Origin of the sequence: Pseudomonas petrae (assembly GCF_021728295.1) — a bacterium.
GTDB classification, from domain to species: Bacteria; Pseudomonadota; Gammaproteobacteria; order Pseudomonadales; family Pseudomonadaceae; genus Aquipseudomonas; species Aquipseudomonas petrae.
Genome location: NZ_JAKJXE010000007.1, coordinates 114,710 through 172,380, shown reverse-complemented (window position 1 = coordinate 172,380; position 57,671 = coordinate 114,710). Strand labels below are relative to the sequence as shown.

The window sequence follows — 57,671 nt, the reverse complement described above, 5'->3', positions numbered from 1 at the left end:
AGCAACGTGAAGAGCCCGAACGCATTCACGATCAGGCCCAGCCACAGCAGCGGCAACACGATCGCGTCCGGCAGCAATTGGTGATCGGCGTCGATCAAACTCATCGACAACAGCCCCCACGTCAGCACCAGCATCGCTGCTGCCTGCCAGCCGAAACCGAAATGCCAGGCGATGAAGGCCGAAAGTAAGCCACACGCCAATTCAACCAGTGGGTAACGCTTGCTGATCGGGGCTTTGCACTGGGAACACTTGCCGCCGAGGAACAGATAACTCACGACCGGAATGTTTTCCCACGCGCGGATTTTGTGAGAGCAATGCGGGCAGCGGGAGTGGGGGAGGATGAGGTTGAAGGTTTCTGTTTGGGGTTCGGCGGGGAGGTCGAGCATTTCCCGGGACTGGGCTTTCCAGTCGCGGATCATCATTTTTGGGAGGCGGTAGACGACTACGTTGAGGAAGCTGCCGACGAGTAGGCCTAGGATGAGCGTGCATAGAACGAAGGCCAGCGGGGAGCTGGCCAGGAGGTCGAGGAGGGGCATGGTTAGACGACACTGCCTAGTTGGAATATTGGAAGGTACATGGCAATGACGAGCCCGCCGACAATGACACCGAGGAAGGCCATGATCATAGGCTCCATGAGGCTTGTCAGACTGTCGACCATGTTGTCGACTTCGTCTTCGTAGTAGGTAGCCACCTTATCGAGCATAGAGTCCAGCGCGCCAGACTCTTCGCCAATGGCGGTCATTTGTACTGCTAACATTGGGAATACGCCTGTGCTGCGCATAGAGAAGTTCAGTTGCATGCCCGTTGATACGTCTTGTTTGACTTTGTTGACGGCATTTCTAAAGACGACGTTGCCGGTCGCGCCTGCCACGGAATCCAAGGCTTCAACCAGCGGGACACCGGCGGCGAAGGTTGTGGAAAGTGTACGGGCGTAGCGAGCCACAGCGGATTTGTACAAAAGTGGGCCGATAATTGGAATTTTCAACAGTAATCTATCGATCCAGTTTCGAAATTTTTCTGATTTCTTATGGGCGTTTTTGAATGCCAGCACTGCTGCGACAAGGCCGATAAGGAACATGTACCAATAGCTCTGCAGTGCCTCGGAAAGGCCAATCACCATCAACGTAAATGCCGGAAGTTTCGCCCCGAAGCCTGCGAAAACGGATTGGAACTGAGGAACCACTTTGATTAATAGAATCGAGCTGACTATGAGCGCCACGATCACCACCGCGATTGGGTAGGTCATGGCTTTTTTGATCTTTGCTTTGAGGTACTCAGTTTTTTCTTTATACGTTGCCACACGCTCCAGAAGTGCTTCAAGGGCGCCGGCCTGCTCGCCAGCATCTACCAAGCTGCAATAAAGATCGTCAAAGTATTGCGGCTTTTGGCGCAAGGCGGCTGCAAAGCTGTGACCGGCGGCGACTTCCTGTTTAATGTCGTCCACAAGCTTGCGCATATTCGGGTTGTCTGAGCCCTCACTAATAATGTCAAAGGACTGCAGCAGTGGCACTCCCGCTTTCATCATTGTCGCCATCTGGCGACTGAAAAAAGCGATGTCCAATGGTTTGATTTTTTTGCCAGAACCGAAAATGGAGACCGGTTTTTTCCGGACCTTGGTAGGGTTGATGCCTTGCTTGCGCAGCTGCGCTTTAACCAGTGCCTGATTATGCCCGTTGACCTCTCCCTTCTGTTTCACGCCTTTTTTATCGATACCTTCCCAGGTGTAAACGCTGACTTTTACTGCTTTGGTCGCCATGCTTAATCCTTGGTCACCCGGTTGATTTCTTCAAGGCTTGTAACCCCTTGCATTGCCTTGATCAGGCCGGATGTACGCAGGTCGTTGAAGCCGTCCTTACGCATTTGCTCCGAAATTTCTATGGAGTTGCCTTCTTCCATAATGATGCGCTCCAAGGCGGGAGTGCTTTTAACGACCTCGTAAATGCCGACCCGGCCCTTGTAGCCGGCATTACAGTGTTCGCAGCCCACAGGGGAGTAAAGCTTGAATGAGCCGATTTGCGACTCCGGGAAACCTTCTGCAACCAATGTCTCGCGTGGGATGTCGACCTCTTGCTTGCAGAGCGGGCACAGCTTCCGTGCGAGGCGCTGCGCAATAATCAGGTTGATCGCAGTGGCAATGTTGAATGCCGCAACGCCCATGTGGTGCAACCGGGTAAGTGTTTCAGCGGCACTATTAGTGTGAAGTGTGGAGAGCACCATATGCCCCGTCTGGGAGGCCTTAATGGCAATTTCCGCGGTCTCCAGATCTCGAATTTCCCCGACCATGATTACATCGGGATCCTGGCGCAGGAAAGCACGAAGCGCTTGAGAGAAATCCATCCCTTGGCGTGGATTGACGTTGACCTGGTTGATACCTTCCAGGTTGATTTCAACGGGATCCTCAGCTGTTGAGATGTTGATGTCGACCGTATTCAGTATGTTCAGACCGGTGTAGAGGGAAACCGTTTTGCCAGAGCCTGTTGGACCTGTGACTAAGATCATTCCTTGCGGCTTGCTTAACGCCTCCAAATAAAGTGCCTTCTGCTCGGGCTCGTAACCCAGCGCGTCGATACCCATCTGGGCACTCGTTGGGTCAAGCAATCGCATAACGATTTTCTCGCCCCAGAGCGTAGGCAGCGTGTTGACACGAAAATCGATGGCGCGATTTTTGGAAATGCGCAGCTTTATCCTGCCGTCCTGAGGCCTGCGACGTTCAGAAATATCCAGGCTTGCCATCACTTTTAGTCGCGCGGCTATTCGGCCGGCTAAGTGAATCGGTGGCTTTGCCACCTCATGGAGAATGCCGTCCGTACGTAGTCTCACGCGAAAGATTTTCTCGTAGGGTTCGAAATGCAGGTCGGAAGAGCCTAATCGGATGGCATCCATCAACATCTTGTTTACGAAGCGGACCACCGGAGCGTCATCAGCGTCCTGACCGGCGATGGATGACTCCTTGCTCTCATCGACCGTTTCGATTTCAAGGCCCAGATCCACATCAGCCAAATCACCCATGCCAGCGTGGCTGTCGAAAAACTTTTCGATTGCTGCGGTGAGCTTGTCATCCTCCACCAAGATAGCTTCAGTGGTAAGGCCAGTGCTGAACTGGATATCGGTGATGGCTTGATGATTAGTGGGGTCAGAAATACCCACAAACAGCTTATTGCCGCGACGCCACAGGGGCAGCGCCGAGTGTTGGCGAATAAGTTTTTCGCTCACAAGGCCTCGCGGCTGGCTGTCCTTATCAAGGTTTGTGAGATCCATAAACGGGATCCCGAACTGATCAGATGCCACTTCTGCAAGCGTCAGGCTTCTGACCAGCTTGCTCTGCACCAAGTAGCTAACCAGTGAGACTTTGTTCTGGCGAGCCTGAAGATAAGCCTGCTGCGCAGCTTTTTCATTCAGGAGCTCAGCGACAACGAGCTGTTTGGCCAAACCCGTAAGCACGACATCAGTCATTAAAACCACCACACACAGACAGTCACTGGTTTATATCGCAGTCGGGCTTTGCTGCCAAATACTCCCCAGCTATGTGACCATATTTGTCACATTCTGCTGATCGCCGACGGCATTGCGAGAAGGGCACGAATCATTACGGCCAGATTACAGCAACTGAGGAGATTGGCACGGCATATGCGTAGGTCACTCAGACGCGACACCAAATTGACGATCGGAGATGTACGTTATGCAAACACAGAAAGGCTTTACCCTCATTGAATTGATGATCGTGGTAGCGATCATTGGGATTTTGGCTGCGGTTGCACTGCCTGCCTATCAAAACTACACGATGCGCGCACGCTATACAGAAGTTACCTCCGTTGCTGATGGCTACAAGACGGCTGTTGCGATGTGTATTTCCTCGCTGAATAGCCGAACCGGCTGCAGTGCCGGGACTAATGATATTCCGGGTTCAGTGACTACTCCTTACGTCACAAGCGTGGGTGTCACAGACGGCGTTATCTTAGTAACTCCTAGCGGTGCCGGCAGCATTCTTGCGGCGGCTACGTACTCGCTGACGCCGGTTATCGCTAATGGTGCTACTACTTGGACTGTTGGCGGTGGCTGCCTTACTTCCAGCCCTACTCTCTGCAAACCAGCAGGTTCTTGATCTAGGTGTAAAAAGGGCGCTGAAAAGCGCCTTTTTTATAAAAGGTCCTTTTTTCGTAGTGGGGCGTCATGTTTTTTGAAAGATCAGCGCAACCCAGGCTTTACTTTTATTTTTGTATGTCGCTGTATTTTGTTTCTGCCGTGTTTACGCCGATATCCGGAAACGACTGGCAGCGCGTTGCTCAATCGGTAGTTTCCCTATTGTGCTGCTTTGCTCTGGTCTCTAGTGGAAGGCACGAGTCGCGTGCATTTCTGGATAAAGTGACTGTAAGCCTAGGTACGGTCGTATTAGGCCTCGGTCTGTTATCCATCTGGAAGTCTCATCAGCCCCAATGGGCCTTGGTTGAGCTCGCGGTCTTATTGAGCAGCTGCTGCATCGTCAGTGCATTCGCGCTTGAGCGCGCCCGCTTTGGGCAGGATCTTGACCGGATACTTATTTCATTTGTGATTTTTTTATGTGCGGTAAAAAGTCTGCAATTCATTGCTGCCCTCGCTGCGGCGTTATTCAGTGGCATTGCTACCCTCGATTCCACTTTACTGTTTGAGGGTTTCTCGAATAGACGCTTTTACGGACAATTTCAGACCTTCACGTTACCTCTACTAGCATTGCCACTTTTATTAGCAGCGACAAAGATCTCTACCAAATTCTGGGTGTTTCTGCTCCTTGGGTGCTGGTGGATGATGGCTATTGCGGGCGGATCTCGTGGCACTTGGTTAGGAATGGCGTGCGCTGCGATATTCATTTTTTGCTGCTGCGGGGCCGGCGGTCGACGTTGGTTCAGATGGCAAATCACCGCAGCAGCAACCGGGCTAGCTCTGTTTTTGTTTTTTTTCAGCTTTCTCCCTGGCTACATGAATGTTGAGGTGACGAATTTTGCAGGCGACCGGCTAAACACCTCATTATCCGCGCGTGAAATAATCTGGCAGCAAGCGTGGGAAATGATTAAAGCGCGCCCTCTGCTCGGCTTTGGCCCCATGCACTTCGCGGACATCCACAACCAGGTTGCGGCACATCCTCACCAGATTTTTTTGCAATGGGCATGTGAGTGGGGCATCCCCTCAACACTTTTAGTGACGGGGCCCGTGGCGCGAGGATTGCTGGCCACTTTGCAGTTGATCAGGAAACGAATCGCGTCGAGTGGGTCTGTCGATATATTAAGAATCTGCCTTTTTGGGAGTCTGCTGGGCGCACTGACGCAGGCTATGGTGGACGGCGTAATAGTCATGCCTTACTCCCAACTTTGGATGGCGCTTGTAGTGGGTTGGCTCATGGGTATCCATGAATGGTCCTCTTCGGAGTCGGCTAACGTGGCATTTCGCTGGTGTTGGAGCGCCACACTGATTCTCGCAGTCGGCTTGCTCATGTACACGGTGGTCCGAGACTTTCCCGACCTCGACAGGCGTGAAGATCAATACGGTCGTGATTTCGGCGGAATCCTGCAGCCACGGTTTTGGCAGCAAGGAGTGATTGCAGAATCGCCGCCGTAGCTTGCCGGAACCAAGGGCGCCTGCTAATTTTCCATCCGAAGCCGAAATAGCTCAGTCGGTAGAGCAGCGCACTCGTAACGCGAAGGTCGTAGGTTCGATTCCTATTTTCGGCACCATTTCTCATCAGCGGTCACACAGAAGCCCAAAGCTCAACGAGCATAAGCGTCAACCCGAGCATCACTCCGGTCTCGCGACCTTCCTCCGCAGTTATAAAGAAGGTCGGTTCGTGTTACCTCCATCGAATAGCTCCATATCTCCAATCTGCCCGACTCGCCAGCATCACGGTTCCTGCCTGAAGGTGTATTTGCAATGGAGCTAGCGCCGAGAGCATCACTGATCAAGCAGTTGGCGCCCTTGGCAATGCAGTGGGGCGTGACGGCTTACTCCGCTGCAGTCTCGTTGGGCCTTTCGGTCCTGTTCGCGCGCAGTATGGGATCGAGCTCGTTTGGGCATTACACCTACATCTATGTGCTGGTGAGCGTTCTTGTGCTTATGCAGGATGCAGGTTTCAACACACTCTTGATGCGGGAGCGAGCGTCGCCATCCGCTGCTCTAAGCACACGTTACTCAGAACTACCAAGCACTGCGCTGATGCACCTGCTGCTAACAACTTCAGTTTTCGTTTTGCTTGCTGGCGCATTGCACCTTTGGATAGACGGGCCTGCTCTCATGGCCGGCATCTTCTGCTTCGCCATGATCACTCTCACGCAATGGCAGTCCTCCTGGTTTAAGGGCGCCGGAAATTTTGAGCGAGATGCCCAGTTTCTTTTCTATGGCAGAACCGTAAGCGCCTTGCTTGTACTTGGGTCGGTGCTCATCGCTGGCGCTGATCCAGTGTCGATTTTTCTCGCTTGGGCGCTTGGTCTGGGCCTGACGCTCGCATGCCACTTCAAGCACTTCCCAACGTTGCGCCGTATTGAGTGTAAGGTGCCGGTTTGGGCCTATCGCAGTTCGGTCAGTTTCTTCGCGGTCGGTCTCGCTTCTACTCTCTATCACCACATCGACATCGTTATTCTTCGGCACCTGTTGGGGGAAGTGCCTGCCATTGGTCAATATGCGGTAGCGACGAGGATTCAAGATGGCCTGATGGCGCTAGCTACGCCAGTGGCTTTGATGCTGTTTCGGAGGATGAGAATACTGGCGGTAGATGGCGACGAGGGAAACCGATTCAGCCGCAATTCGGTTGTCGGAGCGGCGTTCGTCGGTTTGCTTTTGGCGGTGGGCGGGTGGGTACTTGGCCCCTGGGTGGTTGGGATCTTGTTTGGGAGCGCTTTCTCAGATGGGGCTCACACCATAATTCGTCTACTGTTCGCCGGACTGATCTTTGCGCTTCCGAACTACGTGATGGCACAGCATGCCATCGCCACCCAGCAGGAGCGATGGTTTGCAAAAAGCTTAATGGTTGCTGTCACCGTCAACGTCGCTCTGAACTTCGCCTTGATTCCGGTGATAGGCGTTGAGGGGGCGGCCCTCGCCACCGTTCTAACCGAGGTATGCCTGTGCGCCGCGCTTTGCTTGAAGCTACGCAGGGCCTTGTTCGGTTGATTATTTAAAGCCGACGAAGTCTTACCTTAGAATGCGCAGCGCCCCGTGAAACAGGGCTCTGCGAGTTACAAAGCAATCAACAAATCCCCGGCGGAATCCCGTCCTTATTAAGATCCTTCAACCGCTCCTTCTCTTCCTCAGTCGAGTGAGCCGGCACGTCCTTCTCAGGTTGTTCTTTCTCGTCAGGTTTCTTCTCGTCAGCCATCGTCATTTCCTCATCTGCCCTATCAAAAAACCGAAAGCCAAAAAGCTCAAGCCCAAACCGCCGTCTCGCTGTTGATCTGCGCCCGAGACGTGGCATTGGACTGCCGCTGCCGATGCAGATCTTCACGCATTTTGGAAAAATTAAGCGGCTTCGACGGCAGCTGCCTCAGCACCACATCTGAGATCAGATATTCGCCGCAGTCACGGCAGACAACCACCTGACCACCCTGAGTCGGCTCACGCTGGTCAGCTTCTGCCTGGCACAGATAACAGTTCATGCTGGTTCTCCCTATGAAGGTAATAACAAGCAGAGCCCGACCAGTCGGCGCAGTTCAACCTTAAAGACGCCGGGGCGATCTCAGATGCTCAGTCGCATCGACAAATCCACCGCCGTCACATCCTTGGTCAGCGTCCCGATAGAAATGTAATCAACGCCGGTCTCAGCGATTGTGCGCAAGGTCGCGTCGGTCACACCGCCGCTGGCCTCCAGCTTGGCGCGGCCGGCGGTGAGGCGCACGGCTTCGCGCATGTCGTCCAGGCTCAGTTCGTCGAGCATGATGATGTCGGCGCCGCCGTCGAGGGCTTGCTCAAGTTCGTCGAGGCTTTCCACTTCGATTTCCACGGGCTTGCCCGGCGCGATCTTGTGCGCGGCGGTGATGGCTTCCGCAATACCGCCACACGCAGCGATGTGGTTTTCCTTGATCAGGAAGGCGTCGAACAAGCCGATGCGGTGGTTATGACAGCCGCCGCAGGTGACGGCGTATTTCTGCGCCATTCTCAGGCCCGGGAGGGTTTTGCGGGTGTCGAGCAGTTTGACCTGAGTGTCCGCGACCATGTCGGCGTAGCGCTGCGCACGGGTGGCAACGCCTGACAGCAGCTGCAGAAAGTTGAGCGCGCTGCGTTCGCCCGTCAGCAGGGAGCGGGCGGGGCCTTCCAGGTGGAACAGCGCCTGATCGGGCTGCACGCGATCGCCGTCAACGACCTGCCAATGGACCGCGACGCGCGGGTCAAGCTGACGGAAAACAGCGTCAACCCACGCCGTGCCGGCAATTACCGCTGCGTCGCGGGAGATCACAGTGGCCTTGGCCAGTCGCTCCGCCGGAATCAGCTGCGCGGTGATGTCGCCACTGCCCACATCCTCCAGCAACGCACGGCGCACGTTGGCTTCTATTTCAGCAGTGAGGGCGTCAAGACGTAGGTTTGGCATATCAGGCTCCACGGACTAAGTGCGCCGAGTATATGGCAGACGCGTGTACCAACCTACGTACGCCAGGTGCCCAGTCGGGTGCATGGCCTGCACTTTGTCGGTTTTTTCCTCGGTTATGCGACAGATTGTGATTTTGATGGTCTATCGCTGCACACATCGCTTCGCCGCCTCCTATTATTCCAATCAAGGCGAAGTGGCCGCTGGCGAGCGGGCCTGATTTACCTGATACTTTCGCCTTGTATTTGACGTCATAGCGTTGACGTTAGCCTGCAACATCCCCAGGGATAAAATTTTGAGATCCGTCCGAATGGAGTCGAGTCTTCATTCGCTGCGGGGTGTAGCTGTTGTTAAAGCAGTTGTGTCGACGGTGTGAGGAGTCCTTGATGCAGAACGACGCTAACAAAGTGGTGCCCTTGAAGGCAGGTACGGATCATCCGGGATCCTCGCCAGTCGCTCGGCTGCCCGTCGTTCTGCTTCAGGTCCGTGACCGGGCGGCGCAGCAGTTGAAGGAAAGCCTGCAAACGCTGTTCGATAACGCTGACGACACGCTTTTCGAGATGGCCGACCGTGCTCACAACAACGCTGAGCAGAACATCTTTTTCGAAGCCATGCGCGACTTGCGCCTGAAGCGCAAGAGCATCGAGCGCAACTTCCTCGACAAATTCTTTGAAGCATTCCTGCGCCTTGGCCAGTACGAAGTGTCTGAGCCCCCTATTCCCGAGCCCGTTTCCTACGACAAGCTTGCACTGGTCCATAACGATGATCTCGAACGCACCGTCGCGGTTGACGCAATGGTGGTCAAGGTCATGAGTCGCGACGGTATCCCCCTTGGTCAACTGACCACGCGTTTGAACGTACTCATCCCCCAGCCGTTGACCGATGGGACCAATCCGTTGGGGCCGACGCTGCTGTGCGACTATTTCCTGCAGGCCGGGCGCAGTCTTGGCGTTGAAATCAAGGTGAAGCTGATCATTTTGAAGTTGTTCGAGAAGTACGCCTTGAGCAACGCCGATCAGCTCTATGAGGAAGCCAACCAGTTGTTAATTTCCGCCGGTGTATTGCCGGAACTCAAAGTGCTGCCGTCCCGTCGTTCGACTGATCGTAGCGCCAGCGCGCCGCCTTCGAGCGAAGCCGTGCGTGCCGACAACGCCGCCATTCTTCAGGCGACGGAAAGTCTCGATAAAAGCGTGCAGGACGTGTTTTCTGCCCTGCAGGAATTGCTGGTGCACGTCCGTGGCAACCTGACGCCGCGCCCCGAGTTGGTGGCCGATGCGCGCCCGATTTCCAGTCAGGACCTGCTGCGTCTGCTGTCCCATTTGCAGCAATATGTACCGAAAGCCGAAGAGAGCGATGACTTCAACCTTCGCGCTCAGCTTGAGCAGTTGATCAGCCGGGTCAGCGCAAGGAGCGGCAAGTTTCGCGTCGTCGGCACGATGGATGAGGATGTTATCAACCTCATCTCGATGCTGTTTGAATTCATTCTCGACGACCGCAACCTGCCGGGTTCACTGCGCGCGTTGATCGGCCGCTTGCAGATCCCGATGCTCAAGGTCGCCGTCATCGACAAGAGTTTCTTCAGCCGTGGCAGCCATCCTGCGCGCCGGCTGCTGAACGAAATCGCTTCTGCGGCGCTCGGCTGGGGTGGTCGCGACGACACTCAGCGCGACTCGCTTTATGCCCGCATCGATCAGATTGTCCAGCGCCTGCTCCACGACTTTGTCGATGACCCGGCTATCTTTACTGAGCTGCTGGTAGATTTTCTGGCCTTCACCAGCGACGAGCGTCGTCGCAGCGAATTGCTTGAGCAGCGTACCCGTGACGCCGAACAAGGCCGCGCGTTGGCCGAGTTGGCCCGTCAGCGAGTGCAGCAGGCGCTGAATGATCGCCTGCTCGGCAAGACCCTGCCGCAGGTGGTTGTTCGCCTGCTGCAGGAGGCCTGGAGCAAGGTGCTGTTACTCACGTGTCTGAAACACGGTGATCGGTCGATCGAGTGGACGTCAGGGCTTCAGGCCATGGACGATCTGATCTGGAGCGTCGAGCCCCATGACGAGCCGGAAGCCCGACAGCGTTTGCTCGAGCTGGTGCCCGGGCTGCTGAAATCCCTGCGCGACGGCTTGAGCAGCGCCGCTTTTGATCCGTTTGCCACCAGCGAATTCTTCAGCCAGCTCGAGGTGCTTCACGTCCAGGCGTTCAGCCACGTGACGAGAGCACCCGGCACGACTACTGATGGCGATCAGGCCGGGTCTGATTACGGGCCGACGATGATGGCAGTGGTCGAAGAGATCGTGCTGGTTGGGCCGGGCGAGCAGATTCAGGCTGAGCCGTCGATGCAATTGCCCGCCGATGACGAAGGTTTAATGCAAGTCGAAAAGCTCCGTCTGGGCAGTTGGGTCGAGATCCACGAGGACGAATCCCACAAGCTGCGCTGCAAGCTGGCGGCGATCGTCGAGCCAAGCGGGCGCTATGTGTTCGTCAATCGCACCGGTATGAAGGTGCTTGAGAAAACCCGCATGGGCCTGGCGGTGGAATTCCGTCGCGGCACCATTCGTGTCCTCGACGACGCTCTGCTGTTCGACCGCGCACTGGAGTCGGTACTGGGCAATCTGCGCAAGCTCAAGAGCTAAGGCCAGATCGGTCCTACGACCCCTGACTGCGTATCCGCGCGACCTTAGCGTAGATTCGCCATCCACTTCTGTTTCTGTCGCGGGCATACTGCGCGCTGTCGTTTCACGCCCAAAGGACTTCCCATGCATCTGGACCCTGCCACCGGCTGGTGCCACGGCGCGCAGCATTGCCCTTCACCCAATTTCAATGGCCGCCCTGAAAACGAAATCTCGTTGCTGGTGATCCACAACATCAGCCTGCCGCCCGCGCAGTTCAAGACCGGCAAGGTCCAGGCATTTTTTCAGAACCGGCTGGACGTCACAGAACACCCTTACTTTGAAGGCATTGCCGAGCTGCGGGTGTCTGCGCATTTCCTGATCGAGCGCGATGGGGAGGTGACTCAATTCGTGTCGTGCCTCGATCGTGCCTGGCACGCAGGTGTCTCGGTATTCGACGGTCGCGAGACGTGCAATGACTTTTCCATTGGCATCGAGCTTGAAGGCACTGATGATCAGCCTTTCACTGACGCGCAATATGAGGCGTTGATCGAATTGACCCGCCAGTTGCAGGCGGCGTGGCCGGCGATCACGGGGGTACGCATATGCGGTCACAGCGATATCGCGCCGGGGCGCAAGACCGATCCGGGTCCGTGTTTTGACTGGGCGCGGTTTCGTGCCGCCCTTGAAGTTTGAAGTGAGGAACAGCTAATGAGTTTTCTGGTTTTGCTGCTGGCGGTGTGGATCGAGAAGTTCTCGGCCCTGCGCCAGCGAATTCAGCGCGACGGGCCATGGCTCAATCAATTGAGCCGGCTGGAATCCAACCCACGCTCAGCCAAACGGCCGTGGTGGATTTTGATGGTGACGGTTGTGCTGCCTTTGGTGGTCCTCGCCCTGGTATTGGTGATTGTCGGCTCGGTTGCCTATGGCTGGCTCGCGCTGCCGATCCATTTGCTGGTGCTGATTTACAGCCTGGGCCGTGGCGACGTCAAAGCCACGCTCGGCTCGTTTCGAGACGCCTGCCGTCGGGGTGATCAGGAAGCGGCGGTGCTGGTCGCGGAACGTGATCTGGGTGTCCAGGCCGAGAATGAAGAACAGCTATTGGGCGGCGCTCAAACGTATTTGCTGTGGCAGATTTATCAGGGCTTTTTCGCGGTGATTTTCTGGTATTTCGTGCTCGGCCCGGTGGCCGCGTTAGCGTACCGCTTACTGGCCCTCGCTTCGGAGCATGGCAAAACCCCTGCGCTGGTCGAACGCGCAACCCAGGCCAGGCATGCATTTGACTGGGTGCCCGTACGCTTGCTGGCGGCCAGCTTTGCACTGGTCGGAAACTTCGTCGCGGTCAGCCGGGTGATGCTCAGCGAACTGCTCAACTGGAACATCAGCGCCTCGCGCCTGATCAGCAAAGTCGGTTGCGTCGCCGGCGAGGTCCCCGCGCCAGTGGTGGGCGTCGAAGGTGTCAACAGCCTGGACGTGCTCTGGGAATTGCTCATCCGCTCGGCCATCGTCTGGTACGTCGGCTTTGCGTTGATCACGTTATTCGTTTGAATCGCCGGGAGCCGGCAAGCCGGCTCCCGCGTATTCAGCACTTGCGTCGCTTGACCCAAACCACCCTCTGCGAATTGACCAGCGTTGCCGCTTCGCTACCTGACCGCTGATTGACATAGATCAATACCCCGCCGGTTCCTGACGCTATCCTGCTTTGCCTTCGGCCAGACGCCGCCATCCCTCTGAACTAACATTTCTTTTTTCAAAGTTATCCATCCTTCAAAAATATAATTAGCCAAGCAAGGATGGCTTGTCGCCAGTAATTAGCGGCAGGTTGATTCTTGATTAACAAGAATCCTTTGCTATAGCTAAACCTTCTCGCTTTTTTCAAATAGGGCAACGCAATGTCAGTCGCTAAGAAAATGAGCGTGGGCCAGCTCACGATGTTGACTGCGGTCAACATGCTGGGATCCGGCATTGTGTTGTTGCCCACCAAGCTCGCGGAGGTCGGCGGCATTTCCATCCTTTCCTGGCTGATCACGGCCACCGGCTCGCTGGCTCTGGCATACGCTTTTGCGCGGTGCGGCATGCTCAGTCGCAAGACCGGCGGCATGGGCGGCTACGCGGAATACACATTCGGTAAATCGGGCAACTACATCACCAACTACACATACGGTTTGTCGTTGTTGATTGCGAACGTGGCTATCAGTATCACCGCAGTTGGATATATTCAAACGCTGTTTGATATTAAGTTGGGCTCCCTGGAAGTCGGCCTGGCCACCATCGCGCTGTTATGGATTACCACGTTCGCCAACTTCGGCGGCGCGAGTATTACCGGCAAGATTGGCGCAGTGACCGTATGGGGTGTTATTGCTCCCGTGGTGCTGGTATCGACAATCGGCTGGTTCTGGTTCGACAGCAGCACGTATGCGGCAGGATGGAATCCCCACGACAAAACCTGGTACGAGGCAGCGGGCGCTTCGGTGGCGATTACCTTGTGGGCGTTTCTCGGGCTGGAGTCGGCGTGCGCCAACGGCGATGCCGTCGAAAACCCCGAGAAGAACGTGCCCATCGCGGTGCTCGGCGGGACCCTCGGTGCAGCGGTGATCTACATCGTGTCGACCAACGTCATCGCCGGCATCGTCGGCAACGCGGAGCTTGTTTCTTCAACCGCACCCTTCGGGCTGGTGTTCGCCAAGATGTTCAACCCCATGATCGGCGACATCGTCATGGGCCTGATGATACTGGCCTGCGTCGGCTCGTTGTTGGGCTGGCAGTTCACGGTGGCGCAGGTGTTCAAAAGCTCGGCGGACACCGGTTACTTCCTGCCGATCTTTGCCAAAGCCAACAAGCACGGGGTGCCCATCATCAGCATGCTCATCTTGCTGGCGATTCAGACAGGCCTCGCGCTGTTGACCATCAGTCCTGACTTGGCGAAGCAATTCGACACGCTGGTCAATCTTGCCGTGGTGACCAACCTGGTGCCGTACATCCTGTCGATGGCAACGCTGATGACCCTGCAAAAGGTCTCCAACGTACCGCCGCAAAAAGCCCTCATCACCAACATCGTCGCTGGCATCGCAACCGCGTACAGCTATCTGGCGCTGTACAGCTCCGGCGCTGAAGCGTTGATGCTCGGCGGGGTGGCGACCATCGTCGGCTACACCCTGTTCGGCTTCGTCAACACTCGCCTGATCAAGCTTGAAGCGCTGAACAACAGCGTACCGACACAGACTGTCGCGGCGCAGCACATCGTCGGCGAGTCGATCCCCGTCAATAACCTGAACCTGGCCACTCTGGAGACTCGACCATGAGCGACAACAGACACCTGCTCGGCATGCTGGCGCTGCTGGTGAGCAGCCAGCCCGACAAACGCAGCGTGTTCGGCCGGGCCCTGATCCAGCTGATCAGCGACGTGGAAGAACGATCCATCAGCGTGCTGACCTCCGAAAGCTTGAGCGACGCGAAGTCGATTCTCAGCACCGATCCGGCGATCCAGTGCGTGTTGCTCAGTTGGGAGATGGACGACAGCCAGGACCATCATCAATGCATCGATCTGCTCACGACCCTGCGCGAGCGCAACACGCGCGTGCCGGTGTTTCTGATCAGCGATCGCAGCACGGCGTCGAGTGTGCCGTTGATTGTCATGCAGCACGCCGACGACTTCATCTGGCTGCCGGAAGACACCAGCCGCTTCCTCAGCGGGCGCATCATGGCGGCTATCGAGCGCTATCGTCAGGCGGTGTTGCCGCCGATGTTCGGCGCGCTGCTGAAGTTTGCCCGCAGCTACGAATATTCCTGGCACACCCCGGGCCACGCCGGCGGCACGGCGTTTCTGAAAAGCACCGCAGGCCGCGCGTTCTACGAGTTCTTCGGCGAAAACCTGTTGCGCTCCGACCTGTCGATTTCCGTCGGCGAACTGGGCTCGTTGCTCGACCACAGCGGCCCGATCGGCCAGGGCGAGCGCTATGCGGCGAAGGTGTTCGGGGCCCACCGAACGTACTACGTGACCAACGGTTCATCGATGTCCAACCGCGTGATCCTGATGGCCAGCGTAACTCGTGACCAGATCGCCTTGTGCGACCGCAACTGTCACAAGTCTGTCGAGCACGCGATGACGCTGTCCGGTGCGATCCCCACCTATCTGGTGCCGACCCGTAACCGCTTCGGCATTATCGGCCCGATCCTGCCGCAGACCCTGAGCCCCGAGAGCGTCAAAGCCGCCATCGCCAGTAACCCGCTGGTCAAAAGCCATACCGACCCGACGCCGGTGCATGCCATCGTCACCAACTCCACCTACGACGGCCTGACCTACAACGTCACCCGCGTCGAAGAGCTGCTGGGGCAGAGTGTTGACCGGCTGCACTTTGACGAAGCCTGGTACGGCTACGCGCGGTTCAACCCGCTCTACAAAGACCGCTTCGCCATGCACGGCAGCCCGGATGATCACGATCCGTCCAAGCCCACCGTATTTGCCACGCAGTCGACTCACAAGCTGCTCGCGGCGTTGTCTCAGGCCTCGATGATTCATGTCCGTAACGGCCGCAACCCGATTCCCCACGGGCGTTTCAACGAGTCCTACATGATGCACGCGTCGACTTCGCCCAATTACGCGATCATGGCGTCCTGCGATGTCAGCTCGGCGATGATGGAAGCGCCGAGTGGACAGATTCTGACCAACGAATCCATCGAAGAAGCCGTCGCGTTCCGTCAGGTCATTTCGCGCATGCAGACCGACATGCTGAGCCACGACGACTGGTTTTTCTCCTGCTGGCAGCCGCCTACAGTGCAGGTCGGGGCCACGGCGATTGCGTTTCACGAAGTCGATCCCGTCCAGCTCAAGACCGATCCAAATTGCTGGGTCTTGCACCCCAACGAGGTGTGGCACGGCTTCGGCGACATCGAAGACGGCTACTGCATGCTCGACCCGATCAAGGTGTCCATCCTCAGCCCGGGCATGGGCGACGACGGCAACCTGCAGGACTTCGGCATTCCGGCCTGTGTGCTCAGTGCCTATCTAGGGCATCAGGGCATCGTCGTCGAGAAGACCACCGACTTCACCATCCTCTTCCTGTTCTCCATCGGCATCACCAAGGGCAAGTGGGGCACGCTGGTCAACGCGTTGCTGGATTTCAAACGCGACTACGACACCAACCTTGAGCTGGAGCTTTGCCTGCCCGAATTGCTCACTGCGAACCAGCAGCGCTATGCCGGCATGGGGCTGAAGGATCTGGCAGAAGACATCTTTGCCGCGATGAAAGAGACCAAGACCACGGCGGCCATGTCGAAGGCGTTCGGCACGTTGCCCAAGGCGGAATTCAGCCCGGTGGAGGCTTACGAGAAGTTGGTCAAAAACGAGGTGGAGCAGGTCACCCTGGAGGAGGCCGCTGGGCGTATTGCCGCGACGGGCATCGTGCCGTATCCGCCGGGCATCCCGCTGCTGATGCCGGGGGAAAACGCAGGGACTGCGGACGGGCCGTTGCTGGCCTATCTTCGGGCGCTGGAAAGCTTCGACCGGTCATTCCCCGGTTTCACCCACGACACCCACGGGATTGAAAGCGAAGCGGGTTTTTATCGGATGCTGGTGTTGAAATAACTTCAGCGCTGAAAGAGGTGGGCGATCTGGCGCACCTCCGGCTCAGTTGCTCTGGGCCTTTTGCAGCGCCTGCTGCGTCAGCGCCACGCACTCACGTCCGCCGTCATCGTTGTGCCGCGCCAAGGCCGCTTCGGCGCGATGCACGGTGGTGTCGATATCGTTTTTGACCGCGTCGCTGAGATTGGGATTGGCGACTTTCGCGTCACGAACCTTGCTCAGGTTCATCTGGCACTGATTGTTGTCGTCGTTGGCATTTGCCGCGAAGGGCAGGGCACATGCAGTCAGGAGCAAGCCGGCGAGCAGGGCGTGTTTCATGTGGGTTTCCGCAGAAGTAAGTGTGTGGCTCGTTATCTGTACGAGCTTTGCGCATCAGACCTCAGATTCTGAATTTCCGCCAGTGGGTGCTTAACGCGAGCTGTCACTTGACCAGCGTGATGATGCCCACCACCTTCTTGTCGCCATCCAGTACCGGCAGGTATTTGCTGTCATTCGTGGCCAGCATCTTCATCGCGTCAGCCATCGAGTGCTCCAGGGACAGGCTTTGCGTACTGCGCGAGAGAATCCGCGCGGCGTCGATATCTGAACGGTTGCGCCGCAGCGCGTGCTCTTCGGTCTTGTGCAGAATCTCCTCGAGGTCCTCGCGGGAGACGTCGACGAACTCGCCCATTTCCTCCAGCGCCCTGTCGAGATCCTCAGCGTTGAAGCCATCGCTGTTGAGTGGCACCTGTTCGGGCACCGGCAGCTCTCCGGCCTGCGCCTTGGGATAAAGCACCCTCGTCAGGTTGTTGTAGATCAGCGCGCCGGCCAGCAGACACACCGCGTTGAGCATCACCGGGCCAAGCACGTGCAGGCCCATGGGCGACAGCTCGTTCTTCGACGTGACGATGCAGATCGCCACCGCCGCAGCGGGCGGGTGCAGGCAGCGGAACACGCACATGAGCAGGATAGACGAGCAGACCGCCAAGCTGGCGGCGTTAATGGTGTTGCCGAGCAGCCTGATGGACAACAGCGCCACCAGCGCGGCGATCAGATAGCTGCCGAGGATCGACCACGGCTGAGCGAGCGCGCCGGTCGACACGGCGAACAGCAGCACCGCCGACGCGCCGACCGGGCCCAGCAGGTGCAGCGTGATGTCGATGTCATACAGCTCGCGGCAGAATACCGCGCTGACGAAGATGCCCAGGCACGCGCCGATTGCGGCGCGCGACCATTCGGCAGGGTGAGTGTTAAGCGAGTGGGGGATGAAACTGCGTAGGAGGTTTTTCACGATCAACACATTTCAAGAGAGGGGATAAAAGCGCGGGGATTTTCAATGGATTGGCCGGCCAAGGCAAACGTGAAGAGCGCTGGCTTGATTCAAGACGCTTGAGACATGGAATAGATGCGCGCAAAAGAAAGCCACCCCTGTCGCCAAGGTCGGGGTTACCTGGCTGCGTGGGTGGCGCTGTGCAAAGCTGCATTCACAAACTGCGCGACTGAGCTGACTGTCGAGCTCGGCGTGCAGGTCGGGCCTCTTCAACTTCCAGCAAGTGCATGGCCAATACGTCAGTCAAAAACCGGAACTGATCGTTAAAGCCCACCACCTCATTGCTGAAGTGGTTTTCCGCCGAAGGCATCATGAAGCCGCCGAAGCGATTGTCCTCAACGAGACCATGGCTGTTCTTGCGGGCAACGACATGTTGTGAGTAATAGTTCTTTCCAAATCTGGGAAAACTAACGTGCAAAGTGACGTCTCGGGTCATGTCGATTGCTCCGCATCTAACAGAAAGTTGAAAGCGTGAAAGGTGCTGATAAGTGTCAGCTACTTGGCCTTAGTTGGCCGGTGCCACAACACGATGGTCCTCTTCGTCCGCGGTCATGACGACCGATCCCAGATCGAAGAGTTTGAGGGCGACGACGTAGCTGGTGAGCGCTGCGAGCGTCAAGCAAGTAAGGAGATGAACGATCATTTTTCCTGCCCTCGGTTCGTGTTTGGGTGTGAGGGCGATGGTACGCCCATGAGTTTTGAGCGGAAGGCATTCCCGGGAATGTTGGTTATCGACGGGAATGATGGATCGGGAATCCTGTAGGAGCGCGCCTGCCCGCGAATGCGTCCAGTCAGGCGCTTCATACTTTCTGACCCAACGTGATTCATGGGCAGACGCCCTCTATAACAGGTTGTGCGTCTGCCCGCCCTCTTGCAGGATTTCGCCACTCACGCCCGAAGGGTTTCCCCATACCGATGCGTCGCCAGGCACGCCAGCAGCAAGCCACTGATCGCTACCATCCCGCCCACCAGACCGATGTTGGCCACGCCGAGCTGGCTGATCACCACGCTGCCCAGCAGCGCGCCGCCGCCGATGCCGATGTTGTAGATGCCCGAATGCAGCGCCATTGCCACGTCCGTTGCATCCGGCGCCATCGCCAGCACCTTGGACTGCATCACCAGACCAAAGCACATGATCGCCATGCCCCAGACCACGCTCAGCGTACCCATCGACGAGGCACTGCCGGACAGCGGCAGCAGCAGAATCAGACACGCCGCCAGCACGCCGATCGCGGTGATCAGCAGGCCGCGCGGGTAACGGTTGTTGTAGCGGCTGAAGATCACGGATCCTACGATCCCGGCCCCGCCGAACAGCAAGAGGATAACGGTGGTCATGTCGCCGGTCATCTTCGCCACGAGCTGTGCGAACGGTTCGATGTAGCTGTAGGCCGTGAACTGTGCCGTGACCACCAGAGCCGTCAGCAGATAGAGCGACATCAGCGCCGGGCGCTTGAACAGCATTGGCAGGCTGCGCAACGAACCCGAGTTCTGGCTCGGCAGCAGCGGCAGCGATTTCATCAGCACCACCACAGTGAGGCCCGAGGCTAAGGCTATCGCCAGGAACGTTGCACGCCACCCCAGCGCTTCGCCAAGCACGCGCCCCAGCGGAATGCCGAGCACCATCGCCAGCGCGGTGCCGGTTGCCAGGAGCCCGAGTGCTTGAACCTGCTTGCCCTCCGGCGCCACTCGCACGGCCAGCGATGCGGTGATCGACCAGAACACGGCGTGGGCCACCGCAATGCCGACGCGACTGACCAACAGCATGCCGAAGCTCGACGACAGGCTCGACATCACGTGGGCGACGATGAACATCAGAAACACAAACAACAGCAACTTGCGCCGCTCGATGTTGCGGGTCAGCAGCATCATCGGCAGGGAGGTCAGCGACACGATCCACGCGTAGACCGTGAGCATCAGGCCGACCTGCGCTGTGGTCATGTCGAAGCTATGGCCGATGGCGCTCAACAAACCCACCGGCACGAATTCGGTGGTGTTGAAAATGAAGGCCGCCAGGGCCAGCGCGATGACGCTCAGCCAACTTCCGGTGTGTGCGTTAGTGGTATTCATTAAAACGAATGCCCTCCTGAAGAATTTCGTTTGCCGTTTCCCCGGTAAAAACGCCGACAAGCAGGAAGACCGCTCGAGGCGTTTGCCTGGGCGGTGCATGCGGTCAGCTGAATATTATGAGTATGGGGAGGTGCGACGAGATGTTGCGGATTCTACGCCGTTGTAAACGTTGTCACAACGCAGCTCCGGGTTGAGCAGGGGCGTTCATTTGTCGCAGGCGCGCTACAGCGGTGGCTTCTGGCATTAGCAAAAAAAATAGTGAGCAGTGAGATCCGCGTTCAACGTGAGGCGCCGTGGACGAAACCGCCCGTCTAATCCGGGGCACTTGGTGCGCTCAGGGGATTCTCATGGTTATGGTGCGGATAACTCGCACGTAAACGAGGAGATCGAATTCATGGCTAATGCCACTTCGCTTACAGGGACCACCGCGCAGACGGATCCGGACAAAGAGCTTGGCTTCAATGAGCAATCGCCCGATGTTTCCGACCCGCAGGTAGACCCTACCGAACCCGCTCGGACCGAGAATGATCCGGTGACTGAAGGGCCAACCACTCGGCGCGGTAACGATGAGCCGCTGCCGGGGAAGGGCGGGGTCTGATCGACTCGCGTTGAACCGGAAAGCCCCGCTGACTCATTATTCCTCCCACTTTGGAATACATAATTTGGGGCTTTTCAGGTTTTTGCTACACGAATACCCCTCTTCGAGGGGTATTTTTTTGCTCTGCGAATGTGAAAGCCGTACCGCGATCTAGTGTGCTGTTTTCGAAATAACTTATTTTTCTTGCACGGCTTCAAGCGCCTCACGCGCACGTTGGATTTTCTTCAAAATCTCCTCTCCCTTTGCGTTCCAAACGTATCGGGTCGGCTGAGCATTACGTAACGCCATGAACAATCAGTCCCTTTCAACAAGTCAACCAAGGCCCTGCTTAGTACTTGAACCGCCCCACCAGCCCTTTGAGCTGACCGGAGATAACCGTCAGTCGACCCGACCCTGCTTGGGCGGAATGGGCGAATTCTTCGACCAACTGCGCGTCGGTGTGGATCTGGGCGATGTGGCGGTTGATCTCCTCGGCCACCTGATGTTGCTCTTCTGCGGCGGTGGCGATCTGGGTGTTTTGATCACGAATGGAATCCACTGACGTGCGGATCTTGTCGAAGCTTTCCCGCGCCTGCTGAATGCACTCGACGCTGATGTTCGACACCTCCAGGCTGCCGCGCATCTGCACCGTCACTTCTTGGGTGCGCCTGGCCAGATTGCCGAGCAGGCTGTCGATCTCGCCGGTGGAATCGGCGGTGCGTCGTGCGAGGGCGCGAACTTCGTCGGCGACTACGGCGAAACCCCGGCCCTGATCCCCGGCGCGCGCCGCTTCGATCGCCGCGTTGAGGGCCAACAGATTGGTCTGCTCGGCGATCGAGCGAATGGTGTCGAGAATGCTGTTGATGTTCTTGCTGTCCTGCTCGAGCAACTGCATGGTCTCAGTGGACTGCTGCAGCTCCTTGCTCAGTTTCAATACGCTGCCGTTTGCCTCGCTGATGTGTTGCTGCCCGGCATGTACGTCGCGATAACCGGCGTCGGCGCTGGACGCGGCCTGGCTGCAAGAACGGGCAACTTCGTTGGCCGTGGCGACCATTTCGTTGAACGCGGTGCTGACCAGTTCGACCGCTTCGCGCTGGCGCCCGGCCGCCTCGTCCATATTGCGCGCCACTTCACTGGTGTCCGCTGCGGCGTTCTGCAGGTCCGATGACGCGCCGCCGATGCGCTGCATCAGTTGCGCGATCATGCCGAGGAACTGGTTGAACCAGCCCGCCAATGTCGCCGTTTCGTCCTTGCCATGGACATTGAGCTGGCGCGTCAGGTCGCCCTCGCCTTCGGCGATTTCCTGCAAGCCATCCGCCACCCCGCGGATCGGACGAACGATGACGCCGGCAAAACTCGCACCGATAATGGCAAAAATGATCGCCAGCGCAGCAGCGATCGCGGCGATCAACCAGGTCAGGCTGGAAGCCTTGGCCATCACCTCATCGCGCTCGATCAAACCGATAAAGCGCCAGCCCAAACCTTTGGAGCTGATCACGTTGGCCATATAGACCTTGCCGTCTATCTCAATTTGCGTCGCGCCATCGCCGCTCTTGGCCAGTTCGGCGTAGTTGGCGCCCAGATCGGCCAGCGGCTTGAAGTTATGCTTGGCGTCGCTGGGGTCGACCAGCACGTTGCCATTGGCCTCGACCAGCATCAGGTAGCCGCTGTCGCCCAGTTTGATGTGCTTGACCAGCTCGGTGAGTTGCTTGAGCGAAACGTCCAGACCGACCACCCCAAGGATGGCGCCGCTTGCGTCAGCGACTGTATGCACGGTGCCGATCAGCGAGACATCATCCGGGGCCCAGTAATAAGCGCCGGTGCGCACAGTGGTGCCGGGTGCAGCGATGGCGGCCTTGTACCACGGCCGCTCGCGCGGATCGTACTTGCTGATCTTCGGGTCATCGGGCCAACTGGCGTAGCCGCCGTCACTCAGACCGACCGACAGGTATGCCGTGGTCGGATGGGTTTTGGCGAAGCCGTCGAAAATTTCCAACAGGCGCTTATTGCCTTCGGTGAGCGGAATCTGCGGAGCGTCGGCGCCCGAGTAGTTTTTGAGGTCTTTGGCGGCCACGATCCGAGGATCCTTCGCCAGGTAATCGACGTTCTGGCTGATGGCTTCAAAGAACTGCGTCATGCCGTTATCGATCTGCCGGATCTCGCGGCCGCTGCTGTCGACAAAGTTCGCCTCGGCGGCATCGCGCGCGTTAAACACCACCAGCCCCGCCACCACCAGCACCGGGACACACGCGATGGCCGCGAAGCCCCACGTCAGCTTCTGTTTGATGTTCATGAGATCTTCCGCATAGGTTTTTGAGTTGTTGGGCAGAATCGAGTGCGAGCGTGGTGGTGTAATTGTGAAAGCGTCCACGGTTACCTGGGTTCTATCGGCTGATTAGCGATGAACCTGAGGCGGGAAGGCTTAGCGCGGGAGGATAAATGCAGGGCGTTGCTGACAGCGCAGAACGCGGTGCCGGGCTAGAGCGTTTGCAGGCGCATCGGCAACAGGGCACGGCTCGAGCTTCCAGGCGCAGCGACTACCAGATTCAAGGAGAATGTCGGGGGCGGACTCGACGAGCAGTGAGCAACTAGCATCCTGGCAGGCTTCGTAGCCATTGGACTTCGTGCGCAGATGCGATCCGTCAACCCGCTGACAGGGCAATTATACGTAGCCATGGCTTTTGATCCGAAAACCTCCGAGCTAGTCGACTATGATGCCAGTGTGTGGCCAATACAAATCCCAAGCCTAGCGGGCAGTTTCGATAAGCTACAGGAACAGCTAAAGGCGTTTGTAGACAAGCTTAGAGGGGTGCCACTAGGCGAGCTCGCCACTAACCTGAACGGTAGTTTTGCGGAGCTGAAAAGGCCCCTGAAACAAGTCAATAGCGCCTTGAACCTTGATGTGCGGGGGGCACTGCAACAGACACAAAAAACCTTGAGCACTTTCAATGAGGATCAATCCAAGAACTCGCCCGCCCGTGTGCGCTTGGGCCAAGCCATGAACGAAGTTCAACGCACCGCGCGATCGGTGCATAACCGGCAACTGGTAGGTCGTGGAGCGGCAGCTATGGGTCGTTCTCTGCCGGTCACCGCTACGACGCTGGTAGTCAAGTTCGATGCAAATGGCTGGTCAAGTTGAATGCAAACGGGTGGGCAAGTCTGTGCAACTACCCATCCTTCAGCCTGACTGGAAACACTGGGCCAGGGGCCCCGACTAAAGCCGGTCCCACTGTCTGACGCGCGCACTCAGTGGGACCGGCTTCAGCCGGGAAGAGGCCGGTGTGAGCGCCATCAACTTCGAAGCGCGCAAGAGCCTGATTCGTTAATCAATGTCTTCATGCCGTCGATCCAGTGCCAGGCTTGGGGCATGTGGACGCTGTCACCACACGCCCTCACACTGAAGAGCCTCTGACGCGAACGCGAGCCTAATTGAATGCGCTCCGGAGCCAAGAAAATCACTGGGAAATGCATGTGTTAGCCCCAGTGCTGTAAGAGATTCAGCAGCCCAGGAGGGCGAATGTTTCCTGACGACTACGATTATCACGGCTACTTGAAATCCAGGGTTTTGACCGGCGACATTAATTTCTCAGCGCTGGTTGAAGCACTCGGTGATCGGGGCTACATCACCGAAATCGACTCCCCCGAGGGCGCAGGCATTGGTTCAAGCCACATGGAACAGCTCGACCAGGAAGAGTTCGACGCGCTATTCGCCTTCTTCTATCCAGGCAAGATGAACACTATCCAGCTGAGCTGCATCGCCACTAACGAGGGTGGGTCGTACCCGACGGGTGCATATGCTTACGCGCTGATCAATCTTTCGGTGGTCTCCAAGGAAGATGTCCTGGCCATCCTGGAGCGCGAGAACTTCACGGCAGAGTTCACTGAATTTGAATTGATCGAGGCACGACGAGATCTGCTCGACTGCTTGAAGGATTCCAGGGGGCGGCTTGCAGATCCGCGCGTGCAGGCCGAATTGGTCAGGCTTCAGGACCACGTGCTTCTGATCGAAGAAAGACTCAAGGCGCTGGGGCTGTTGCCGCTTACTGAAGAAGAAAGCATATGGCGGGAGCTGGACCAGAAATTCCCCTATGCCCGAAGCCGGCAACAGGTCGAATTAGACGGAGTTTCCTATATCAGAATCTTCCGCCCTCTCGGGCAGGATGATCAGGGGAAAATGTCTTGGGCGCGAAGCTGGCGCAAGCTGGATTAACGGGGGCACATCTGAGTAGCCAGTGCGAGTAGCAGGTGCGCGCAACCAAATCACACCCACAAAAAAAGACGTCCTAGGACGTCTTGTTTTTTGGATTTGGTGGGCCGGGGTAATCTGAACCTATGCATTATCTTGTTGATTTTAAAATGAATTATTACCCATTTTTTTCTCTTGGAATACCTTTTGGAATACCGGTGCGCTAGGTGAGTGCGGCAAGGGAGGGGGCGATCGTCCCTTCTCTTTTAGGAGACTGCTCATTTACTGACCTTCAGTTTGTCTGCCAGGTATGCGCCAGCTTCAGACTCCATTTTTATCAGATGCTCCAATACTTCAGCTCGTTTCAGATTGCGCTTTTCTGCCAGCTCGTCGAGGAGGTCGATTACAGTTTTCGAGAGCCAAACGTTAACCTGCTTTTTGCCATCGTTGCGTTCGCCGAACTGCTTTCGGCTCCATCTCTTTTTGATTTCCTGGATGGTGAGTTTCTGTTCGGTGCGGCTAAGCTTCGCTTTATCGAAGTACAGAAGCAGCGCCGTGTAATTGCTGATAGGGAGCTGTTCATCAGGTATGGATTTATGGTTCTTTTCCAGCCACTCCCAAGCGCATTGACAGCGTTTGGCGCCGTCTTTTTTGTCTTCGAACCACTCGAAATCACTGTCACTTGCCTTGTGCCCAAGCCACTCCTTGCGAAGGCGTTCGATATTTTCTGCTTTCTTTGCGATGTCGATATCCCAGAGATCGAGCAGGGCGATGAGATGATTTCTGCCGGTGAGGTGCACTAGCCCTTCAGGCAATCCTCGAAGAGGTCGCAACCCAGTGATGTTTTCAATCCTGCTAAGCAGCCATTGATACTGTCTTTCACCTCCGTCAATCCACTTGAGGTAGTCATTTGGGAGCATAAACCGGTCTTTATCCGAATTTATTCTCTCAAGCATGCGGGTATTTCGCTTCAAAAAGCGGGCGATGGCGCTCCTCATGGTGGTGCCGTTGCATGTAACAGGGTCTAGGTCGGCCTTTTCGTAAAAATACAGGTAGAGCCATAGCCAGATGTCTCGACGAGTATTGTTTCGCTGGTCCTCTATCAGTCGGCTCAGCTCATCGTGCCAGTCATCCCTTAAGACAAGATCATCCTTCTCTTTCATAGTCAAAACCTATACGAGAATTATAAATTTAAGATTTAAACTATTAGTAATGGCATGATTCTAGCACGATTCGATACCTATTTTATTGATATCCTATGTTTATTAGATTCCGATCTATCTTTATTCTAGGATTATTCTAGGATTATTCTAGGGTTATTCTAGGGTTATTCTAGAATTCTAAATTTCCTTGCGAACCTTTATTTAATTGGTCTTTCGCCGAAAATATTCGTGATTTAGCAGTGGTTGGTAAGTTTTGACCTTGTGAACCGCGTCTGCTTTTTACGCCGGAAGTCTTGAAGGCGGTCACTAAGACGTCAGTGACGCTTTGCCATGCACCTGGAGGAGCGTATGTCATCGAGTCTATTGGCAAGTGCGGGGCGTACCGTTTGCAGCGCAATGTGATGTTGAGGACTCGCTTACTGTCGCGAGCGACTGATCAGGGTAGGCGTCTGTAATTTTGGTGGGCGGATTGGGCTGGCATTGAGCGATCTCTGGGCTGTGCCCAGAAGAATTGATACATAACCTGCATCCCTGATGATCAAGCAGTCGGCTACGCGGCAACGCTGGAGTGAGTGTCTTGCTCAACCAGTGTTGGTTACTGAAACCCGCTCTATTGTGGCGCCGGTCAAGTTTACGGCCAGATACTCGTTAACTTGAGCTTCAAGGCTATGCGGCGCTTATTCAGGCCGAGTCTCCAAGAAACCCTGGGTGGTTATCTTTATGCAGTGGGCATGGCGCGTATTTATTCACCGTCCCTGCCAATCCTCTGAACAAACATGAGGAGCCTGTTCATGAGGATTATTCGTCTGAAAGACGTCATCGACTCCACCGGTCTGGGCCGGTCCACCGTCTACAAGTTCATCTCAGAAGGGACCTTCCCCAAACCGGTCTCGCTGGGTGACCGTTGCGTCGGCTGGGTTGAAGGCGAGGTGCATGATTGGATCATGGCAAGGGTCGAGGAGCGTGACCTAGCCGAGGTCACTGCAACCTAATTGAAAAGAGTATTAGCAAGCGCCATGACTTGGGCTTCCCCTGGTCCTGGTGCTTTATGCCGCATCAGCTGGCCGGGCGGTTCCCATCTCAGACAACTCCCCCACTGGACTAAGTGCAAAAAGCTCCCATAGGGTAGGCAATCGCCTTCCATTGTGCCGTTTCCCTGGACAGTGCCTTCCTTGGCGAAGCTGGTTTATTGATATATCTAATAGTCATATCTAATCTGCTACTACCTTTCAATAGTTTCAAGCAGAGAACATCTCAGCAGTTAAAACATACTTAGTAAGTACCTGGTGTGCATCCAACCACTCAGGCACTCAATCATGTACCCATTCAGCAATACCATTTTCACCAGCTTCTCCCAGTCTCAAGCCTCGATCAGGATCGAGCGACTTGTTCAGTCCATTGAGCGTACTGACAAGCCAGCTTTCGAGATCATCCAAGCCCAATCTGGATACGAACGGGCAAAAAGGACCAGGCTCTCCAAATACGTTGACTCCATGCAGCAGATGTTCGATCTCTTCGATGATCGTCACTCCTACGTCTACAGCGAGCACCTGCAAGCCTTCTGGGAAGCTTGTCAGGACATAGGGTTGGAGCGTAGTCCGGCAGGCATGATCTGTCTGAATGAGCATAAGACGGCATATCTGGATTTCCATCATTCAATGAACGTATTGGTCGCTCGGATTCGTCAACTGATCAGCAGCAAGCGATACAAGCGCAAGGCGGATGACCGTCGCTACGAAGCTAGTCGCAAGCAAGCCACGCTCAGCGAGTACGTCAGCCAGGTGCTTGATCGTTACTCCCGCACGGTGGTCGTTCGTGTGGATCTGCATTATCGAACGATGGTTCGTCCACGCCTGCGCATTGAGCATGTTTTCAGTGACCTGGATAGGTTCATTCGTGCGCGGGAGCGTAATCCCATCTTCGAACATGAGACCGGCTATGTCTGCACAGTCGAGCATGGAGAGGATAAAGGCTTTCATATCCATGCAGCATTCTTCTTCAACGGTGCAGAGGTACGCAGCGATTTCGCTAAAGCGAGAAAGGTCGGCGAATTGTGGGAACAGATCACTCGTGGCCAGGGTTACTTTTTCAGCTGCAACGATGACAAGGCCCGTTATGGTGACGAGCTCGGAATCGGGGTCATCAAGCGAGCTGACAGCGTGGCATGCCGAAAGGTCATCGAAGCCATGAGTTACCTGACCAAGGACAGCCAATATCTGCGCATGAAGCCGGCTGGGGCGAGAACCTACCGCACTGGCCGTATTCACAGAGCAACGACTTGAAAAGTCTACGGGTCAGTACCATCGTGCTGGCTCTGATTTGCCCAGGTGGTTACCAGCTGGCCGCTGTTGTACATCACTAAGCCGCTGTCCATGATGTCGAATACGATTTCCTCGGTTTTCGCGTCATCCGCATTCTGGATGAGCTCCACCGCCATCACGTCGTAGCCTTGCAGCCCGGCCAAATGGCTCCGGATGTTGCCGAGGAGGTTGGTGGTGTATGAGCCGCTTGCCCTGGGTTGGGTTGCCTGATCCATTTGTGCTCCCGGAGTTGCTAAGGGCGGGCTTTTGGGTTGCAGTCGACACCTCGCTCAGTACGACGCTGGATCCCACGCTCTACCAACTATTTGTACATAGATGCTCAAGTTAGCTTTATCCTTGCCAAAATTACCATCACAACGGGTGCGGGCCGCCACAGCGGCTTAGGACACGATGAAAGACGAGACTGGCGAAATACTCACCCTCGACGACGTGGCTGCTTACCTGAAGGTAGGTAAGCGAACGGTCTATCGCTTGGCAGCAGCCAAGAAGATCCCGGCCTTTAAGGTCGGAGGGACATGGCGCTTCTCGCGCACTGACATCGATATGTGGATCAAACAGCAGTCGATGGAAGGTTTGAACGCCAGCCGGGCAGACAACACGGCAAAGAACCCAGAAAAGTGAATTGTTCATGAAACTAGAAAAAATAACCCTCTCCCAGCTCGAAGGTTTCCTCTTCAAAGCCGCCGACATCCTGCGCGGCAAGATGGACGCCAGTGAGTTCAAGGAGTTCATCTTTGGCATGCTGTTCATCAAACGCCTGTCCGACGAGTTCGACCGCAAGCGCGGGGTGCTGCGTAATACCACCTACGCCCACCTAAAGGACCGGCCTGAGCTGCTGGAGGAACTGCTCAATGACAAGACCTCCTACGGCGACACCTTCTTTGTGCCGCCCCGCGCCCGCTGGCACGAGAGCTGGATGGATGAGAAGGGCAACGAGGTGCCGGCGCTAAAGCACCTCAAGCACGATATAGGCAGCATGCTTAACAAAGCGATTGCTGCCATCGAGGATGAGAACGACGCCCTGGCCGGGGTACTGAAGAACAACATCGAATTCAACACCGTCAAGGGAAAGACCAAGATCCCTGATCAGAAGTGGAAAGACCTGCTCGATCACTTCAACCAGCCCCAGTTCGTGCTGGTCAATGACAACTTCGAGTTCCCCGACCTGCTTGGTGCCGCCTACGAATACCTGATTAAGTATTTCGCCGACAGCGCCGGTAAGAAAGGCGGTGAGTTCTATACCCCCGCCGAAGTGGTGCGCCTGCTGGTGCAGCTTACCAAGCCCCAGGCCGGCAATACCGTCTACGACCCCACCGCCGGCTCCGGTGGCTTTCTCATTCAGGCGCACCAGTATGTGGAAGAGCAGGGCCAGGACCCGAATGACCTCGCTCTCTACGGCCAGGACTCCAACGGTACGGTCTGGTCCATCTGCAACATGAACATGATTCTCCACAACATCACCCGCTTCACCATCGAACACGGGGATACTCTGGAAGATCCGCAGATTCTTGAAAATAGCCAGCCGCGCAAGTTCGACTGTGTTCTCGCTAACCCACCGTTCTCGCAGAACTACAGCCGCGCCACTATGAGCTTCACCAACCGCTTCCGCGAGTTCTGTCCGGAATCTGGCAAGAAGGCCGACCTCATGTTCGTGCAGCACATGATCGCCAGCCTCAAGCCGGACGGCCACATGGCTACCGTCATGCCCCACGGTGTGCTGTTCCGCGGAGGCAAAGAAAAACTCATCCGCGAGCTGCTCATCGAGGACGATTATCTAGAGGCCATCATCAGCTTGCCGCCCGGCCTGTTCTACGGCACCGGCATCCCCGCCTGTGTGCTGGTGGTCAACAAAAGCAAGCCCGACGAGCTGCGCAATCAAGTGTTGTTCATCAACGCCGATCGCGAATACGCCGAGGGCAAAAACCAGAACAATCTACGCCCCGAAGACATCGAGAAGATCGACCACGTCTTCACCCACAAGCTGACCATCGATAAATACAGCCGCCTGGTAGATAAGGAGGTGATCGTCAAACAGCACGACTACAACCTCAACATCCGCCGCTACGTGGACAACACCCCCGCCCCTGAACCGGAAGACGTGCAGGCTCACCTTATAGGCGGCATTCCCGAGAGCGAGGTCGCCGCCAAACAGTCCGAGTTCGACAAGTTTGGCGTGCAACCCGACACCCTGTTTGAGCCTCTGCGCCCGGGCTACCTGGCCTTCGGTCCCGCATTGGACACCAAGCCTGCTATCAAGGCGATACTGGAGTCGGACCAGAACCTTCATACCAGGGTCGCTGGGCATCACTCCGCACTCGAGCAATGGTGGCAGGTGGCGCGGGACGACTTCGCCCAACTGAGGGAAGGACGTAAGCTGCCCGACGTGCGCAGCGAACTGCTCTCCACGCTCAAGCACAAGCTCCAGCCTCTAGGTGTACTGGATGAATTCAAGAGCGCGGGCGTGTTCGTCAACTGGTGGCAGGCATCCGCTATGACCTGAAAACCGTCGTCTCCACCGGTTGGCACCACACGCTGATCCCGGACAGCTACCTCATCGCCGAATACTTTCAGAAGGAGGCTGAAGAGATCGAGGCGCTGGAGTGCAAGATCAACGAAGCCCAGGGCGAGCTGGCTGAGGCTGTCGAGGCCGCCACCGAAGCTGCCAACTACGAGCCGGAAGATGCTGAAGGCGACGAAGGCGAGGTCAAACTCACTGCCGCCGTCATCAAGAAATACTTGAAGACCCTGATCGACGACTTGGCTGATGCCAGAACCGACTCCGCCAGAAAGGAGCGCAAGCAGTACGTCAACCTGCGCGACGGTATTAGCGCTATCGAAAAGCGCATCAAGGACTTCAAGGACCGACTCAAGATCAAGCAGGGCGAGCTGGAGCAGAAGCTGCAACTAAAACGTATTGGTGGAGAAGAAGTAAAGGCTGAGGCCAGGACGATTATCGCCCATGCCAAGGGCGTTATTCAGACTCTGGATGCTACGGTAAAGGACCAGAAGAAAAAGCTCACCGGCCTGCAAAAGGACGTGGTTGTGCTGGAGAATCGAGTCGCCCGTATCGACGATCTGCTCATCGCAATTGGTGGCCAGTTGGGGGTACAGGATGCGAAGCGCCTGATCCTGAAAAAACTGCACGACAACGCTAACAAGGCGCTACTGAGCTATCTAAATGCTGAGAAACGCGCGCTGTTCGCCATTGTCGAGAACTTGTGGGACAAGTATGCGGTGTCGAGTCAGACGCTGGAAAAAGACCGAGAAAACACGTTGTTGGCGCTCAAAAAATGCCTCTCTGGTCTGGGCTATTTGGGGCTTGTGCAATGACGGTACCAATGCTGAAGCTTGGTGATCGCATCACATTGACCAAAGGCAAGCCTCCTTCGGAGATGCCGTACTTTGGAAAAGGCGCAGAACTGTACCTCAGCCCAGAATTTTTGCGCGGTAAAGGAGTTGCTGAGTCGGCTAAGTCGGCAGCAAATGGAGTACGGGTAAACGACGACGAAACCATTCTATTGTGGGACGGCTCAAACGCTGGCGAGGTTTTTCGAGCGCGTGGTGGTCTGCTTTCTTCGACCATGACGCTAATCAAACACAGCGATGAGTTCGAGCCAGAATACTTTTTTTATGCAGTTAAGCGGTGGGAGTCGTATCTCAAAGGTCAGACTTCCGGTTCCGGCATCCCGCACGTGGACAAAGAGGTGCTGGGTAAGCTTGAAATACTGAAACTACCGCCGGATGAGCAGAAACTTGTCGCAAATATTCTTAATAATCTTGACCGTGCCATCAAGCAAACCGAGGCGTTGATCGCCAAGCAGCAGCTTATCAGGACTGGGTTGATGCAGGACTTGCTCACCAAGGGGATCGACAAGCACGGCAACCTCCGCTCTGAAGCCACCCACGTCTTCAAGGATTCCCCGCTGGGGAGGATTCCGGTGGAATGGGATGTTAAGGAGTTAAAGTCGCTGCTCGCCGATGTAGACCCAGCGATGCGTAGTGGCCCATTTGGAAGCGCGCTATTGAAGGAGGAACTGGCAGAGGCCGGAATTCCGTTGCTCGGTATCGATAATGTCCTTCCTGAAGAGTTTGTTTCCGATTACAAGAGATTCGTTCCACCCAAGAAGGCAGAGCAATTAAGAAGATACCTTGTTCGGCCTCGTGATTTAATGATAACGATTATGGGAACGGTTGGACGCTGTTGCGTGGTTCCCGACGATATCGGGGAGGCTCTGTCATCGAAACATGTATGGACCATATCAATAGATCAAGCTAAGTATTCCCCCTACGTTGCTTGCTTCCAGATAAATTATTCTCCTTGGGTTCTCGAGCATTTCGCGAAAGATGAGCAGGGGGGAATAATGGCATCGATACGTGCAGAGACTTTGCGTACCACAAAATTACCCGTGCCACCGCGGAATGAGCTTGAGCAGATCGAATGTGTACTTCGATCAATTTCGGCTGATCTTGTCGAAAAGGAACTGCTCTCCGAAAAGCTTTGCTCTTTCAAAGTTGGGCTAATGCACGACCTACTCACCGGCGAACGACGCGTTACCTCGCTTCTCACACAAGCCGCTACACAATAACAAGGACAGTCGCATGGCCTATCAGGACAATACGCCCGCCCACATCCGCATCGACGAACGCAACCACGTCGAGAAGCCGCTGCTCGATCAGTTGCAGGAACTGGGCTGGCAGGTCATGGATCTGGAGATGAAGCAGGAGCCAGGCCAGAGCTTTCGCGAGAGCTTCAACGAGGTGGTGTTGGGGCCGGTGCTGCGCGAGCAGTTGAAGGTGATCAATCCCTGGCTGGAGGACGACCAGCTGGAGGAAGTTGCCAGGCGCCTCACTGCTGGCTTCCCCGGCAACAACCTGCTGGAAAACAATCGCCATGTGCTCAGCCTGCTGCTGGAAAACACAAGCGTGGCGGAGAACCGCCAGACTGGCGAAAAAAGACCGACTGTGCGCTACATCGACTTTGCCACCCTGTCCAACAACCGCTTTATTGCCATCTGCCAGTTTAAGGTGCGCATCCTAGGTACCGAGCACCATATTGTGCCGGACATAGTGCTGTTCCTGAACGGTTTGCCGGTGGTGGTGATCGAGTGCAAGTCCCCAAAGGTAAAGGAGCCGATTCCTGAAGCCATCGACCAGATGCTGCGTTATAGCGAACAGCGCGGAGCAAAGGGTGAGGGCAGCGCGCCACTGTTCTACTTCAATCAGTTTGTGGTGGCTACCTGCCGCAACCAGGCTAAGTTCGGCACCATCACCACCCACATCGAAAAGCACTTCTACCGCTGGTCCGACCCCTGGCCGCGCACGGTGGAAGACCTCGCCCACGGCGGTAGCAGCCCCAACGACCAGCAGCGCCTAGTGGTGGGGATGCTAGACCGGCAGAACTTACTGGACATCATCCGCACCTTCACCATTTTCTCGGAATCGGACAAGGGCGAGCTAATCAAGGTTGTCGGGCGTTACCAGCAGTTCCGCGCCGTGAAGCTGGCGGTGCAGCGTCTGTTGAGTGGCAAGACCCCGAGGGCGCGCAGCGGCATCGTCTGGCACACCCAGGGCTCCGGTAAGTCGCTGACCATGATGTTTATGGTGCGCGAGATGTACCGCCACGCCCAGCTCTCAAAGTGGAAGGTAGTGTTCGTTACCGATCGCACGCAACTGGAGCAGCAGCTCGGAGATACAGGCGGCAGTATCGGCTTTACCGTAAAGGTGGCGGACAGCATCGCCAAACTGAAGGACCTGTTGCGCAGTGACTCCTCCGACCTGGTGATGGCGATGATCCACAAGTTCCGCGAGGCGGACTTGTCGGAAACCTTCCCGGAGTTGAACAGCAGCGCGAACATCCTAGTGATGACCGATGAGGCGCACCGCTCGCAATACTCTTTACTCGGCGCGAATCTGGACAGGGCTATCCCCAACTCAGCGCGCATTGGCTACACCGGCACACCCATCGACAAGACCGAAACGGTGTTCGGTGACTATATCGACAAGTACACCATGCGCCAGGCCATTGAGGACGGCGTAACGCTGGAGATCGTCTATGAAGGCCGCACCCACAACGCTGAGTTGGCGGACCAGGCTAGCATGGACAGCGTATTCGCCGACGTGTTCAGTGAATACAACTTGGAGCAGCGGCTGGAGATCCTTGGTTACGGCTCCCGCGACGCCTATCTAGAAGCCAAATCCACCATCGTGGCCAAGGCCACGGATATGGTGGAGCACTATCTGGAACACGTGTTTCCCAACGGATTCAAGGCCCAGGTGGTGGCCACCTCGCGTGAGGCTGCGGTGCGCTACAAGGACGCGCTGGATGCGGCTTTGGCGGCGGCCATCGAGAAGTTGGAGCAGGCCAATCCGCTTAACCTCGACCTAGAGCGGTTGAAAAAGCTCAAGACTGACGTGGTGATCTCCGGTAGCCACAACGACCTGCCCCACATCAAGGCCTACACCGACAGTTCCCGACACCAGCGCACCATTAAGAGCTTCAAGTTGCCCTTCGACGGCAGCGATGAGGGTGTGACTGGTGATATCGGTATTGTGATCGTCAATAACATGTTGCTGACTGGCTTCGATGCGCCCATCGAGCAGGTGATGTATCTGGACAAGGTGATTGTTGCCCATAACCTGCTGCAGGCTATCGCCCGAGTGAATCGGGTAGGCGGAGCAGCCAAGGAGAAGGGCTTTATCGTCGATTATGTGGGCATCGGCCATCACCTCAAGAAGGCCATCGACAACTATGACGAACGCGAGCAGAAGGAAGTGCTCGACTGTCTGAGCTTCCCCGACGACGAACTACGCGCCTTGCAGGCCGACTACAAAGCCATCATGGATCTGCTGGAAAAGTACGGTCTGACCGACTTCAACGACCACGATGCCTTCTTTGACCTGTTCTACGACGAGGATGTGCGCTTTGAATTCATGCTGGCCTACAAGAAACTGACCCGCAGTCTCGACTTGGTTTTCCCTGCCAAGGAGGCGCTGGGGTACCTGAAAGCTTACAACGCGCTTACCGAGATCAATGTGCTGGCCGGCCGCCACCTGAACGACCAGCGTCTGAGTATGAAGGGCATTCCGCCCAAGTTGCGGGCTATAACAGATGAATATCTGGCCTCGAAAGGCATTGATCAGAAGGTAAAGCCGATTTCGATCCTCGACGAGGACTTCGAGAGCCAGGTTGGCAAACGTAAGCGCACCAAAACCAAGGCCGCCGAGGTGGAGCACGCCATCCGCCACCATCTGGACATAGAGCTGGACGACGACCCGGAGCTGCAGGCTTCTTTTTCCGCCGCGCTCGCGGAGATCCTGCAAGAATTCGCCAACAATTGGCAGAAGATTTACGAAGAGCTTGAGAAACTGCGCGAACGAATAATCGAAGCTGCCAACGAGCCGACCTACGGCCTGCACAAGAAAAAGCAGATGCCGTTCTTTCGCATGCTTCAGGCCGAGCTGGGTAATGCCATGGACCAACACCCAGGCTACGCAGGAAAACCGGATGAGAGTATCGCCGTGCTAATTGATCTGACCCAACAGATCTACTTAGTGATTGAACGTGAGTTGAAACTGGCAAGCTTCTGGGAAAGTGTGCCGGCGCGTAGCAAGCTGAAGGCGGAGATTCAGCAGATTCTGCTGTCGGAGTCTTTTGCTTCCTTGCCAAGGGTAGTCACCCTTCGTCACCAGATCATCTCGCGTGTGATGGAAATTGCCGAGAAGAACAACGACCTGATTCTCTACGCGAGTTGATATGGAACTGGCCTATAAAGTTGTCTACTCGAAGCGCAAGAGCCTAACCATCTCGGTCGAGCGTGACCGCTCTATCGTGGTAAAGGCGCCGGAAGGTACAACGCTAGAAAAGATTCATCGGGTCGTGGAATCGCGCAAGTTGTGGCTTTACGAAAAGACCCGCCATGCGCAGAAATACAGCCCGCCGCCAGATCCGCCGGGTAAGGAGCTGGTGTCCGGAGAATCCCTGCCCTATCTGGGGCGGCAATACCGAATTGAGCTGGTGGCAGGCGCTGGTGGCATTCGCTTCGAGCAGAGATTTTTGGTGCCGGAAGCGCTGGTGGGAAAATCTGCGGCATTCCGAAACTGGTTCGTGGCGCGCGCCGAGGAAAAAATACTGCCGCGCGTGAAGATATATGCCAACAATCTCGGTGTCACCTACAAGGAAGCCAAAATCGGGGACGGCAAGTACCGTTGGGGCTCATGTACACCGAACGACAACGTGATCTTCAACTGGCGCTTGATCAAAGCTCCTATGTTCGTGATCGACTATATAGTTGTACACGAGCTGGCCCACCTTATCGAAACTAACCACACGCCCCGTTTTTGGAACATCGTAAACGCTCAGGCGCCAACAATGGAGAAGGCCAAGGCATGGCTACTGAAACATGGCGCACTGCTGGAGCAGGATATTTGACAGTGCAGCAGCAGGGAGCGATCACTCTTCTGGCATGCCTGCAGGGTGAAAAATAAGCGTATCGCAAAGGTGACTAACGGAATGGCTCGCATCGAAAACCACAAGTACAGCATCGAGGAAGCCTTTAGGGAGTGCTTCTACATCGTGCCGGACTACCAGCGTGAGTACGTCTGGACGGACAAGGAAGTGCATCAGTTGATTGAGGATATCGACGAGCAGATTGATGCCGGATCGACACGGGAATACTTCATAGGCACCGTGTTGGTGTCGCCGACCGACCAGAAGAACCACTACGAGGTCATCGATGGCCAGCAGCGGCTGACTACGCTCTTCTTGCTGCTGTGCGCCCTTAAGCATCTGTTTTTAGGAGAGCCACAACGACAAACTGTCAGTGGCTTGATATCGACTAGCTACACGGACAGCGACGGGGAAACACGGACGAGTCTTAAGCTGGAGCCGCGATACGAAAGCGCGGGTGAGGTCATTACCAAGTTGGTGGAGCTCGACGCCGACCCGCAGACCGTGCGGGCAGGCATTCAGGCCGCGGGTATCGCCAGCTTTGGGTCGCTGGAGAATTTGGTCAACGCCTACAGCACGCTGTACCGCTACCTGAAGGATAACTATGAGGGGACGCCCAAGCTGAAGAAGTATTGGGGCTACCTGGCCAACAATGTAGTGTTCATTCAGATCTCGACGGATGTGAGTAGTGCCCTGAAGATCTTCGAGACTATCAACGAGCGGGGTGTTGGTCTCAACCCGATGGACTTGCTCAAGAATCTGCTATTCACGCAGGTCAAGCAAGTGCAGTTCACCCAGTTGAAAGATGAATGGAAAAAGATCACCAAGCCGCTCGAAAAGGGGAAGGAGAAGCCGCTGCGATTCTTGCGCTACTTCCTGATGGCCAACTATGTCATCAAGAACGACCGTGGTGATGCAGTTGTTCGGGAAGACGAGATCTACGACTGGTTTGTAGACAAAGATAACGCGGAGCTATGCGATTACGCCAATAAGCCCTTCGAGTTCGTCCGCAAGGTCATCCGGAGCGTCGAGCACTATCTCGCGTTCTCAAACGGTCTCGGCAACGATGGCAAGCCCAGTCTTGTGATGGACAGCCTCAAGCGGCTGGCAGGTGGTGCTTTCAGTCTGCACTACGTCCTGCTGCTGGCAGCGGCGAATTTCCCCAAGCCACTGTTCGACCATTTTGTGGCGCAGTTGGAGAGCTTCCTTTTCTACTACATCTTCACCAAGACGCCGACCAAGGATCTGGAGCGCAGCTTCTCGCAATGGGCTGACGAGTTGCGCGCGATTGCAGAGGGGGCCGATCCGGTGAAGCAGAAGATGCAGCTTAACGTCTTCGTCGCCGACCGTTTCGAGAAGAACATGGCGGGCAAGTCGCAGGAGCTGGCCGATGCCCTTAAACGCTTCACGCTCTATTCGATGCAGCAGTACCGAACGCGTTACCTGCTGGCGCGGCTGACGCAGCATGTCGACATGGCGTTCAGCGGTCTGAGGATTCCGGGGAGTTTGGAGCCATTTACCAAGTTGGACATCGAGCACATCCTGCCCAACAATCCCACGGCTGAATTGCGCGCCAAGTGGGCGAATGAAAATCCAGACGCCGCCTATGATGATCACAAGAACCGACTCGGCAATCTGACCTTACTGGAAAAGCCGATCAACATTGTCGCTGGGAACGACTTTTACGAGGCGAAGCAGACGGAGTACCGCAAGAGCAGCAACTACCTGACTCGCAGTTTGGTTGAGCTGACTGATGTTGGGCAGAACACGTCCATCTCCCGGATCAACGCAAAGCTGGAAGCGTTCTCATGGTGGGGGGCCGCATCTATTGAGAAGCGACACGGAATGCTCATTGCCCTGGCGAAGGATGTCTGGAAGACGGCACCAGTCGACGTCTGACAAGGGAGCGCAAACACGAGCCTTACGTCGCACAAACGGCAATTCGTCTGCGACGCTTTCAGGTATCGGCGTTCTGATCGAACTTGGCACCACAGCGTAAGCAGAGACAGTCATAGTGGCCGAACTGAAACTTTTGCACGTCCCTGGCAAAGGCCGTCATGGTGGTGTAGCCCGATGTTGCACGGTAAACGCTCTCGCCGATCAGGTTGGGCAGATGAGTAGCCACACCAGCATGGCGACCAAGCTACTGAGCGACGAGGCAACTCAGGATGTGTCCCTGACGGTGGTGTATGAGTTGATGAAGAAGGTTGCAGGGGCACACGTGCAGAGTTCGACCAGGGCTTAATTTTTCAGCAGTCCAGACCAAAAAAAGAAAATGGCATTGAGACAGGCAGGAGGCACTCTAGCCTCCTGTCTGCTTTATGTCCTTTATTCGATTTTGGGGAGGAGCTTGAGCACCCAGTGAAAGAGTAAGAAGGCAATGGCTACAGCAATCAAGACCGGCGGAAATCGTAACATCAGGATCACGCCCAGCACTGCTGCTGAAGCGCTTGCCAGTACACCGATGAAGGTTAGAAGTGTAATCAGGAAACGTATCAACGCCATCGTGATCTCCTTGAGTTGGGGCGGTTCAGGTCCGGGGCGTGGCGGCTGTCACGTGTTGGATCGGCTCGCTTAGCGAGGCCATGGGCAAAGCGCTCCTACAGATGTCCCCGTTCTGCCAGCGATACGCAGCCCTCATAGCCAACTACCACATGATCCAATATCCGAGTGCCAACCATGTTGAGTGCATTCTTGAGGGTGGTGGTCAATGTGCGATCGGCCAGGCTGGGCTCTGGGTCACCGGAAGGGTGGTTATGCACGAGGATCACAGCCGCAGCGTTGTGCTCCAAGGCAATCTTGACGACTTCCCGTGGATACACCGTGGCGCCATCCAGCGTGCCTTTGCAAAGCTCCCTGAAACCAATTACCCGGTGCTTGGTATCGAGCAACAGCACAGCAAAGACTTCGTACTCGTGGTATTGCAGCAGTGTTTGCAGGTGGCTGAAGACGTGCTTAGGCTCAGTCAGTGCCCTGCCTTTAGACAGACGACTCATTGCCAGCTGTTGAGCCATTTGCAGGATATCGGCCTCAGTGACGGGGGACTCCATGACATAGGTGCCAGTCGTTTCACCGGCGCTTAGCTTGTGATATTTCATGCTGGTAATCCTGTGCGAATGCGTGAAAACGCTGGGAAGGTTGAGAAGGGCATTACTGGATAGAAGGCCTGCCGTTGTGTCGGGTAGCCTGAGACTCCAGCTTCCGAGCCAGTGATGGCTTTTTAGGCGCTGCCGGTTGGAGTTGGGTCTCTGCGTTGCTGGGAGAGCCTTCAACTGCTGGGTAGAACTCCTCGACGATGGTCCCGGTGTCCTCTTCACTATCTTCAAAGGCCCCGTTCTTAAAGCCCTGCCGGGCCGCTTGATCCAAGGCGATTTGGTCAAAGCCAGCGGCTTGTCGGTTTCCCTCCCGTTGCTTGGCTTCCAGTAAACCGTCTTCCAGACTCAGGCCACTGCGAACTGTGATGTCGAGATAGAAGATCGGTATACCGTGGCTCTGCCGGGTGGATTTACCGCGCAAGCGCAGCTCCAGCGGCAGGCAGGCCAAGCGGTCGCCGGAGATGGCTCGGAAATAATGCAGGCGTGCTGCCAGGGTGCGGATGCTATTGAACCCGGTGGTAAGAAATACAAAGCAGCCCAGCGGATCGTCATCATCAATCACCACGTTCAGTCGGCCGTAAGGTTTGCAGGCATTGCCTTGGGCCAGTGAACAGCTATCCGGTGGAGGGCAGGGCAACGCCACTTCCGCTGAGGCCGTGCCATTGGCCGGTGGTGGGGTATCACTGACCACGTAATCCCAGAACAGCCGCTCCAGGTAGATCAGCCGAGCAATCACTGACTCGTCCCGTTCGATTCGGTGAATCTCCAGGTGCTGGCCACCTAGCAATACCGCTGCATCGTCACGGCCAGCTGGTGCATGACTTGCAATTGCGCATACTTGGGCACACCTTCTTTCCATAGGCGAGCCCCGTTGATACCGGTGGTTTGCATTCGAGGATCTGCACATCCTCGGCGCCGATGACCTCACGATCGATGTTGGCCGGCATCCAAGGCACTTGAGGATCAGGATGCTGCAATACGCATTGACCCGCCGTACTCGGTTGCCGCTGCGCTGGGTGTAGTGCGAGGCGACAATTGGTTCCAGGATAGTGCCCCAGTAAGCAGGGCTCTCTTCATCCTGCGGATTAAGCTTGGGCAGTGATGCATCACGGCCAGTTTTCTCCAGCCATAGCTCCAACTGGGACTTGTAAGGATTGAGCCCTACGGCCGCGGCTGCATCCGAACTGCCAATACCTCGTTGACGTATGGCCAGCCAATCCTCTCTGGGTAGTTGTTTGGTGCCCACCAGGCGCAGCGCCGGACGGGGTTTACTGCTGGGGCGTTGCAACGTTTGCATTGTCATGATGGTTTCCTTTTCGGCATAAAAAACGCCCAGCCAGCAGAAGCTGGCCAGGCGCTTTAAGCGTTAGGTAGGTGAGCGGAACTAGGCGGCGAGTTGCAGGGCTGCTGTCAGGGCGCGTTGTTTGATCAGCGCTCCTTGACCGAACCAGGCAGAGTCCATGCGGTATTCATTGCTCCGGGAACGGCGCTCGTGATCGACATACTCCGTCACTGCGTTGAGCAAGCCCCACGCCGTTCCTTGGGCTGATTCAAGTGTCGCTCCGCGGCCTTGACCTTCATACAGGCTCTGCACCTTGCGCAGCGCCCTCTCGTTGGGCAGTACTGTCGGTAGTGGACTGTTCGGACTGGCATCACACAGCACATTCATGAAGAAACCCAGGGCCTCATGCCATTGAACTTTACGCTCCGCCAGTGCCCGCATCCGGTACATGAAGGCGTCCCACTGCGAGACGGCGACTCCCAACTGCTTTTTCATCGCCTGCGGATCGAAGCGGGTGCTGTGCGGGACCTTGATTGCCTTGATGGTACCGTCGAGGGCAATCGTCAGCGTGTTGTTACAGACCACCCTCACCGTGGTCGGGGTCGCTGTAGTGGCCAGGGTGCCGTCGCATGAGGTCGCTAGCAGCAGATAGCCGTTGACCTGGTCGTTGCCTTTCAGAGCAATCCCCTGGCCGGTTTTAGCCAACGCCCAGAACTTGCGACCGCCTTTGAGTACACCAGCCGTTTCTAGCTCGTAACCTGAGACTTCGGTAAGGTCACGGTAGAACTCCAGCACCTCACGCGGTTGCACGACCTGGTAACGGTTGGAAACCACCGACAACGGGGCCTTGCTGTCAGAGCGGTACAGCACCTTCTGTTCTAGAAATGAGTGGATCGTGCTTAGGTTACCGACAGTGTCGGCCTTGAAATGCACTGGACTTTCCTGGATTTGCCAGTTCATGCCGGCTTCGCGTTGCCAAACTTCCAGAGGTTGCTTTTGCGTCAGACGTTTACCCAGACCATGCCAGGGAGCTGCGCCTACGTAAGCCATTTGTTCGACGAGATGAGACATGGGAGTGATTCCTTTTAGGGAAAAACAGCATAGAGGCTGCGCAATTGCGCAGCCTCGGCCGGAGATATCAAAGAAGAGGAGGCCTGGTCAGACAGGAAGGTTGAAGCGATAGCCGCAGGTTAGGCAGAGGTTATTGGAGAGCATGTGGCGATCCAGCTTTTCCCCGAGTTGAGCACCAATGGCGCAACCGCCGGCACCTCCGATAAGTCCACCGATGATGGCACCAGAGACCGTGCCTAGTGTGATGCCAAGTGGGCCAGCAACGGCACCAACGGTAGCGCCGACCTGGCTACCGGCCATCGCAGCGCTGGCGCCGCGTGCAGCGCCACCCACGGTGCCGACAGCTGCGCTAATCTTCGTGGCTGTTCTGAGTGAAGCGATTTTTGGGGAGTTACAGCAAGGGCACTGCAATGACATGGTTTAGTCTCCATGAGGGATGTTCATGGCAGTGATGTATGACTGAAGTTTTATTGAGTCGAATCGTGAGGTGCTCTATGGCGAGCGACTGCCGCAATCGGCCAAAAGCTTTCAACTACGCCAGCCCACAATGTTAGGTGAGGATACTGGTGAGTAAGCTGAAAACTACCGTATGATCCTGAATGGTGATAAGTGAAACCATCGCTGTCCACGGATGAATATCTGGAGCACGTATGCTTTTAAGCTACCAGCAGTATCAAGAAGAAGTGACTACCGACATCCTTAATGTGCTTGGGCAGGCCGCCTGCCAGCCCATTCTGTTTGTGGGCTCCGGTTTTTCGAAACGATATGCCGGCGGACCTAGCTGGGAAGAGCTATTGAAGGTCTTAGCATCTATGTGCCCAAACATCAGCTTAGACCTAGCTTATTACAAAAAAAAAAATAAAAGTCTTGTTGAAATTGGCAGTATATTTTCGGATCACTTCCGGGAGTGGGCGTGGACAGATGGACGGGCGCAGTTTCCCGCTGAGTATTTTTCAGAGTCCTATCCGTCTGATATTTTCATAAAGCATGCTATCGCAACCATTCTCAATGGTATGGGCCCAGAAGATAGTGGCTCTTACGGATCGGCTCAATTAGACGCTGAGGTCGCAGCTCTCCATGCCATGAGTCCGCATGCCCTTATCACTACAAACTACGATCAATTGCTAGAGTTGATTTTTCCAGATTTTGAACAAGTGGTTGGACAGCAGGTATTGAGCAAGCCATATCTTTCTGTAGGAGAGATATTTAAAATTCACGGATGCATTTCCGATCCTTTATCTATCGTGCTTACCGAGGAAGACTACCAAGTATTTGAGGCGGACAAAAAATATTTGAGTGCGAAGCTGCTCACGTATTTTGCGGAGCACCCATTACTTTTTGTGGGGTACAAGGCTGAGGATCCAAACATAAAAAGTATACTGTACGATGTCACTCGCATGTTTAAGGCTGGCCAAGCTTTGACTCCTAATATCTATATATTGGAGTGGGATAAAGATGTGAGCGAGGCATCTTATCCTGCCCGTGAAAGAATAATAAATGTTGGGGGGGATGTAACAATTCGAGTGAAAAGTATCACGGCAGCCTCCTTCGAATGGGTATTCAAGGCGTTCGGCAACAACGGGGCGTTAGAGCAAATCAACGTCAAGCTGCTGCGAGCGCTGATGGCTAGAGCTTATAATCTCGTACGAAGAGATACGCTAGTCAAGCAGGTGGAAGTAAATTTCTCGATGTTGGAACATGCAGTAGAAAGCGATGAAAATTTTGCAAAGATATTGGGTATCACATCGCTTGATGGTCCGGCTGGTGTAAACGCCAATTACCCCTATACGCTCCAGTTACTGGCGGAGAAGCTTGGGTTCACTACTTGGAATAGTGCGCACAAGCTTATTGAGTTATTGGAGCAAATGTCAGGGTTTGACATGAAAAACTCCGACAATCCTTATCATTTCAAATTAAAAACTGGTAAGTCAGATAGTAGCTTCACTAGAAAATACTCAGAAGCTGCTGTATCTCTCTTAGGGAAAGTTCGGTCAGGTGAGGGTTTTAAACTCGCGCCCGGCTGCTCGGGGTAGATGCCACATGAGGCACGCCGTGACTACCCGGCATGGATGAGTGTCCCAGAAATGCTGGGGCGAGAGAAATGTAGTAACGGGTCGAGGTTGAGGGGGGCAAACCTTAAGCGCCTACATTTAGGTTGAAAGCGGCTTGTCCTGACATCATTCCGGGTATCTGATTCCGCTGATCGAACCGCCCGTGGAAGCTGGCCAGAGATACTCGGCTAACGCCATAATAGGTTGGGAGCAGACTCCTGGCCAGAGGTGCGGGAACATCGATTCAGGCATCTAAATCACGCTCGAAATCTCGGCTCCCCTCCGGTGGCTAAATGTCTAGGACGTTGAGTAAGGCCACGTATGTTGGTCGTGGTCATGATAAAGTTCACCCAACTTAGTCGGCTCGAGGATGAGCGATGAGAGTTCATTTCAGAGTCGGACGCGCAAACCTCCGAGCGCCTGCTATTGGACTCAGCATGGTGGGATCGACTCGTTGAAACAAGCGGTCGCGCCATTCTATGTTGGTAAGGGCACCGCTAGGTCCGAGCTGAAGACCGTGTAGAAACGTAAGTCCATCCTCCACATAGCCCAGCGGGCGGGGAACACTTTCCGTATAAAGAGCCGAGATCTGAGGAGTGCCTCCAGAAAAAGGATCATTTCCCGAAGTCACTGCATCGCAGAATGCCGAAAATATAGCTCTGCTCGTACCTCCAACGTCGGATTCCCCCCATTTGATAGCGTGAAATTTCGCAGCACTTGCTCCGGTTCCTAGCGCTATAGCTATCCCTGTGGTTGAAGGAAGGGGGACTTGGTTACAGCTCCAGGAGGCTGTTGCTGCATCGTAGCTAATGATCCATACAGCAAAAGCGGTCGATGGCCAGTTCTGAGTGCGGTGAACATGTAAGATCTGGAAGTTCTGTTCGGGGACGTTGAGTCTCTGTCTATGCGACTCCTTTATCGTCTCGAATATTATCTCGTTCTTATCGTTCGCACTTGTTTCAGGGGGGAACAGAATTTCATAATCGATAGCCGATATAACTTGCCCTAAAGCAAGACTCGGAAACACCACGTTCCCGCAATACCCAAATATATGCGGCTCCTTTAGCGGCGTGAAGACCTTCCTTCCGGCCTCCCATCTCCTTGCTGCAGAACCCCAAGTGATTCTGCTATCACTGGCCACGTAAATCGCGCGTGGCAGATGTGCCGATTGGCCTGTGTTGCTGTAGGATGCCCACGCAATCAATGTAGTCATACAAGTTCTCGTGCCTAAGGCCTGTTCCACGGTGTGGGCTAGGATTAGAAATTAGTGTGCGCGACGACCTGTAATCATGTTACTTCGTGAAAATGAGTTAGTCATCCGGTATGTTTAATAACAAATGCACGTAGTTTCCGGACTCAGATTTCACGTGGCAGCGTGCTAAAAAGGCGTTTTCAGCAGTCGGTTTTCTGGCCGTTTCAGAAAACGGGCCTTTGCAACAGAATCGGCCGACTTTAGCCGGTCACGACAGGCCCATGTCCACCGGTTGCGGCCAGTGACTAAATATTGATCTGTCAGCGTATCGATACGACGTTTAAGCCTTGGGTTGCGTGAAGCGCTGAGACTGATAGGCTGCCGGTAGCAGCTTCCTGGATGTGCTCGCTCCACCAGGTCATCATAGGGCGTCTGCGATCAATGTAGTCCGCTCGGTTGTAGGCGCTGCGAACCTCATCTTTATCAACATGGGCAAGCGCTACCTCGATCAGCTCCGGATTCCAACCGTGTTCGTTGAGGATGGTACTGGCCATTGAGCGCATGCCATGGCTTACCAAGCGGCCTTCGAAGCCCATGCGCTTTAGCGCCATGTTGGCTGTCTGGCTATTGCAGTGAGTACGAGGATTGCGATCTGCAGGGAACACGTACTCTCGGTGCCCGCTGTAGGGCTTTATTGCTTCCAAAAGTGCCAAGGCTTGCTCCGTGAGCGGGATAATGTGCGTGCGGCGTTTCTTCATGCGTTCCGCAGGAATCGTCCAAATACGTTTTTCGAAATCGATATCTGCCCAGCAGGTGGTTGCTGCCTCGGCTGGCCGAGTCATGGTATGGAGCTGCCATTCAATCAGGCAACGCGTGGTTCTTTTTATGCTGGCATTGGCAATCGCCACCATGAGCTCTTTTAGCTCATCCGGAGCGAGTGCCGCCATGTTCTTCTTTCTTGGCTTCTTGAAAACGGAGCGAATCCCACTGAGTGGATTAGCGTGAATCAATCCCGAATTGACTCCATAGGTCATAATTTCATTGAGACGCTGTGTCAACCGTTTAACAGTCTCGAGGCTGCCTTTCGTTTCTAGGGGGCGAAGCAAATTGATGACCTTGGGAGCCGTGATAGCTGAGATTGGGGTAGTGCCCAGGTCAGGGAAAACATGAAGCTTGAGGGAGCGCCAAATATCCTCGGCGTACGCTGGGGTGACTGAATCCTTTTTGAGCTCAAACCACGCTTTAGAGATGTTTTCAAAAGTGTGTTCCGTGGCTGCTTTCTTCGCGTGACGCTCGGCGTCGCGTTTTTCTTTAGGGTCTAGCCCCTGCGCGACAAGCTCTCTCGCTTCCACAGTTCTCTTGCGTGCTTGCGCCAGGCTGACCTCGGGAAAGGTTCCCAGCCCCATGTTTATCCGTTTTTTCGTCACAGGTTGGATGTAGTTGAAATTCCAGAGCTTGGAGCCATTGATTCTCACTCGCATTTGAAGGCCGTTGCCATCCGTGAGAATGTAGTCCTTATCCTTTGGCTTCGCGGCTTTGACTTTTACGTCTGAAAGACGCGTGGCTTGGGCCCCCATGATGTATTCCAGTGCTAGTTATGTATTCCAAAAAATAGCAGGAGAGCGCTTGGAATACCACTTGGAATACAGGAAATCGTGGATGGTCTTGGACGTTGACGGACGCTATTGGACCCTAAACCCTTGTTTTTACCGGATTTAAGGCACAAAAAAAGACGTCCGTGGACGTCTTTAGATGTTGAAGTGGTGGAGCCGGGGGGATTTGAACCCCCGTCCGCCAGTACTCCGCTTTCGGGCCTACATGCTTAGCCGTGTCTATTAAGTTAACCCTCAGCGACCCGACGGGCAGGGTGCTTTGGGCGAGCTGTGTAAGTTTTAGCCGATTCGTCCACAGCGTACTGCACGGCGATCCTGTTCTATATGACAATCACTTTGGGTTTACAGGCATCCCCTGGTGATTGCTGGAGCCGAAGCTACCAGAAGGAAGGCTAGCACCGCTTACGCGGCGAGAGCTTGTTCCCCGTAGGTTTCGTCATTGGCAACTATAGAAAGTTGCAACAGTGGATTTACGACTTCTGTTACCAAGTCGGCATGCCCCTAGAGTTTCATCACCGGCGTCGAATCCTAATCGGCCCCAATTCTGCTGCTCTAGCAGTCAGGCGGCGGAGTCTACCCGAATCAATGAGATACGTCGACCTCCCGCCTGACATTCCGCTCGCGACGGGCTTGCGCCAGTCGCGATTTGGCAATTACTTGGCGGCACCGCCGTCGCTGCCGTCACCACCGGTTTTCAGCTCGGTGATTTTCTTGGTAGTGATCGAGATGCACTCCTTCTCATTGCCGCTCTTTTGCGCGGCAGTGGCATCAGCAACGGTTTTTTCAATGTCAGTCTTGCTGTCGCCAGTCAGGTTAGTAGTGGTGGACGCCTCAGCATTTTTCAATGCCGCGATGTTCGCGCCGCACAGGTCATCAGCAGCGAAAACCGGGGAGCCCAACAGTGCAGCGGTAAGAAACAGTCCAGTCAGTGCAGTGCGCTTCATGTGTATCTCCTTGAGCCTGTTGACTCGGTATCGCCGGTCGATTCGCCGGTGCCCGAGATAGAGGAAAAAGCGCCAAATGAGTTGTGGCGCCTAAAGAGATGGACTGCCGCTCATCGCAGGGGTTCTATATTTTTTTCACAATGCTGTGAAAAAGCCACGTTGCCATATGTTTCGGGATTATGGGGCGATCTACGCCCCATTTGTGTGCATCAAGCGGTTCTTGGTTGAGTCACTCGATCCACGAGATAGACCAGGCTGTGGTAGTCGATACCGCCGTGTTGCGTGAGCCCGATCTCGCACGTCCGGCTGGTTGAAATGCCCTCATCGCAGTCCTGAACCGCGTCTTTCAACGAGCGCAGCGCATGGGCATTCAGCTCCGGTGTGGTGAAGCCTTTGTCGCCCGCGAACCCGCAGCAATGAATGCCTTCGGGCACGACCACATTCACGCTGCACATTCGCGCAAGCTCGATCAGCGCCTGGCTTTCGCCCAGGTGTTGAGTACTGCACGTCACGTGAACGGCGATGGCCGCCTGCTGCGGGGTGAACACCAGTTTGTCCAGCAGATGGGTACGGATGAAACGTACCGGGTCATACAGGTCGAGACGGGTTTCCTTGAGGTCCTGAACCAGACGTAAGGTGCAGGGGCTGGTGTCGCAATAGATCGGATCGAGCCCGCCGCGACTGGCCTTGGTCAGCGCAGCAAGCATCTGCTGGCGTTTGTCTTCTGCCTGCTCGGCATAGCCCTTGGAGGCGAAAGGCTGGCCGCAGCACAGACTGTCCTGGTCTTCCGGGAACACCACTTGATAACCGGCTTTCTCCAGCAGCCCTCGGGTCTTGTCCATCAGCGACATCTGCTCGCGATCGCCCGCCGCAGGCCCCATGACGCGAGACACGCAGGCCGCCAGATAGACCACACGGGGCCGCGAATCTTCAACCGGCGGAGTGAACCGAATAGCATTCTCCGGCTGCGGCATCGCCGGCGTCCACTGAGGCACGCGGCCAGACGACGCCTTGCTCAGCGCGCTGGATATCTTCGCCAGCCTCGGGGCGCCAAGCAGCATGCGGGCGCCATTGGCCGCATGCAGCGTAAATCGCGCACCCTTCAACGCGGTTGCAAAGTGCTGACTGATCCAGCTGGCGGCCTTGTCATGATGCGCTTGCTGCCCACGAAGCTTTTTCACCAGCTCGCCGGTATTGATGCCCACCGGGCAACGTTGCGCGCATAAGCCGGTGGCCGCGCAGGTATCGATGCCCTGGTATTGATAGTCACGCTCCAGCTCAGCCGTGTCGGTGCCCGCGCGTTTTTTTGCCTGAATGTCACGCCACATGACGATCCGTTGCCTTGGGCTCAGGCTCAGCCCTTTCGACGGACACACCGGTTCGCAAAAGCCGCACTCGATGCATTTGTCGATGATCGCATCGGCAGCCGGCATGGGTTTCAGGTGCTTGAGGTGCACCTGTGGATCGTCACTGAGGACGACGTCCGGATTGAGAATGCCAGCGGGATCGAGCAGCCGTTTGAGTTGCCACATCAGCGCGTAAGCCTCGAGGCCCCATTCAAGCTCGACGAACGGCGCCATGTTACGGCCGGTGCCGTGTTCGGCTTTCAGTGAGCCATTGAACTCCACGGCCACCAGCTGTGTGACGTCATCCATAAACGCGGAATAACGCGCGATCTCCTGCGGATCGTTGAAGCCCTGGGTGAAGACGAAGTGCAGGTTGCCCTCCAGCGCGTGGCCGAACAGGATCGCCTCGTCGTAGCGGTGCTTTTCGAACAGCTGAATCAACCGCCGAACGCCGATGGCCAGTTGCTCGACGGGGAAAGTCACGTCCTCGATGATCACGGTCGTACCGGTCTCACGCACCGCGCCGACGGCAGGGAAGGTGTCTTTGCGAATGGCCCAGAGCCGTGCGTTCTCGGTCGCGTCTTCGGTGAAATCAACCTGCTTCTCGACCGGGAAATGCGCGATGGACGCCATGACCTGCGCCAGTTGTTCATGCAGTAACGGTTGTGTCGCGGCGCGGGCTTCAATCAACAGTGCGCAGGCGCCTTCCGACAGCTCACGAACGAATGCCGGCATGCCTGGCTTGTTCTGCACCGAGCGCAAGCTGCGTCGATCAAGCAATTCGACGGCAGCGACCGGCTGGGTTTTCAAAACCGTCACGGCGTTGCAGCAGGTTTCGATGTCGGGAAAGACAATCAGCGCCGTCGCCTTGCTGGGGTGATCGGGCACTGTGTCGTACGTCACTGCGCTGATGAAACCCAGCGTGCCCTCTGACCCCACCAGCAGATGACTGAGGATGTCGAGCGGCTCGTCGAAATCCACGAGGGCGTTCAGCGACAGGCCACACGTGTTCTTCAGGCGGTACTTGTGGCGAATCTTCGCGGCGAGTTCGGTATTGGCGCGGGTCTCACGGCCCAGTTGCGCAAGGCGATCGAGCAGCTCGGCATGGCTGACTTTAAATGCAGCGACGCTGCCGGCGTCTTCCGTGTCCAGGCGGGCGCCGTCGGCGAGCACCAGCCGAATGCCAGCAAGAGTGTGATAGGTGTTCTGGGCCGTGCCGCAGCACATACCGCTGGAATTGTTGGCGACGATGCCGCCGATTTTTGCCGCATGCATGGACGCCGGATCTGGACCGATCTTGCGTCCGAATGGCGCCAGCCAGACGTTGGCCTGTGCGCCAATAACGCCGGGCTGCAAACGGATCTGCGCGCCTTGCTGGCGTATTTCACGGCCGTTCCAGTTGTCGCCGAGCACGATCAACACCGAGTCGCTGATGGCCTGCCCCGACAGGCTGGTGCCGGCTGCGCGGAAGGTCACGGGGACTTTATCGGCCTGCGCCAGTTTAAGCAGCGCCACGACTTCATCTTCTGATTCAACGCGGATGACCAGCTTGGGGATCAACCGATAAAAACTGGCGTCGGTGCCGAAGGCCAGGGTCGAGAGCGGGTCGTCGAAGCGTCGCCCGGTTGGAACGAGGCTGTTCACACCGGCCAGAAACGCGGCGGGCAAGGTCATGCGGTTTTCCTCGTGGGGCATCTCGGTGGCGCTGCGGCCTCTGTCGGGCCGCATGGGGCGGGATCTGCGCGGGTCAAGCGCCCAGTTCGCGGACCAGCGAATCGCGGGTGATCTCGCTGATCGACTTGGCGCCGGTCAAGACCATCGCCACGCGCATTTCCTTCTCGAACAGATCCAGCAGGTTTTTCACGCCGGCCTCGCCGTGGGTGGCCAAGGCGTAGATGAACGCGCGGCCGATCAACACGGTGTCGGCACCGAGGGCAATCATGCGCACCACATCCAGCCCGCTGCGAATGCCGGAGTCGGCGAGGATCTTCAGATCGCCCTTCACGGCGTCGGCAATGGCAGGCAGCGCACGGGCGCTGGACAACACGCCATCAAGCTGGCGGCCGCCATGGTTGGACACGACGATGCCGTCGGCGCCGAATTTCACTGCGTCGCGCGCGTCGTCAGGGTCGAGGATGCCCTTGATGATCATCGGGCCGTCCCAGGAATCGCGAATCCATTCCAGGTCTTTCCACGAAATCGACGGATCGAAATTGTTGCCCAGCCAGGCGATGTAATCGGTGAGACCGGTAGGGTTGCCGCGATAGGCCGACACGTTGCCCAAGTCGTGAGGACGGCCATTGATGCCCACATCCCACGCCCATTGCGGGTGAGTCATGGCTTGCAAGACGCGGCGCATCGGCCCGCTTTTGCCGCTCATGCCGGAGTGCGCGTCACGGTAGCGAGCGCCCGGGACGGGCATGTCGACGGTGAACACCAGTGTTTTCACGCCGGCGGCTTTGGCTCGCTCCAGCGCATTACGCATGAAGCCGCGGTCTTTCAGCACATAAAGCTGAAACCACATGGGCCGCTTGATCGCGGGGGCGACTTCTTCAATCGGGCACAACGAAACCGTCGACAGCGTGAACGGAATGCCCTTGGCATCCGCGGCGCGGGCGGCCTGCACTTCGCCACGGCGGGCGTACATGCCGCACAGGCCGACCGGGGCGAGTGCCATCGGCATGCTCAGGGTTTCACCGAACAGCGTCGTCTCCAGACTCAGCTCGGACATGTTCTTCAGGATGCGCTGGCGCAGTGCAATGCTGGCCAGGTCGGAGACGTTATGGCGCAGGGTGTGCTCGGCGTAGGCGCCGCCGTCAGCGTAGTGGAACAGGAAGGGCGGGAGCTTGCGCTGGGCGGCGGCGCGGTAGTCTGTGGAGGCAGAAATGATCATGGGATCTCGCAGATGAGTGAGCGGAGCCACAGCCGGGCGCGCAAGAAGCACACCCGGCGCTCGTCTGATTAATGAACCAGCATGCCGGTGAACCAGTACGCCTGGGCGTAGGTGATGCAGCCGACGATCGTGGCAAAGAAAATGCTGTGCTTGAGGGTGAAGCGGAACAGGTCGGATTCTTTACCCACCAGCCCGGTCGCCGCGCAGGCCACTGCGATCGATTGCGGGGAGATCATTTTGCCGGTCACGCCGCCGCTCGAGTTCGCCGCAACCATAAGCACGTCACTGACGCCCAGTTGATGCGCAGTGGTGGCCTGCAACGAGCCGAACAGCGCGTTCGACGACGTGTCGGAGCCTGTCAGGAACACCCCCAGCCAGCCTAGGAATGGCGAAAAGAACGGGAAGGCGCTGCCTGTCCCGGCGAGGACCAGCGCCAGCGTCGAGGACATGCCGGAGTAGTTCATGACGAAGGCGAAGGCCAGCACCATGCCGATGGACACGATCGCCCAGCGCAGTTCGATCAGCGTTTCTTTGAACGTGGTCAGCCCGGTTTTGGCGCTGATCCGCAGCACGATCATCGCCAGAATCGCCGAGATCAGAATCGCGCTGCCCGATGCGGCGAGCAGGTCGAATTTGTACACCGCTGGCATGGCCGTCGGGTTGGCGACAATCGGCGCCATCTTCATGACCAGTTGATCCAGGTGCGGCACCGGGAAGTTCATGGTCAGCGCTTGCAGCGGACCGCCTGCAGCGAACAGCGCCTTGAACGGTTTCAGCGTCCAGATCGTCACGACGACGGTCAGGATCAGGAAGGGCGACCATGCCTTGATGATGGTGCCCGCCGAGTAAGGCGATTTCTTGGTAGTGCGCGGTTGACTAAAGCCGCCCGCGTTACCTGCGCCGCCGCCCATGACCGCAGCACCGCCGGATGCACCGGCGATTTGCGCGTCGGCTGCGCGAGCTGGCTGCCAGACTTTCAAGAAGAAAGTCAGAGACACGAGGCTGACCAGCGCCGAGGTAATGTCAGGCAGCTCCGGGCCAATGAAGTTGGAGGTCAGAAATTGGACGATGGCGAAGCTGCCGCCCGCAACCAGCGCCGCTGGCCAGGTCTCTTTGACGCCTTTCACGCCGTCCATCATGAACATCAGCCAGAACGGCACGAACACCGACAACAGCGGCAGTTGACGACCGGCCATGGCGCCGATTTTGAACGGGTCGAGGCCAGACACCTGACCGGCCACGATGATCGGAATACCCAATGCGCCAAAGGCTACCGGTGCGGTGTTCGCAATCAGGCAGAGGCCTGCGGCATACAGCGGGTTCAATCCCAGGCCAACGAGCAATGCAGCGGTGATCGCCACCGGTGCGCCGAAGCCTGCCGCCCCTTCCAAAAACGCGCCGAAGCAAAAGCCGATCAGCAAGACCTGCAAGCGCTGGTCGTCAGTGATCGACATGACCGAACTGCGAATGATCTCGAACTGGCCGCTTTTGACCGTCAGTTTGTAGAGAAACACGGCCGCGATGATGATCCACGCGATGGGCCACAAGCCGTAGAGGAACCCGTAACCGGCGGACGCGACGGCCATGTCGGCAGGCATCTGGAACGCGAAGATCGCGATCAGTATGGCTAGCAGCAGCGTGATGGCCCCTGCGACGTGGCCCTTGAGCCGGAATATCGCCAGCGCCAAAAAGAAGAAGACGATCGGAATGACAGCCACCAGCGCCGAAAGGCCCAAGCCGCCAAGAGGTGTGTAGAGCTGTTGCCAGGTTTGCATGTATGAGGCCCCTAATTGTTTTTGGTTAGGCCCGGTGTCCATGTCTTACGTGCGCGGCTCCTGCAGGCGACAACTGCTTGTATGTCTTCCTGTCGGCGCTGACGAACGAGTCGCACAGCTCACCAGCTCAAGCGTTCCGCCGTCGGGAAGTGCCTGCGGCGTGGTACAGCGGTAGCCGTCCGTCGCCGGCATTGAAAATTGGTAATACCAATTTACAATGTCTTGGAGGTAGGTTAGAAGCCTTGCTGACGGTGTGTCAATTTATGACGCATAAACTTTCGTAGCAGCTCGCTCGGATTTCACCTGCTTTACGCCTGACAGGACGATTTCTCCTACATCTGCCGGGTGAATGTCTGATCGTGATCGGCGAGAATATGTGCCCCGCAGCTACGTCAGACGGGGGCAGCCGGGTTGTGGAGTGAAGGGTTATGGGCTTTGATCAGGTGCGTCAGCGCCGCTTGTCCGACGACATTGTCGAGCAGCTGGAAAGGATGATTCTGGAGGGCACATTGCGCTCCGGCGGTCGTCTGCCGGCTGAGCGAGCGCTCGCTGAGCAATTTGGTGTGTCACGTCCCTCGCTGCGCGAAGCCATTCAAAAGCTGACGGCCAAAGGGCTGTTGGTCAGCCGTCAGGGTGGCGGCAACTACGTCGTCGACAGTCTAGGGTCGACGTTCAGCGATCCGCTGCTTCATCTGCTTGAAAGTAGCCCTGAAGCCCAGCGCGACTTGCTTGAGTTCCGCCACACCCTCGAAGCCTCATGCGCCTACTACGCGGCCATACGCGCGACGGATGTCGATCGGCTGCGGCTGCGCGAAGCGTTCGATGCGTTGCAGGACTGCTACCACCGCGCGGAGGAAGTGAGCCGTGCGGAGGAGGGCGCGGCAGACGCCAATTTCCACCTCGCCATCGCCGAAGCCAGCCACAACGCTGTCTTGCTGCACACCATTCGCGGCCTGTTCGATCTGCTGCGGCGCAGTGTCGTCACTAACATTGGCGGCATGTACAAACAGCGCGCAGAAACCCGCGACATGCTGATCGATCAGCATCGTGAGTTGTACCTGGCGATTATCGAAGGGCGGGCGGACGATGCTCGAGAAGTGTCGAGCCGTCATTTGCTGTACGTGCAGGAGGTTCTGGAGGAAGTGCGCCAGCAAGTGCAGCGCACTGCGCGGGCTGAACGGCGCAACCGGATTTGAAAAATATCGGTTGGGCCAGGGACCCATAACTGACCACTGATATAGATCCTGTAGGAGCCAGCTTGCTGGCGAACCCTCCATTTTAGTCATCACAATGTTGACCACAATGACGCGTTCGCCAGCAAGCCGGCTCCTACAGCTCCCGCATCAACCAGAAAGCTCAACGCTGCTTTCAGCGGCCTCTGGCGGGGGGCGTCAAATCAGACACCGAAAGAATCAGTCTTCCTTGCCCTTGTTCCGCACTGCGCGTTGCAGCTCGCGATTGGAGTCGCGTTCGCGCTCGGTGTCGCGCTTGTCGTATTCCTTCTTGCCTTTGCCCAGAGCAATCTCGCACTTGATCAAGTGCTGCTTCCAGTAAAGGGCAAGGGCCACGCAGGCATAGCCTTTTTGCTGAACAGACGACGTCAGCTTTTCCAGCTCGCGCTTGTTGAGCAACAGTTTACGGGTGCGTGTCGGGTCAGCGATGACGTGGGTACTGGCTGTCGTCAGCGGCGAGATATGGCTACCCATCAGCCAGGCCTCGCCGTCCTTGAGCAACACGTAACTGTCAACCAACTGCACCTTGTTGGCACGCAGGCTTTTTACTTCCCAGCCAGCCAGGACCAGACCGGCCTCGAACTTGTGTTCGATGAAGTAATCGTGACGCGCCTTTTTATTTTGCGCGATGGTCCCTGTGGGATGTTTCTTGAGCTTAGCCATAGGCGACGCATTATAGGGATCAACGGGCGTCTCGGCTATGGGCTCGGCACGCTGAAGCTGTGTGCTTGAGCACGTGGAGTGAATCCCGGACAATGCGCGATCTTTTTTGCGTGTTGGACGTGTCAACGATGTCGACGGACAAGGTTTCAGTTCACGGGAGTTGGGCCAGTCGCTGGGTGTTCATCCTGGCTGCCACCGGCTCTGCCGTGGGGTTGGGCAGCATATGGAAATTCCCTTACATGGTCGGCGTCTACGGCGGCGGTGCGTTTGTGCTGGTGTTCCTCGCCTGCATCGCCCTGATCGGGATTCCGGTGATGATCGCCGAGACACTCATAGGCCGCCGCGCAAGGCAGAGCCCGGCCAACGCGCTGCGTGCGCTGGCACTCGCCGCCGGGCATTCGTCGAAGTGGTCGTGGGGCGCGTTCGCCGGCATGGTCACTGCGCTGTTGATTCTCTCTTTTTATAGTGTCGTGGGTGGCTGGTCGCTCGAGTACATCATCGATGTTGGCAAGGGCGATTTCAAAGGCGTGACGCCTGACGGTGTCGGTGCCTATTTTGGCGAGATGATCGCTGATCCATGGCGCCTGGTCGGCTGGCACACGCTGTTCATGCTGCTGTCGGCGATCACCATTGCCAAGGGCGTCAACGCCGGTCTCGAGCGCAGCCTGCGTATCCTGATGCCTTTGCTGTTCGTGCTCATCGTGATTCTGTTGGGCTACAGCCTGACCACCGGGCATTTCATGGAGGGCGTGCACTTCATGTTCGACTTCACGCCCGAGAAGCTGCTCGATGGCCTGCTCCCGGCCATGGGCCACGCGTTCTTCTCGCTCAGTGTAGGCGTCGGTTCGATCATGATCTACGGCGCGTACATGACCAAAGAGGCGTCGATCAGCGCAACTGTCGTGGGCGTGGCATTGCTCGACACATTCGTGTCGCTGCTGGCGGGCCTTGCATTGTTTCCGATTGTGTTTGCGGCAGGGCTAAACCCAAGCGAAGGGCCGGGCCTGATGTTCGTTACGCTGCCGTATGCATTTGGTAACGTCGCCTTCGGTACCGTGATGGGCGTGGTCTTCTTTATCCTTGTCGCCGTTGCGGCCTGGAGCTCGGCCATTTCCTTGCTCGAACCCATGGTCGCTTACCTGGTAGAGCGCACAAAGGTTCGCCGCGGCTGGGTGACTTTCTGGCTATCGTTCATCTGCTGGTTTGTCGGGTTGGGTACGGTTTTCTCGTTCAACATCTGGAAGCAGGCCAAATTCTTCGTGAACGAAGGCGGCGGCTTTCACCTCTATCAGTGGGGAGCGTCGTCGGGGCTGGATTTCTTTGGCGTGATCGATTTCTTCACCTCGCGGATCATGCTACCGCTGGGTGGATTGTGCTTTGTGGTATTCGCAGGTTGGGTGATGGGACGCGGTGCGGTGCGCGACGAATTGTCGGTACGCAGCCCGGTTCTGTTCGCCTTAACGTTCTCTTTGATGCGCTATGTGGCGCCGATCGGCATCGTGATTGTCTTTGCCGCTCAGCTTTGGAAATGACGCTGACATGACTACGCATATTCAACGTTCCGCCCTTTTGCCATATCCCGCCCAGGCGCTTTACGACCTGGTCAATGACGTGAGTCGCTACTCTGAATTTCTGCCGTGGTGTTCCGCCGGCACCGTGCTTGAGCAGAGTGATACCTCAATGCGTGCGCGTGTCGAGATCGCCAAAGGCGGTTTGAGC

48 protein-coding genes, 1 tRNA gene, 1 other RNA gene and 4 pseudogenes (2 of these 54 running past the window's edge) are annotated in these 57,671 nt (G+C 56.3%); 26 read left to right on the top strand and 28 right to left on the bottom strand.

The window, feature by feature from the left end:
- The 3 genes in view from L4G42_RS14120 to pilB are tightly spaced (at most 2 nt apart) and all read right to left on the bottom strand, a layout consistent with a single transcriptional unit that may run on beyond the window.
- Positions 1-536, bottom strand: the 5' portion of a protein-coding gene (locus L4G42_RS14120; protein WP_237259300.1) for a prepilin peptidase. Its footprint begins 337 nt before the window's first position; only the first 536 of its 873 coding nucleotides appear in the window; it begins with the start codon at positions 534-536; its stop codon lies beyond the left edge, outside the window.
- Positions 537-538: 2 nt separating this feature from the next.
- Entirely contained in the window at positions 539-1,756 is a 1,218-nt protein-coding gene (locus L4G42_RS14115) for a type II secretion system F family protein (RefSeq protein WP_237255017.1), read from the bottom strand.
- 2 nt (positions 1,757-1,758) lie between these two features.
- Positions 1,759-3,453 carry a type IV-A pilus assembly ATPase PilB gene (gene pilB / locus L4G42_RS14110; protein ID WP_237255016.1) on the bottom strand — a complete coding sequence of 565 codons (1,695 nt, stop codon included), beginning with the start codon at positions 3,451-3,453 and terminating at the stop codon, positions 1,759-1,761.
- A gap of 226 nt (positions 3,454-3,679) precedes the next feature.
- Here pilB and L4G42_RS14105 point away from each other — a divergent pair, with 226 nt between their 5' ends.
- The 4 genes from L4G42_RS14105 to L4G42_RS14090 all read left to right on the top strand — a co-directional run bounded on the left by L4G42_RS14105 (position 3,680) and on the right by L4G42_RS14090 (position 7,134).
- Positions 3,680-4,102, top strand: a complete 423-nt coding sequence (locus L4G42_RS14105; RefSeq protein ID WP_237260903.1) for a pilin — start codon at positions 3,680-3,682, stop codon at positions 4,100-4,102.
- A 68-nt stretch (positions 4,103-4,170) separates the two neighbouring features.
- Positions 4,171-5,589, top strand: coding sequence for an O-antigen ligase family protein (locus tag L4G42_RS14100; protein ID WP_237260901.1), 1,419 nt, complete (start codon positions 4,171-4,173; stop codon positions 5,587-5,589).
- A gap of 40 nt (positions 5,590-5,629) precedes the next feature.
- Positions 5,630-5,705 (top strand) — tRNA-Thr (locus tag L4G42_RS14095).
- 193 nt (positions 5,706-5,898) lie between these two features.
- Positions 5,899-7,134, top strand: coding sequence for an oligosaccharide flippase family protein (locus L4G42_RS14090; protein WP_237259301.1), 1,236 nt, complete (start codon positions 5,899-5,901; stop codon positions 7,132-7,134).
- Between the two features lie 76 nt (positions 7,135-7,210).
- On the opposite strand, the gene L4G42_RS26050 is transcribed toward L4G42_RS14090, so the two are convergent.
- The 3 genes from L4G42_RS26050 to nadC form a co-directional block, all read right to left on the bottom strand.
- Entirely contained in the window at positions 7,211-7,339 is a 129-nt protein-coding gene (locus L4G42_RS26050; RefSeq protein WP_272903866.1) for a hypothetical protein, read from the bottom strand.
- A gap of 46 nt (positions 7,340-7,385) precedes the next feature.
- Complete coding sequence (locus tag L4G42_RS14085; protein WP_237254850.1) at positions 7,386-7,616, bottom strand: hypothetical protein; 231 nt, start codon at positions 7,614-7,616, stop codon at positions 7,386-7,388.
- Between the two features lie 80 nt (positions 7,617-7,696).
- Positions 7,697-8,545, bottom strand: coding sequence for a carboxylating nicotinate-nucleotide diphosphorylase (gene nadC / locus L4G42_RS14080; protein ID WP_237254849.1), 849 nt, complete (start codon positions 8,543-8,545; stop codon positions 7,697-7,699).
- Between the two features lie 383 nt (positions 8,546-8,928).
- Here nadC and L4G42_RS14075 point away from each other — a divergent pair, with 383 nt between their 5' ends.
- From L4G42_RS14075 to L4G42_RS14055, 5 genes are all read left to right on the top strand, one after another.
- Positions 8,929-11,169, top strand: coding sequence for a DUF1631 domain-containing protein (locus tag L4G42_RS14075; protein ID WP_237254848.1), 2,241 nt, complete (start codon positions 8,929-8,931; stop codon positions 11,167-11,169).
- A 123-nt stretch (positions 11,170-11,292) separates the two neighbouring features.
- A complete protein-coding gene (gene ampD, locus L4G42_RS14070; protein ID WP_237254847.1) occupies positions 11,293-11,841 on the top strand; it encodes a 1,6-anhydro-N-acetylmuramyl-L-alanine amidase AmpD in 549 nt (182 codons plus the stop codon).
- A 15-nt stretch (positions 11,842-11,856) separates the two neighbouring features.
- Positions 11,857-12,693, top strand: a complete 837-nt coding sequence (ampE, locus tag L4G42_RS14065; protein ID WP_133774262.1) for a regulatory signaling modulator protein AmpE — start codon at positions 11,857-11,859, stop codon at positions 12,691-12,693.
- 344 nt (positions 12,694-13,037) lie between these two features.
- On the top strand, positions 13,038-14,447 hold the full coding sequence (gene potE, locus L4G42_RS14060) for a putrescine-ornithine antiporter (RefSeq protein ID WP_237254846.1): 1,410 nt from the start codon (positions 13,038-13,040) through the stop codon (positions 14,445-14,447).
- On the top strand, positions 14,444-16,729 hold the full coding sequence (locus tag L4G42_RS14055) for an Orn/Lys/Arg family decarboxylase (protein WP_237254845.1): 2,286 nt from the start codon (positions 14,444-14,446) through the stop codon (positions 16,727-16,729). Before potE ends, L4G42_RS14055 begins: the two co-directional genes overlap by 4 nt.
- A 42-nt stretch (positions 16,730-16,771) precedes the next feature.
- Here L4G42_RS14055 and L4G42_RS14050 read toward each other — a convergent pair whose 3' ends face one another.
- The 4 genes from L4G42_RS14050 to L4G42_RS14035 form a co-directional block, all read right to left on the bottom strand.
- Complete coding sequence (locus L4G42_RS14050) at positions 16,772-17,044, bottom strand: hypothetical protein (RefSeq protein WP_237254844.1); 273 nt, start codon at positions 17,042-17,044, stop codon at positions 16,772-16,774.
- 103 nt (positions 17,045-17,147) lie between these two features.
- Positions 17,148-17,996: an HPP family protein gene (locus tag L4G42_RS14045; protein WP_237254843.1), complete on the bottom strand. Its 849-nt coding sequence runs from the start codon at positions 17,994-17,996 to the stop codon at positions 17,148-17,150.
- A gap of 193 nt (positions 17,997-18,189) precedes the next feature.
- On the bottom strand, positions 18,190-18,471 hold the full coding sequence (locus tag L4G42_RS14040) for a hypothetical protein (protein ID WP_237254842.1): 282 nt from the start codon (positions 18,469-18,471) through the stop codon (positions 18,190-18,192).
- A 452-nt stretch (positions 18,472-18,923) separates the two neighbouring features.
- Positions 18,924-20,102, bottom strand: coding sequence for a sugar transporter (locus L4G42_RS14035; protein WP_237254841.1), 1,179 nt, complete (start codon positions 20,100-20,102; stop codon positions 18,924-18,926).
- 394 nt (positions 20,103-20,496) lie between these two features.
- Between L4G42_RS14035 and L4G42_RS14030 the strand changes: the two genes are divergently transcribed.
- The gene (locus L4G42_RS14030; RefSeq protein ID WP_237259303.1) at positions 20,497-20,700 is read left to right on the top strand and encodes a DUF6021 family protein; all 204 of its coding nucleotides are present in this window, start codon (positions 20,497-20,499) and stop codon (positions 20,698-20,700) included.
- Between the two features lie 174 nt (positions 20,701-20,874).
- On the opposite strand, the pseudogene L4G42_RS14025 reads toward L4G42_RS14030, so the two are convergent.
- The 3 genes and pseudogenes from L4G42_RS14025 to L4G42_RS26345 all read right to left on the bottom strand — a co-directional run.
- Positions 20,875-20,991: pseudogene (locus L4G42_RS14025) on the bottom strand (IS630 family transposase); the annotation flags it as partial.
- Between the two features lie 37 nt (positions 20,992-21,028).
- On the bottom strand, positions 21,029-21,796 hold the full coding sequence (locus L4G42_RS26350; protein ID WP_419789376.1) for a methyl-accepting chemotaxis protein: 768 nt from the start codon (positions 21,794-21,796) through the stop codon (positions 21,029-21,031).
- Positions 21,797-21,889: 93 nt separating this feature from the next.
- A pseudogene (locus tag L4G42_RS26345) lies at positions 21,890-22,972 on the bottom strand (cache domain-containing protein); the annotation flags it as partial.
- Between the two features lie 339 nt (positions 22,973-23,311).
- Between L4G42_RS26345 and L4G42_RS14015 the strand changes: the two are divergent.
- Entirely contained in the window at positions 23,312-23,818 is a 507-nt protein-coding gene (locus L4G42_RS14015) for an MlaD/PqiB family protein (protein WP_237254838.1), read from the top strand.
- A gap of 378 nt (positions 23,819-24,196) precedes the next feature.
- Positions 24,197-24,889 carry a hypothetical protein gene (locus tag L4G42_RS14010; protein ID WP_237254837.1) on the top strand — a complete coding sequence of 231 codons (693 nt, stop codon included), beginning with the start codon at positions 24,197-24,199 and terminating at the stop codon, positions 24,887-24,889.
- 254 nt (positions 24,890-25,143) lie between these two features.
- Here L4G42_RS14010 and L4G42_RS14005 read toward each other — a convergent pair whose 3' ends face one another.
- Positions 25,144-26,028, bottom strand: coding sequence for a hypothetical protein (locus tag L4G42_RS14005; protein ID WP_237260899.1), 885 nt, complete (start codon positions 26,026-26,028; stop codon positions 25,144-25,146).
- A gap of 791 nt (positions 26,029-26,819) precedes the next feature.
- Between L4G42_RS14005 and L4G42_RS14000 the strand changes: the two genes are divergently transcribed.
- Positions 26,820-27,020 (top strand): helix-turn-helix transcriptional regulator, encoded by a 201-nt coding sequence (locus L4G42_RS14000; RefSeq protein ID WP_237260897.1) that lies wholly within the window; start codon positions 26,820-26,822, stop codon positions 27,018-27,020.
- 324 nt (positions 27,021-27,344) lie between these two features.
- A complete protein-coding gene (locus L4G42_RS13995) occupies positions 27,345-28,310 on the top strand; it encodes a YagK/YfjJ domain-containing protein (RefSeq protein ID WP_237260895.1) in 966 nt (321 codons plus the stop codon).
- A 5-nt stretch (positions 28,311-28,315) separates the two neighbouring features.
- On the opposite strand, the gene L4G42_RS13990 is transcribed toward L4G42_RS13995, so the two are convergent.
- Entirely contained in the window at positions 28,316-28,564 is a 249-nt protein-coding gene (locus L4G42_RS13990) for a hypothetical protein (RefSeq protein WP_237260893.1), read from the bottom strand.
- Positions 28,565-28,739: 175 nt separating this feature from the next.
- Here L4G42_RS13990 and mads1 point away from each other — a divergent pair, with 175 nt between their 5' ends.
- The 8 genes from mads1 (at position 28,740) to L4G42_RS26045 (ending at position 39,040) form a co-directional block, all read left to right on the top strand.
- Positions 28,740-28,970 (top strand): methylation-associated defense system helix-turn-helix domain-containing protein MAD1, encoded by a 231-nt coding sequence (gene mads1 / locus L4G42_RS13985; protein WP_237260891.1) that lies wholly within the window; start codon positions 28,740-28,742, stop codon positions 28,968-28,970.
- Between the two features lie 7 nt (positions 28,971-28,977).
- Positions 28,978-30,849 carry a type I restriction-modification system subunit M gene (locus L4G42_RS13980; RefSeq protein ID WP_237260889.1) on the top strand — a complete coding sequence of 624 codons (1,872 nt, stop codon included), beginning with the start codon at positions 28,978-28,980 and terminating at the stop codon, positions 30,847-30,849.
- On the top strand, positions 30,825-31,679 hold the full coding sequence (locus L4G42_RS13975) for a GumC domain-containing protein (protein WP_237260887.1): 855 nt from the start codon (positions 30,825-30,827) through the stop codon (positions 31,677-31,679). Before L4G42_RS13980 ends, L4G42_RS13975 begins: the two co-directional genes overlap by 25 nt.
- An 8-nt stretch (positions 31,680-31,687) precedes the next feature.
- On the top strand, positions 31,688-32,935 hold the full coding sequence (locus L4G42_RS13970) for a restriction endonuclease subunit S (protein ID WP_237260885.1): 1,248 nt from the start codon (positions 31,688-31,690) through the stop codon (positions 32,933-32,935).
- A gap of 13 nt (positions 32,936-32,948) precedes the next feature.
- Positions 32,949-36,101: a type I restriction endonuclease subunit R gene (locus L4G42_RS13965; protein ID WP_237260883.1), complete on the top strand. Its 3,153-nt coding sequence runs from the start codon at positions 32,949-32,951 to the stop codon at positions 36,099-36,101.
- Position 36,102: 1 nt separating this feature from the next.
- Positions 36,103-36,777 carry a M48 family metallopeptidase gene (locus L4G42_RS13960; protein ID WP_237260881.1) on the top strand — a complete coding sequence of 225 codons (675 nt, stop codon included), beginning with the start codon at positions 36,103-36,105 and terminating at the stop codon, positions 36,775-36,777.
- Positions 36,778-36,858: 81 nt separating this feature from the next.
- Positions 36,859-38,694 carry a DUF262 domain-containing protein gene (locus tag L4G42_RS13955; RefSeq protein WP_237260879.1) on the top strand — a complete coding sequence of 612 codons (1,836 nt, stop codon included), beginning with the start codon at positions 36,859-36,861 and terminating at the stop codon, positions 38,692-38,694.
- Between the two features lie 214 nt (positions 38,695-38,908).
- The gene (locus L4G42_RS26045; RefSeq protein WP_272905112.1) at positions 38,909-39,040 is read left to right on the top strand and encodes a hypothetical protein; all 132 of its coding nucleotides are present in this window, start codon (positions 38,909-38,911) and stop codon (positions 39,038-39,040) included.
- A gap of 83 nt (positions 39,041-39,123) precedes the next feature.
- Here L4G42_RS26045 and L4G42_RS13950 read toward each other — a convergent pair whose 3' ends face one another.
- From L4G42_RS13950 to L4G42_RS13925, 6 genes and pseudogenes are all read right to left on the bottom strand, one after another.
- Entirely contained in the window at positions 39,124-39,300 is a 177-nt protein-coding gene (locus tag L4G42_RS13950; protein WP_237260877.1) for a hypothetical protein, read from the bottom strand.
- A 95-nt stretch (positions 39,301-39,395) separates the two neighbouring features.
- Complete coding sequence (gene radC, locus L4G42_RS13945) at positions 39,396-39,893, bottom strand: RadC family protein (protein WP_237260874.1); 498 nt, start codon at positions 39,891-39,893, stop codon at positions 39,396-39,398.
- Between the two features lie 52 nt (positions 39,894-39,945).
- Positions 39,946-40,530 (bottom strand): annotated as a pseudogene (locus L4G42_RS13940) (recombination directionality factor); the annotation flags it as partial.
- A gap of 207 nt (positions 40,531-40,737) precedes the next feature.
- Positions 40,738-41,187 (bottom strand): annotated as a pseudogene (locus L4G42_RS13935) (lambda-exonuclease family protein); the annotation flags it as partial.
- Positions 41,188-41,274: 87 nt separating this feature from the next.
- Entirely contained in the window at positions 41,275-42,243 is a 969-nt protein-coding gene (locus L4G42_RS13930; protein ID WP_237260872.1) for a DUF932 domain-containing protein, read from the bottom strand.
- 87 nt (positions 42,244-42,330) lie between these two features.
- Complete coding sequence (locus L4G42_RS13925) at positions 42,331-42,660, bottom strand: hypothetical protein (protein WP_237260870.1); 330 nt, start codon at positions 42,658-42,660, stop codon at positions 42,331-42,333.
- A gap of 233 nt (positions 42,661-42,893) precedes the next feature.
- Between L4G42_RS13925 and L4G42_RS13920 the strand changes: the two genes are divergently transcribed.
- The gene (locus L4G42_RS13920) at positions 42,894-44,276 is read left to right on the top strand and encodes an SIR2 family protein (RefSeq protein ID WP_237260868.1); all 1,383 of its coding nucleotides are present in this window, start codon (positions 42,894-42,896) and stop codon (positions 44,274-44,276) included.
- A gap of 1,530 nt (positions 44,277-45,806) precedes the next feature.
- Here the strand turns inward: L4G42_RS13920 and L4G42_RS13915 are convergent.
- The 6 genes from L4G42_RS13915 to L4G42_RS13890 form a co-directional block, all read right to left on the bottom strand.
- Positions 45,807-47,063, bottom strand: coding sequence for an integrase domain-containing protein (locus L4G42_RS13915; RefSeq protein WP_237260866.1), 1,257 nt, complete (start codon positions 47,061-47,063; stop codon positions 45,807-45,809).
- A gap of 184 nt (positions 47,064-47,247) precedes the next feature.
- Positions 47,248-47,639, bottom strand: a transfer-messenger RNA (tmRNA) gene (gene ssrA, locus L4G42_RS13910).
- Between the two features lie 113 nt (positions 47,640-47,752).
- Positions 47,753-48,043, bottom strand: a complete 291-nt coding sequence (locus L4G42_RS13905) for a hypothetical protein (protein ID WP_237252915.1) — start codon at positions 48,041-48,043, stop codon at positions 47,753-47,755.
- 209 nt (positions 48,044-48,252) lie between these two features.
- A complete protein-coding gene (locus L4G42_RS13900; protein ID WP_237253006.1) occupies positions 48,253-51,063 on the bottom strand; it encodes an FAD-binding and (Fe-S)-binding domain-containing protein in 2,811 nt (936 codons plus the stop codon).
- A 73-nt stretch (positions 51,064-51,136) separates the two neighbouring features.
- Positions 51,137-52,282, bottom strand: a complete 1,146-nt coding sequence (gene lldD, locus L4G42_RS13895) for an FMN-dependent L-lactate dehydrogenase LldD (protein ID WP_192173320.1) — start codon at positions 52,280-52,282, stop codon at positions 51,137-51,139.
- Between the two features lie 68 nt (positions 52,283-52,350).
- Positions 52,351-54,057 (bottom strand): lactate permease LctP family transporter, encoded by a 1,707-nt coding sequence (locus L4G42_RS13890; protein ID WP_237252916.1) that lies wholly within the window; start codon positions 54,055-54,057, stop codon positions 52,351-52,353.
- 428 nt (positions 54,058-54,485) lie between these two features.
- Between L4G42_RS13890 and L4G42_RS13885 the strand changes: the two genes are divergently transcribed.
- Entirely contained in the window at positions 54,486-55,253 is a 768-nt protein-coding gene (locus L4G42_RS13885) for a GntR family transcriptional regulator (protein ID WP_237252917.1), read from the top strand.
- A 216-nt stretch (positions 55,254-55,469) separates the two neighbouring features.
- On the opposite strand, the gene smpB is transcribed toward L4G42_RS13885, so the two are convergent.
- Positions 55,470-55,952, bottom strand: coding sequence for an SsrA-binding protein SmpB (smpB, locus tag L4G42_RS13880; protein ID WP_065987620.1), 483 nt, complete (start codon positions 55,950-55,952; stop codon positions 55,470-55,472).
- A 128-nt stretch (positions 55,953-56,080) separates the two neighbouring features.
- Here smpB and L4G42_RS13875 point away from each other — a divergent pair, with 128 nt between their 5' ends.
- The gene (locus L4G42_RS13875; RefSeq protein ID WP_237252918.1) at positions 56,081-57,484 is read left to right on the top strand and encodes a sodium-dependent transporter; all 1,404 of its coding nucleotides are present in this window, start codon (positions 56,081-56,083) and stop codon (positions 57,482-57,484) included.
- Positions 57,485-57,491: 7 nt separating this feature from the next.
- Positions 57,492-57,671, top strand: the 5' portion of a protein-coding gene (locus L4G42_RS13870; protein WP_074888440.1) for a type II toxin-antitoxin system RatA family toxin. Its footprint extends 255 nt past the window's final position; only the first 180 of its 435 coding nucleotides appear in the window; the start codon lies at positions 57,492-57,494; its stop codon lies beyond the right edge, outside the window.

Coding starts and splice junctions, on each gene's coding strand:
- L4G42_RS14115 (WP_237255017.1), bottom strand. CDS start 1,756: ATGGCGACCAAAGCAGTAAAAGTCAGCGTTTACACCTGGGAAGGTATC.
- pilB (WP_237255016.1), bottom strand. CDS start 3,453: ATGACTGATGTCGTGCTTACGGGTTTGGCCAAACAGCTCGTTGTCGCT.
- L4G42_RS14105 (WP_237260903.1), top strand. CDS start 3,680: ATGCAAACACAGAAAGGCTTTACCCTCATTGAATTGATGATCGTGGTA.
- L4G42_RS14100 (WP_237260901.1), top strand. CDS start 4,171: ATGTTTTTTGAAAGATCAGCGCAACCCAGGCTTTACTTTTATTTTTGT.
- L4G42_RS14090 (WP_237259301.1), top strand. CDS start 5,899: ATGGAGCTAGCGCCGAGAGCATCACTGATCAAGCAGTTGGCGCCCTTG.
- L4G42_RS26050 (WP_272903866.1), bottom strand. CDS start 7,339: ATGGCTGACGAGAAGAAACCTGACGAGAAAGAACAACCTGAGAAGGAC.
- L4G42_RS14085 (WP_237254850.1), bottom strand. CDS start 7,616: ATGAACTGTTATCTGTGCCAGGCAGAAGCTGACCAGCGTGAGCCGACT.
- nadC (WP_237254849.1), bottom strand. CDS start 8,545: ATGCCAAACCTACGTCTTGACGCCCTCACTGCTGAAATAGAAGCCAAC.
- L4G42_RS14075 (WP_237254848.1), top strand. CDS start 8,929: ATGCAGAACGACGCTAACAAAGTGGTGCCCTTGAAGGCAGGTACGGAT.
- ampD (WP_237254847.1), top strand. CDS start 11,293: ATGCATCTGGACCCTGCCACCGGCTGGTGCCACGGCGCGCAGCATTGC.
- ampE (WP_133774262.1), top strand. CDS start 11,857: ATGAGTTTTCTGGTTTTGCTGCTGGCGGTGTGGATCGAGAAGTTCTCG.
- potE (WP_237254846.1), top strand. CDS start 13,038: ATGTCAGTCGCTAAGAAAATGAGCGTGGGCCAGCTCACGATGTTGACT.
- L4G42_RS14055 (WP_237254845.1), top strand. CDS start 14,444: ATGAGCGACAACAGACACCTGCTCGGCATGCTGGCGCTGCTGGTGAGC.
- L4G42_RS14050 (WP_237254844.1), bottom strand. CDS start 17,044: ATGAAACACGCCCTGCTCGCCGGCTTGCTCCTGACTGCATGTGCCCTG.
- L4G42_RS14040 (WP_237254842.1), bottom strand. CDS start 18,471: ATGACCCGAGACGTCACTTTGCACGTTAGTTTTCCCAGATTTGGAAAG.
- L4G42_RS14035 (WP_237254841.1), bottom strand. CDS start 20,102: ATGAATACCACTAACGCACACACCGGAAGTTGGCTGAGCGTCATCGCG.
- L4G42_RS14030 (WP_237259303.1), top strand. CDS start 20,497: ATGGCTAATGCCACTTCGCTTACAGGGACCACCGCGCAGACGGATCCG.
- L4G42_RS26350 (WP_419789376.1), bottom strand. CDS start 21,796: ATGGACGAGGCGGCCGGGCGCCAGCGCGAAGCGGTCGAACTGGTCAGC.
- L4G42_RS14015 (WP_237254838.1), top strand. CDS start 23,312: ATGCGATCCGTCAACCCGCTGACAGGGCAATTATACGTAGCCATGGCT.
- L4G42_RS14010 (WP_237254837.1), top strand. CDS start 24,197: ATGTTTCCTGACGACTACGATTATCACGGCTACTTGAAATCCAGGGTT.
- L4G42_RS14005 (WP_237260899.1), bottom strand. CDS start 26,028: ATGAAAGAGAAGGATGATCTTGTCTTAAGGGATGACTGGCACGATGAG.
- L4G42_RS14000 (WP_237260897.1), top strand. CDS start 26,820: ATGAGGATTATTCGTCTGAAAGACGTCATCGACTCCACCGGTCTGGGC.
- L4G42_RS13995 (WP_237260895.1), top strand. CDS start 27,345: ATGTACCCATTCAGCAATACCATTTTCACCAGCTTCTCCCAGTCTCAA.
- L4G42_RS13990 (WP_237260893.1), bottom strand. CDS start 28,564: ATGGATCAGGCAACCCAACCCAGGGCAAGCGGCTCATACACCACCAAC.
- mads1 (WP_237260891.1), top strand. CDS start 28,740: ATGAAAGACGAGACTGGCGAAATACTCACCCTCGACGACGTGGCTGCT.
- L4G42_RS13980 (WP_237260889.1), top strand. CDS start 28,978: ATGAAACTAGAAAAAATAACCCTCTCCCAGCTCGAAGGTTTCCTCTTC.
- L4G42_RS13970 (WP_237260885.1), top strand. CDS start 31,688: ATGCTGAAGCTTGGTGATCGCATCACATTGACCAAAGGCAAGCCTCCT.
- L4G42_RS13965 (WP_237260883.1), top strand. CDS start 32,949: ATGGCCTATCAGGACAATACGCCCGCCCACATCCGCATCGACGAACGC.
- L4G42_RS13960 (WP_237260881.1), top strand. CDS start 36,103: ATGGAACTGGCCTATAAAGTTGTCTACTCGAAGCGCAAGAGCCTAACC.
- L4G42_RS13955 (WP_237260879.1), top strand. CDS start 36,859: ATGGCTCGCATCGAAAACCACAAGTACAGCATCGAGGAAGCCTTTAGG.
- L4G42_RS26045 (WP_272905112.1), top strand. CDS start 38,909: ATGAGTAGCCACACCAGCATGGCGACCAAGCTACTGAGCGACGAGGCA.
- L4G42_RS13950 (WP_237260877.1), bottom strand. CDS start 39,300: ATGGCGTTGATACGTTTCCTGATTACACTTCTAACCTTCATCGGTGTA.
- radC (WP_237260874.1), bottom strand. CDS start 39,893: ATGAAATATCACAAGCTAAGCGCCGGTGAAACGACTGGCACCTATGTC.
- L4G42_RS13930 (WP_237260872.1), bottom strand. CDS start 42,243: ATGTCTCATCTCGTCGAACAAATGGCTTACGTAGGCGCAGCTCCCTGG.
- L4G42_RS13925 (WP_237260870.1), bottom strand. CDS start 42,660: ATGTCATTGCAGTGCCCTTGCTGTAACTCCCCAAAAATCGCTTCACTC.
- L4G42_RS13920 (WP_237260868.1), top strand. CDS start 42,894: ATGCTTTTAAGCTACCAGCAGTATCAAGAAGAAGTGACTACCGACATC.
- L4G42_RS13915 (WP_237260866.1), bottom strand. CDS start 47,063: ATGGGGGCCCAAGCCACGCGTCTTTCAGACGTAAAAGTCAAAGCCGCG.
- L4G42_RS13905 (WP_237252915.1), bottom strand. CDS start 48,043: ATGAAGCGCACTGCACTGACTGGACTGTTTCTTACCGCTGCACTGTTG.
- L4G42_RS13900 (WP_237253006.1), bottom strand. CDS start 51,063: ATGACCTTGCCCGCCGCGTTTCTGGCCGGTGTGAACAGCCTCGTTCCA.
- lldD (WP_192173320.1), bottom strand. CDS start 52,282: ATGATCATTTCTGCCTCCACAGACTACCGCGCCGCCGCCCAGCGCAAG.
- L4G42_RS13890 (WP_237252916.1), bottom strand. CDS start 54,057: ATGCAAACCTGGCAACAGCTCTACACACCTCTTGGCGGCTTGGGCCTT.
- L4G42_RS13885 (WP_237252917.1), top strand. CDS start 54,486: ATGGGCTTTGATCAGGTGCGTCAGCGCCGCTTGTCCGACGACATTGTC.
- smpB (WP_065987620.1), bottom strand. CDS start 55,952: ATGGCTAAGCTCAAGAAACATCCCACAGGGACCATCGCGCAAAATAAA.
- L4G42_RS13875 (WP_237252918.1), top strand. CDS start 56,081: ATGTCGACGGACAAGGTTTCAGTTCACGGGAGTTGGGCCAGTCGCTGG.